Annotated in this window: 57 protein-coding genes (2 of these 57 cut by a window edge); 41 read left to right on the top strand and 16 right to left on the bottom strand. The window is 67.1% G+C overall.

The annotated features are described in order from the left end of the window. The 5 genes in view from sufD to ACYVAN_RS16580 are tightly spaced (at most 53 nt apart) and all read left to right on the top strand, a layout consistent with a single transcriptional unit that may run on beyond the window. A protein-coding gene (sufD, locus tag ACYVAN_RS16600; protein ID WP_460960568.1) for a Fe-S cluster assembly protein SufD crosses the window boundary here: on the top strand, nt 1-1,083 show its 3' portion. 123 nt of this gene lie to the left of the window's left edge; the window shows 1,083 of its 1,206 coding nt (coding positions 124-1,206); the start codon falls outside the window, past its left edge; the stop codon is at nt 1,081-1,083. 53 nt (nt 1,084-1,136) lie between these two features. Then, entirely contained in the window at nt 1,137-1,910 is a 774-nt protein-coding gene (sufC, locus tag ACYVAN_RS16595; protein ID WP_460960566.1) for a Fe-S cluster assembly ATPase SufC, read from the top strand. Then, nucleotides 1,907-3,211, top strand: coding sequence for a cysteine desulfurase (locus ACYVAN_RS16590; protein WP_460960564.1), 1,305 nt, complete (start codon nt 1,907-1,909; stop codon nt 3,209-3,211). The genes sufC and ACYVAN_RS16590 overlap by 4 nt, the downstream gene beginning before the upstream one ends. Before the next feature lie 18 nt (nt 3,212-3,229). Further along, nucleotides 3,230-3,691, top strand: coding sequence for a Fe-S cluster assembly sulfur transfer protein SufU (gene sufU / locus ACYVAN_RS16585; protein ID WP_460960562.1), 462 nt, complete (start codon nt 3,230-3,232; stop codon nt 3,689-3,691). After that, nucleotides 3,688-4,092 (top strand): metal-sulfur cluster assembly factor, encoded by a 405-nt coding sequence (locus ACYVAN_RS16580; RefSeq protein WP_460960560.1) that lies wholly within the window; start codon nt 3,688-3,690, stop codon nt 4,090-4,092. The genes sufU and ACYVAN_RS16580 overlap by 4 nt, the downstream gene beginning before the upstream one ends. A 163-nt stretch (nt 4,093-4,255) precedes the next feature. On the opposite strand, the gene ACYVAN_RS16575 is transcribed toward ACYVAN_RS16580, so the two are convergent. Both ACYVAN_RS16575 and ACYVAN_RS16570 read right to left on the bottom strand, forming a co-directional pair. Beyond that, nucleotides 4,256-6,001, bottom strand: coding sequence for an EAL domain-containing protein (locus ACYVAN_RS16575; RefSeq protein WP_460960558.1), 1,746 nt, complete (start codon nt 5,999-6,001; stop codon nt 4,256-4,258). Nucleotides 6,002-6,279: 278 nt separating this feature from the next. Beyond that, nucleotides 6,280-7,482, bottom strand: coding sequence for a lycopene cyclase family protein (locus ACYVAN_RS16570; protein ID WP_460960556.1), 1,203 nt, complete (start codon nt 7,480-7,482; stop codon nt 6,280-6,282). A gap of 146 nt (nt 7,483-7,628) precedes the next feature. Between ACYVAN_RS16570 and ACYVAN_RS16565 the strand changes: the two genes are divergently transcribed. From ACYVAN_RS16565 to ACYVAN_RS16545, 5 genes are all read left to right on the top strand, one after another. After that, on the top strand, nt 7,629-9,131 hold the full coding sequence (locus tag ACYVAN_RS16565; RefSeq protein ID WP_460960554.1) for a deoxyguanosinetriphosphate triphosphohydrolase family protein: 1,503 nt from the start codon (nt 7,629-7,631) through the stop codon (nt 9,129-9,131). A 104-nt stretch (nt 9,132-9,235) separates the two neighbouring features. Next, nucleotides 9,236-9,907 carry an acVLRF1 family peptidyl-tRNA hydrolase gene (locus ACYVAN_RS16560; protein ID WP_460960552.1) on the top strand — a complete coding sequence of 224 codons (672 nt, stop codon included), beginning with the start codon at nt 9,236-9,238 and terminating at the stop codon, nt 9,905-9,907. Between the two features lie 184 nt (nt 9,908-10,091). After that, the gene (locus ACYVAN_RS16555) at nt 10,092-11,720 is read left to right on the top strand and encodes an ABC-F family ATP-binding cassette domain-containing protein (protein ID WP_460960550.1); all 1,629 of its coding nucleotides are present in this window, start codon (nt 10,092-10,094) and stop codon (nt 11,718-11,720) included. Between the two features lie 259 nt (nt 11,721-11,979). Continuing rightward, nucleotides 11,980-12,189, top strand: coding sequence for a helix-turn-helix domain-containing protein (locus ACYVAN_RS16550; protein WP_009942935.1), 210 nt, complete (start codon nt 11,980-11,982; stop codon nt 12,187-12,189). Nucleotides 12,190-12,394: 205 nt separating this feature from the next. Further along, nucleotides 12,395-13,204, top strand: coding sequence for an enoyl-CoA hydratase/isomerase family protein (locus ACYVAN_RS16545; RefSeq protein WP_460960548.1), 810 nt, complete (start codon nt 12,395-12,397; stop codon nt 13,202-13,204). 66 nt (nt 13,205-13,270) lie between these two features. Here ACYVAN_RS16545 and ACYVAN_RS16540 read toward each other — a convergent pair whose 3' ends face one another. Beyond that, entirely contained in the window at nt 13,271-14,005 is a 735-nt protein-coding gene (locus ACYVAN_RS16540) for a sugar isomerase domain-containing protein (protein WP_460960546.1), read from the bottom strand. A gap of 147 nt (nt 14,006-14,152) precedes the next feature. On the opposite strand from ACYVAN_RS16540, the gene ACYVAN_RS16535 reads away from it, so the two are divergent. Together ACYVAN_RS16535 and ACYVAN_RS16530 are read left to right on the top strand one after the other, a co-directional pair. After that, complete coding sequence (locus ACYVAN_RS16535) at nt 14,153-14,773, top strand: TetR/AcrR family transcriptional regulator (RefSeq protein WP_460960544.1); 621 nt, start codon at nt 14,153-14,155, stop codon at nt 14,771-14,773. Nucleotides 14,774-15,028: 255 nt separating this feature from the next. After that, nucleotides 15,029-15,745, top strand: coding sequence for an Imm1 family immunity protein (locus ACYVAN_RS16530; RefSeq protein ID WP_460960542.1), 717 nt, complete (start codon nt 15,029-15,031; stop codon nt 15,743-15,745). A gap of 57 nt (nt 15,746-15,802) precedes the next feature. Here ACYVAN_RS16530 and ACYVAN_RS16525 read toward each other — a convergent pair whose 3' ends face one another. The 3 genes from ACYVAN_RS16525 to ACYVAN_RS16515 all read right to left on the bottom strand — a co-directional run bounded on the left by ACYVAN_RS16525 (nt 15,803) and on the right by ACYVAN_RS16515 (nt 18,413). Then, nucleotides 15,803-16,630, bottom strand: a complete 828-nt coding sequence (locus ACYVAN_RS16525) for a M55 family metallopeptidase (protein WP_460960541.1) — start codon at nt 16,628-16,630, stop codon at nt 15,803-15,805. A 145-nt stretch (nt 16,631-16,775) separates the two neighbouring features. Further along, entirely contained in the window at nt 16,776-17,405 is a 630-nt protein-coding gene (locus tag ACYVAN_RS16520; RefSeq protein WP_460960539.1) for a nucleoside/nucleotide kinase family protein, read from the bottom strand. 81 nt (nt 17,406-17,486) lie between these two features. Further along, nucleotides 17,487-18,413: a S66 peptidase family protein gene (locus ACYVAN_RS16515; protein ID WP_460960692.1), complete on the bottom strand. Its 927-nt coding sequence runs from the start codon at nt 18,411-18,413 to the stop codon at nt 17,487-17,489. Nucleotides 18,414-18,835: 422 nt separating this feature from the next. On the opposite strand from ACYVAN_RS16515, the gene ACYVAN_RS16510 reads away from it, so the two are divergent. From ACYVAN_RS16510 to ACYVAN_RS16500, 3 genes are read left to right on the top strand one after another with little or no spacing between them, the layout of a single operon-like run. Continuing rightward, nucleotides 18,836-19,402 (top strand): DUF3090 domain-containing protein, encoded by a 567-nt coding sequence (locus ACYVAN_RS16510; protein ID WP_460960537.1) that lies wholly within the window; start codon nt 18,836-18,838, stop codon nt 19,400-19,402. Between the two features lie 5 nt (nt 19,403-19,407). Next, nucleotides 19,408-20,202 carry an SCO1664 family protein gene (locus ACYVAN_RS16505; protein WP_460960535.1) on the top strand — a complete coding sequence of 265 codons (795 nt, stop codon included), beginning with the start codon at nt 19,408-19,410 and terminating at the stop codon, nt 20,200-20,202. Between the two features lie 33 nt (nt 20,203-20,235). Further along, a complete protein-coding gene (locus ACYVAN_RS16500; RefSeq protein ID WP_460960533.1) occupies nt 20,236-21,192 on the top strand; it encodes an MBL fold metallo-hydrolase in 957 nt (318 codons plus the stop codon). A gap of 34 nt (nt 21,193-21,226) precedes the next feature. Here the strand turns inward: ACYVAN_RS16500 and ACYVAN_RS16495 are convergent, their stop codons facing one another. Together ACYVAN_RS16495 and ACYVAN_RS16490 are read right to left on the bottom strand one after the other, a co-directional pair. After that, on the bottom strand, nt 21,227-22,456 hold the full coding sequence (locus ACYVAN_RS16495; RefSeq protein ID WP_460960531.1) for a serine hydrolase domain-containing protein: 1,230 nt from the start codon (nt 22,454-22,456) through the stop codon (nt 21,227-21,229). A 177-nt stretch (nt 22,457-22,633) separates the two neighbouring features. Further along, on the bottom strand, nt 22,634-24,220 hold the full coding sequence (locus tag ACYVAN_RS16490) for a DUF2637 domain-containing protein (RefSeq protein WP_460960529.1): 1,587 nt from the start codon (nt 24,218-24,220) through the stop codon (nt 22,634-22,636). Between the two features lie 331 nt (nt 24,221-24,551). Between ACYVAN_RS16490 and mshC the strand changes: the two genes are divergently transcribed. The 7 genes from mshC (at nt 24,552) to ACYVAN_RS16455 (ending at nt 31,881) form a co-directional block, all read left to right on the top strand. Then, nucleotides 24,552-25,790 (top strand): cysteine--1-D-myo-inosityl 2-amino-2-deoxy-alpha-D-glucopyranoside ligase, encoded by a 1,239-nt coding sequence (gene mshC / locus ACYVAN_RS16485; protein WP_460960527.1) that lies wholly within the window; start codon nt 24,552-24,554, stop codon nt 25,788-25,790. Between the two features lie 691 nt (nt 25,791-26,481). After that, nucleotides 26,482-27,768 carry a sensor histidine kinase gene (locus ACYVAN_RS16480; RefSeq protein WP_460960525.1) on the top strand — a complete coding sequence of 429 codons (1,287 nt, stop codon included), beginning with the start codon at nt 26,482-26,484 and terminating at the stop codon, nt 27,766-27,768. After that, on the top strand, nt 27,765-28,205 hold the full coding sequence (locus ACYVAN_RS16475) for a roadblock/LC7 domain-containing protein (RefSeq protein WP_460960523.1): 441 nt from the start codon (nt 27,765-27,767) through the stop codon (nt 28,203-28,205). Before ACYVAN_RS16480 ends, ACYVAN_RS16475 begins: the two co-directional genes overlap by 4 nt. Before the next feature lie 22 nt (nt 28,206-28,227). Further along, nucleotides 28,228-28,587, top strand: coding sequence for a DUF742 domain-containing protein (locus ACYVAN_RS16470; RefSeq protein ID WP_460960521.1), 360 nt, complete (start codon nt 28,228-28,230; stop codon nt 28,585-28,587). Next, a complete protein-coding gene (locus ACYVAN_RS16465) occupies nt 28,562-29,158 on the top strand; it encodes a GTP-binding protein (RefSeq protein WP_460960519.1) in 597 nt (198 codons plus the stop codon). Before ACYVAN_RS16470 ends, ACYVAN_RS16465 begins: the two co-directional genes overlap by 26 nt. A gap of 204 nt (nt 29,159-29,362) precedes the next feature. Then, the gene (locus ACYVAN_RS16460) at nt 29,363-30,592 is read left to right on the top strand and encodes a styrene monooxygenase/indole monooxygenase family protein (RefSeq protein ID WP_460960517.1); all 1,230 of its coding nucleotides are present in this window, start codon (nt 29,363-29,365) and stop codon (nt 30,590-30,592) included. Between the two features lie 50 nt (nt 30,593-30,642). Further along, a complete protein-coding gene (locus ACYVAN_RS16455; protein WP_460960515.1) occupies nt 30,643-31,881 on the top strand; it encodes a styrene monooxygenase/indole monooxygenase family protein in 1,239 nt (412 codons plus the stop codon). A 202-nt stretch (nt 31,882-32,083) separates the two neighbouring features. Here the strand turns inward: ACYVAN_RS16455 and ACYVAN_RS16450 are convergent, their stop codons facing one another. The 3 genes from ACYVAN_RS16450 to ACYVAN_RS16440 all read right to left on the bottom strand — a co-directional run bounded on the left by ACYVAN_RS16450 (nt 32,084) and on the right by ACYVAN_RS16440 (nt 33,493). Beyond that, nucleotides 32,084-32,962: a PAC2 family protein gene (locus tag ACYVAN_RS16450; protein WP_460960513.1), complete on the bottom strand. Its 879-nt coding sequence runs from the start codon at nt 32,960-32,962 to the stop codon at nt 32,084-32,086. Then, nucleotides 32,959-33,087 (bottom strand): hypothetical protein, encoded by a 129-nt coding sequence (locus ACYVAN_RS16445; protein ID WP_460960511.1) that lies wholly within the window; start codon nt 33,085-33,087, stop codon nt 32,959-32,961. Before ACYVAN_RS16445 ends, ACYVAN_RS16450 begins: the two co-directional genes overlap by 4 nt. Nucleotides 33,088-33,280: 193 nt before the next feature. After that, on the bottom strand, nt 33,281-33,493 hold the full coding sequence (locus tag ACYVAN_RS16440) for a hypothetical protein (protein ID WP_460960509.1): 213 nt from the start codon (nt 33,491-33,493) through the stop codon (nt 33,281-33,283). Nucleotides 33,494-33,632: 139 nt separating this feature from the next. Here ACYVAN_RS16440 and ACYVAN_RS16435 point away from each other — a divergent pair, with 139 nt between their 5' ends. The 4 genes from ACYVAN_RS16435 to ACYVAN_RS16420 all read left to right on the top strand — a co-directional run bounded on the left by ACYVAN_RS16435 (nt 33,633) and on the right by ACYVAN_RS16420 (nt 36,650). Then, nucleotides 33,633-34,328 (top strand): HAD family hydrolase, encoded by a 696-nt coding sequence (locus tag ACYVAN_RS16435; protein ID WP_460960507.1) that lies wholly within the window; start codon nt 33,633-33,635, stop codon nt 34,326-34,328. A 112-nt stretch (nt 34,329-34,440) separates the two neighbouring features. Continuing rightward, nucleotides 34,441-34,704, top strand: a complete 264-nt coding sequence (locus ACYVAN_RS16430; protein WP_460960505.1) for a phosphoribosyl-ATP diphosphatase — start codon at nt 34,441-34,443, stop codon at nt 34,702-34,704. 49 nt (nt 34,705-34,753) lie between these two features. Continuing rightward, nucleotides 34,754-35,602, top strand: coding sequence for an ATP phosphoribosyltransferase (gene hisG, locus ACYVAN_RS16425; RefSeq protein WP_460960503.1), 849 nt, complete (start codon nt 34,754-34,756; stop codon nt 35,600-35,602). A gap of 208 nt (nt 35,603-35,810) precedes the next feature. Next, complete coding sequence (locus ACYVAN_RS16420; RefSeq protein WP_460960501.1) at nt 35,811-36,650, top strand: VOC family protein; 840 nt, start codon at nt 35,811-35,813, stop codon at nt 36,648-36,650. Between the two features lie 120 nt (nt 36,651-36,770). Here the strand turns inward: ACYVAN_RS16420 and ACYVAN_RS16415 are convergent, their stop codons facing one another. Then, nucleotides 36,771-37,655 carry a RecB family exonuclease gene (locus tag ACYVAN_RS16415; RefSeq protein WP_460960499.1) on the bottom strand — a complete coding sequence of 295 codons (885 nt, stop codon included), beginning with the start codon at nt 37,653-37,655 and terminating at the stop codon, nt 36,771-36,773. A 101-nt stretch (nt 37,656-37,756) separates the two neighbouring features. On the opposite strand from ACYVAN_RS16415, the gene ACYVAN_RS16410 reads away from it, so the two are divergent. Together ACYVAN_RS16410 and ACYVAN_RS16405 are read left to right on the top strand one after the other, a co-directional pair. Continuing rightward, a complete protein-coding gene (locus ACYVAN_RS16410; RefSeq protein ID WP_460960497.1) occupies nt 37,757-38,899 on the top strand; it encodes a site-2 protease family protein in 1,143 nt (380 codons plus the stop codon). 89 nt (nt 38,900-38,988) lie between these two features. Beyond that, nucleotides 38,989-39,819, top strand: a complete 831-nt coding sequence (locus ACYVAN_RS16405; RefSeq protein WP_460960495.1) for a tRNA (adenine-N1)-methyltransferase — start codon at nt 38,989-38,991, stop codon at nt 39,817-39,819. A gap of 90 nt (nt 39,820-39,909) precedes the next feature. Here the strand turns inward: ACYVAN_RS16405 and ACYVAN_RS16400 are convergent, their stop codons facing one another. Together ACYVAN_RS16400 and ACYVAN_RS16395 are read right to left on the bottom strand one after the other, a co-directional pair. After that, nucleotides 39,910-40,680, bottom strand: a complete 771-nt coding sequence (locus tag ACYVAN_RS16400) for an Rv0361 family membrane protein (RefSeq protein WP_460960494.1) — start codon at nt 40,678-40,680, stop codon at nt 39,910-39,912. Nucleotides 40,681-40,726: 46 nt separating this feature from the next. After that, nucleotides 40,727-41,476, bottom strand: coding sequence for an Rv0361 family membrane protein (locus ACYVAN_RS16395; protein WP_460960492.1), 750 nt, complete (start codon nt 41,474-41,476; stop codon nt 40,727-40,729). A gap of 524 nt (nt 41,477-42,000) precedes the next feature. On the opposite strand from ACYVAN_RS16395, the gene arc reads away from it, so the two are divergent. Continuing rightward, entirely contained in the window at nt 42,001-43,794 is a 1,794-nt protein-coding gene (gene arc / locus ACYVAN_RS16390) for a proteasome ATPase (protein ID WP_460960490.1), read from the top strand. A 103-nt stretch (nt 43,795-43,897) separates the two neighbouring features. After that, nucleotides 43,898-44,848 carry an aldo/keto reductase gene (locus tag ACYVAN_RS16385; protein ID WP_460960488.1) on the top strand — a complete coding sequence of 317 codons (951 nt, stop codon included), beginning with the start codon at nt 43,898-43,900 and terminating at the stop codon, nt 44,846-44,848. Between the two features lie 45 nt (nt 44,849-44,893). Here ACYVAN_RS16385 and ACYVAN_RS16380 read toward each other — a convergent pair whose 3' ends face one another. Beyond that, complete coding sequence (locus tag ACYVAN_RS16380; protein ID WP_460960690.1) at nt 44,894-45,361, bottom strand: NUDIX domain-containing protein; 468 nt, start codon at nt 45,359-45,361, stop codon at nt 44,894-44,896. 195 nt (nt 45,362-45,556) lie between these two features. On the opposite strand from ACYVAN_RS16380, the gene dop reads away from it, so the two are divergent. From dop to prcA, 4 genes are all read left to right on the top strand, one after another. Beyond that, nucleotides 45,557-47,056, top strand: coding sequence for a depupylase/deamidase Dop (dop, locus tag ACYVAN_RS16375; RefSeq protein WP_460960486.1), 1,500 nt, complete (start codon nt 45,557-45,559; stop codon nt 47,054-47,056). Nucleotides 47,057-47,189: 133 nt separating this feature from the next. Beyond that, complete coding sequence (locus tag ACYVAN_RS16370; RefSeq protein WP_460960484.1) at nt 47,190-47,381, top strand: ubiquitin-like protein Pup; 192 nt, start codon at nt 47,190-47,192, stop codon at nt 47,379-47,381. A 165-nt stretch (nt 47,382-47,546) separates the two neighbouring features. After that, a complete protein-coding gene (gene prcB, locus ACYVAN_RS16365) occupies nt 47,547-48,395 on the top strand; it encodes a proteasome subunit beta (RefSeq protein WP_460960482.1) in 849 nt (282 codons plus the stop codon). A 64-nt stretch (nt 48,396-48,459) separates the two neighbouring features. Next, on the top strand, nt 48,460-49,209 hold the full coding sequence (gene prcA, locus ACYVAN_RS16360; protein WP_460960688.1) for a proteasome subunit alpha: 750 nt from the start codon (nt 48,460-48,462) through the stop codon (nt 49,207-49,209). 12 nt (nt 49,210-49,221) lie between these two features. Here the strand turns inward: prcA and ACYVAN_RS16355 are convergent, their stop codons facing one another. Continuing rightward, nucleotides 49,222-50,679 (bottom strand): phosphatase PAP2 family protein, encoded by a 1,458-nt coding sequence (locus tag ACYVAN_RS16355; protein WP_460960480.1) that lies wholly within the window; start codon nt 50,677-50,679, stop codon nt 49,222-49,224. A gap of 100 nt (nt 50,680-50,779) precedes the next feature. On the opposite strand from ACYVAN_RS16355, the gene pafA reads away from it, so the two are divergent. The 7 genes from pafA to ACYVAN_RS16320 form a co-directional block, all read left to right on the top strand. Then, entirely contained in the window at nt 50,780-52,138 is a 1,359-nt protein-coding gene (gene pafA, locus ACYVAN_RS16350) for a Pup--protein ligase (protein ID WP_460960478.1), read from the top strand. 208 nt (nt 52,139-52,346) lie between these two features. Then, nucleotides 52,347-53,339: a helix-turn-helix transcriptional regulator gene (locus ACYVAN_RS16345; protein WP_460960476.1), complete on the top strand. Its 993-nt coding sequence runs from the start codon at nt 52,347-52,349 to the stop codon at nt 53,337-53,339. Continuing rightward, on the top strand, nt 53,336-54,307 hold the full coding sequence (locus ACYVAN_RS16340; protein ID WP_460960474.1) for a helix-turn-helix transcriptional regulator: 972 nt from the start codon (nt 53,336-53,338) through the stop codon (nt 54,305-54,307). Before ACYVAN_RS16345 ends, ACYVAN_RS16340 begins: the two co-directional genes overlap by 4 nt. A gap of 18 nt (nt 54,308-54,325) precedes the next feature. Further along, complete coding sequence (locus ACYVAN_RS16335) at nt 54,326-54,523, top strand: bacteriophage holin (protein ID WP_460960472.1); 198 nt, start codon at nt 54,326-54,328, stop codon at nt 54,521-54,523. Nucleotides 54,524-54,586: 63 nt separating this feature from the next. Next, nucleotides 54,587-54,865 (top strand): Sec-independent protein translocase subunit TatA, encoded by a 279-nt coding sequence (gene tatA / locus ACYVAN_RS16330; RefSeq protein ID WP_460960470.1) that lies wholly within the window; start codon nt 54,587-54,589, stop codon nt 54,863-54,865. A 20-nt stretch (nt 54,866-54,885) separates the two neighbouring features. After that, complete coding sequence (tatC, locus tag ACYVAN_RS16325; protein ID WP_460960468.1) at nt 54,886-55,866, top strand: twin-arginine translocase subunit TatC; 981 nt, start codon at nt 54,886-54,888, stop codon at nt 55,864-55,866. Between the two features lie 29 nt (nt 55,867-55,895). Next, nucleotides 55,896-55,963, top strand: the 5' portion of a protein-coding gene (locus ACYVAN_RS16320; RefSeq protein WP_460960466.1) for a diacylglycerol/lipid kinase family protein. Its footprint extends 853 nt past the window's final position; only the first 68 of its 921 coding nucleotides appear in the window; its start codon is at nt 55,896-55,898; the stop codon falls past the right edge of the window.

The raw sequence follows: 55,963 nt of genomic DNA, 5'->3' as shown, positions 1-55,963 counted from the left end.
GACGTCGACGCGTTCGAGGTTCCCGGAGGCCGCGAGGAGGATTGGCGCTTCACGCCGATGAAGCGCCTCCACGGGTTGCACGACGGTTCGGCGACCGCCACGGGCTCGATCCGGGTGGAGGTCGATTCCGGGGACGCGGCCACGGTCGAGTCCGTCGGACGTGACGACCCGCGGCTGGGTGCCGGCGGTGTTCCGGCCGACCGGATCGCCGCGCAGGCCTGGAGCTCCTTCGACGAGGCCACGGTCGTCACGATCCCCAAGGACACGCAGCCGAAGGAACCGGTCAGCGTCACCGTGCACGGCCCGGGTGCGGGCAAGGTCGCCTACGGGCACCTGCAGGTGCGCGCCGAGCAGTTCGCGGAGGCCACCGTCGTGGTGGACTACCGGGGCTCCGGCGTGTTCGCCGACAACGTCGAGTTCGTCACGGAGGACTCCGCCCGCCTGTCGGTCGTGTCCATCCACGACCTCGACGAGGACGCCACCCAGGTCAGCAGCGAGCACGCCGGCCTCAACCGGGACTCGGTGTTCCGGCACTTGGCGGTCACCCTCGGCGGTGACCTGGTGCGGGTGAACACGACCGTCACCTACGGCGGCAAGGGCGGCGACGCCGAGCTGCTGGGGCTGTACTTCGCCGACAGCGGGCAGCACCTGGAACACCGGATGCTGGTCGATCACGCGGTGGCGAACTGCCGCAGCAACGTCCTCTACAAGGGCGCGCTGCAGGGCAACTCGGCGCACTCCGTGTGGATCGGTGACGTGCTGATCCGGGCCGCTGCCGAGGCCACCGACACCTACGAGCTCAACCGCAACCTGGTGTTGACCGAGGGCGCGCGGGCCGACTCCGTGCCGAACCTGGAGATCGAGACCGGCGAGATCGAGGGTGCGGGGCACGCGAGCGCCACCGGCCGGTTCGACGACGAGCAGCTGTTCTACCTGCAGTCCCGCGGGATTCCGGAGGACCGGGCTCGCCGCCTGGTCGTTCGCGGATTCTTCGGCGAGATCCTGCAGAAGATCACCGTGCCGGAGGTTCGGGAGCGGCTGGAAGCCGCGATCGAAGAAGAGCTCGCGGTCGTCGGAGCCTGACCAACCGAGCAGCATCCAAGCTTTCGCAACACACCAGGAGATACGAAGAACACATGGCCACCCTGGAGATCAAGGAACTGCACGGCTCGGTCGTCACCGACGAGGGAGCCAAGCCGATCCTCAACGGCGTCAACCTGACGATCCGTTCGGGCGAGATCCACGCGATCATGGGCCCGAACGGTTCCGGCAAGTCCACGCTCGCCTACGCCATCGCCGGACACCCGAAGTACCAGATCGATTCGGGTCAGGTGCTGCTGGACGGCGAGGACGTGCTGGAGATGAGCGTGGACGAGCGGGCCCGCGCGGGCCTGTTCCTCGCCATGCAGTACCCGGTCGAGGTGCCGGGCGTCTCGATGTCGAACTTCCTGCGCACGGCCGCCACGTCGGTCCGCGGCGAGGCCCCGCAGGTGCGGCACTGGGTCAAGGAGGTCAAGCAGGCGATGTCCGACCTCGAGATCGACCCGGCCTTCGCCGAGCGGAGCGTCAACGAGGGCTTCTCCGGCGGCGAGAAGAAGCGGCACGAGATCCTGCAGCTGGACCTGCTCAAGCCGAAGTTCGCGGTGCTCGACGAGACCGACTCCGGTCTGGACGTCGACGCTCTGCGTGTCGTGTCGGACGGGATCAACCGGTACACCGCCGAGGGTGACAAAGGTGTTCTGCTGATCACCCACTACACCCGGATCCTCAAGCACATCACCCCCGACTACGTGCACGTCTTCGCCGAGGGCAAGGTCGTCGAGTCGGGCGGTCCGGAACTGGCCAACGAGCTGGAAGAATCCGGCTACGTGCGGTTCACCAGCAAGAAGGAGGCGGCCGTCCAGTCATGACCGTTCAGCCTCCTCGCACCTCGGCAGGTGCGAGCACCACGCCGCTGGATGTGGCGGCGATCCGGGCGGACTTCCCGATCCTGGGTCGCACGATCCGCGATGACCAGCCGTTGGTGTACCTGGATTCCGGGGCGACATCGCAGCGCCCGCGCCAGGTGCTTGACGCGGAGCGCGACTTCCTGGAGACCTGCAACGCGGCGGTGCACCGCGGCGCGCACCAGCTTGCCGAGGAGGCTACGGACGCGTTCGAGGACGCCAGGGCGAAGATCGCCCGGTTCGTCGGTGCGAACGTCGACGAGGTCGTTTTCACGAAGAACGCCACTGAAGGCGTCAACCTGGTCGCTTATGCGATGAGCAACGCCTCGACTTCGGGCCCCGAGGCGGAACGTTTCCGCCTCGGGCCCGGCGACGAAGTCGTGGTGACCGAGATGGAGCACCACGCGAACCTCGTTCCGTGGCAGCAGTTGTGCGAGCGGACAGGTGCGACGCTGCGCTGGTTCGGTGTCACCGACGAGGGCCGCCTTGATCTGTCCGATGTGGATGGGGTCATCACCGAGCGGGCGAAGTTGGTCGCCTTCGCGCACCAGTCCAACGTGCTCGGCACGGTGAACCCGACCGAGCGGATTATCGAGCGCGCCCACCAGGTCGGTGCGCTGGTGATGCTCGACGCCTGCCAGTCGGTGCCGCACAAGCCGGTGGACTTCCACCGGCTGGGTGTGGATTTCGCGGTGTTCTCCGGGCACAAGATGCTCGGTCCGTCCGGGATCGGGGTGCTCTACGGTCGCAACGAGCTGTTGCGGGCGATGCCGCCGTTCCTCACCGGTGGGTCGATGATCGAGCTGGTCCACATCGACCGTTCCACGTTCGCCGAGCCGCCGCAGCGGTTCGAAGCGGGTGTGCCGATGACCTCCCAGGCTGTTGGTCTTGGGGCGGCTGTCGACTACCTGTCGGTGGTCGGCATGGAACGCATCGCAGCACATGAGCACCAGCTCGCCGAAGCGGCGATACGGGAGCTCTCGGCCATCGAAGGCGTGCGGATCATCGGCCCGACGAGTACCGAGGATCGCGGCGCGACCGTGTCGTTCGTCATCGACGGTGTGCACCCGCACGACGCCGGTCAAGTGTTGGACAGCCAAGGGGTCGAGGCCCGAGTCGGGCATCACTGCGCATGGCCGTTGCACCGCACGATGGGTGTGCAGTCCACCGTGCGGGCTAGCTTCTACTTGTACAACGAGCTCGACGAGGTCAAGGCGTTGGCGGATGCGATCCGGGAGTCCCAGCGCTTCTTCGGCGTGGTGTGATCGGGCTAAGGGAATCGTATGCAGCTGGAGCAGATGTACCAGGAGATCATCCTGGATCACTACCGCAATCCGCACCGGCACGGGTTGCGCGAGCCGTTCGATGCCGAGTCCTCTCAAGTCAACCCCGTATGTGGTGACGAGATCACGCTGCGGGTGCGGTTGACCGGGACCGGGCAGGACGCGACCATCGAGGACGTCTCCTACGAGGGGCAGGGCTGCTCGATCAGCCAGGCTTCCGTCTCGGTTCTGACCGACCTGGTTGTGGGGCGGCGAATCGAGGAGGCGTTCACCACTCAGGCTGCTTTCAGCGAGCTGATGCAGGGACGTGGCCAGGTCGAACCCGACGAGGATGTCCTCGAGGACGGCGTCGCGTTCGCCGGGGTGGCGAAGTACCCGGCACGCGTGAAGTGTGCGCTGCTGGGATGGATGGCTTTCAAGGACGCCGTATCGCGCGTTGTCGACGAGGTGGGAGCGTCATGACCGAGCAGACTCAGGAACAGACCGACGTGCAGCGGGGAGCCGAGGGCATGCCCGAATCTCCGGAGCCCGCGGCCGAGGTCGCTGCGGTGGAGGACGTCGAGGAAGCGATGCGCGACGTCGTCGACCCCGAACTCGGCATCAACGTCGTGGACCTCGGTCTGGTCTACGGCGTGCATGTAGAGCAGGACAATTCCGCGACGGTCGACATGACGTTGACCTCGGCGGCGTGCCCGCTGACCGACGTCATCGAGGATCAGGCGCGCGCGGCGCTTACCGGTGGAGCCGGCGGGGGTATCGTGAACGACTTCCGCATCAACTGGGTATGGATGCCGCCGTGGGGACCGGAGAAGATCACCGATGAGGGGCGCGAGCAGCTTCGCGCACTCGGATTCACGGTCTGAGCAGAATCTGAACGAGCCCCGGCAGCTGTTGGCTGCCGGGGCTTCTTCGTTTTCACGCGGCGGCCAACCTATTCGCAGGCTGCCCTGTTCGCAGGCTGCCCTGTTTTCGCGGGCTGCCCTGTCCTGGAGGGCTGCCCAGCCCGGAGGCCGGCGGGCGTGGTGACTACCGGTATTCCACGGGGTCGGCCAGCGGGAACCCCGTGTTGTCGCTCTCCTGCTTGCCGCGCAGAACGTCGATCCGATCCGAACCGGGACGTGACATCACCCAGCTCGATCCCTCCAGCGATTTCGCGAAGTGCTTGAGCGGTGCGAGCAGGCGGGAAGCGTCGTCGTAGTTCTGCACCATGTTCGACGTGCACACCAACGTGGCCAGGGAGAGCGTGATGTCGGTGCCTTCGGCCTGGCGCGGCGGGTCGAGCAACATCTCGGCGAGTGGGACGAGATCGTCGAGGTCGGCGACCATGAGGAAGTCGTCGCCGCCCACGTGACCGACGCGCACCGAGCTGAGCGACGCGGCCGCGTCGGTGAGGCTCCGACCGATCGATCGGATCAGCCCATCGCCCGCGGAGAAACCGGCGGTGTCGTTGATCTTCTTGAACTCGTCGATGTCCAACCAGCTCACTCCGAAGACCTCGCCGGCCGCGATGCGCCGTCCCACGTCTCTGGCGATCGCGTCGCTTCCGGGCAGCCGGGTCAGGGGGTTGAGCGCCGCCGCTTCCTCCACCTTGAGGTCCGCCATCCCGCGGATGAGGTGGCCGGCCCGAACCGCGCCCAGGCAGCGTCCCGATTCGTCGACGACGATGGCGTCGTCGTACATCCGGTACGGGTCCGATCGGGTCACCAGGCCGAGGGCTTCCATAGCGGTGGTCGCGGTGGTGACCACGCGCGCTTCGTCGGCGAGCCGCGCGGCTGGCCGCTTGGCGTGCAGCGCGTGACCGTACGGCCCGGTCACGGCGAGCAGGAAGCGGTTCCGGTCGATCGTCCACTGTGGCCTGCCGTGTTCGTCGACCAGGACGACACCGCTGATCTCGGGGTGATCGGCGAGGACCTCGCGAACCTGATCGGCCGTGGCATCGCTGGGCAGCGTGGTGGCAGGTGACAGGAACTCCGTCACCCGCGGCCCCGCCGCCAGCGTGCTGACCGGCTGGGCCTGCGGATCGGTGACCGCGGCGGCCACTCCGGGCACGGTTTGCGCGGTCGGTGGGCGCCGTGCGGGCGGAGCCAGCAGGTTTCCCTGTACGAGTCCGACGCCGCTGCGGCGCAACGAACTCAGCTGGCGGTCGTTCTCCACTCCTTCGGCGACCAGTTGCGAATCGGTGGCCTCGCACAGGTGGCGAACCGATTCGAGGACGGCGACGCGGTGAGCGTCCTCCGGCAGGCCCTTGACAACGCCTCGGTCGAGTTTGACCATCCCGGGGGAGAGGTCGGCGATCAACGTCAGCGGTACGTCGCCGTCGCCGATGCCGTCCAACGCGATCTGGAAGCCGTCCGATCGCAACCGTTCGACTCCTCCGGCGAGCGCGTCCGGATCGAGCCGAGCGAACGGGGGGCCGATCTCCAGGGTCACCTCGTGCTCGCGACGACCGACTTCGCGGATCTTGTCGCGCAAAGCGCTCAACCGGTCCAGGTCATGGGTCACCGTCCCGCCGAAGACGTTGAGATGAAGAGGCAACAGGGTCTCGTGTTCGGCTGCCGCTGTCGCGGCGGCCATCGCCAGCTGAACGTCCAGTTCCGCCAGGCAGCGGCGCCGCGCGGCCTCGCGAAAAAGGTCGTGCACGTGCGCACCGGCGGGTCGGGCGAGTGTCTCCACCGCCACGATCGCACCGGTCTTCACGTTGATCAGTGGCTGGAACACGAAGCGTACTTCGTCCACCAGCGCAAGCACGAAATCGATGTTGCCCGCAGTCATTGCGCTCCATCGAGCCAGTTCATGACCTGTTCACCGGCATCTCAGCTACATGTCTTCAGCCTAAGTCACCTCCCGGACAAACTAGCCTGAGGCAGAAGGGGGTAGAACGCACTGGCCCGGCCTTCTGTGTGTTCGGACACAACCCGCCGCGACCACTCGGTTACTGTAGGTTGTTGACTTGGTCGCGTTGTGGCTGAGGTCGACTACGCTATGCAACGATACGCCAGGAGTGATCTGAAACACGTCGGCTGACGCTCCTTGCCCCCGGTTCCGCGCGATCAGACTTCGCCGAACCCGTGCTGGGCGTGCACCTGACCCGGGCGGAGGCCGCCGAGGATCAAGTGCCTGCGGACCGGCCACGGCGCGGTCCGGAACAGCGACGTCATCGCCGTGGCGGTCGAAGCCGGGTCGTGTTCCGCCGCGAGGAATGCGGACTGGCGATCCTGCGGGAGGCGGAAGAACGCCTCGAAGAACTCCGGCACCTGTTCCGGCGGGCAGGACAACAGTGCCTGCAGTCCGCGGAGCCGCAAACCGTGCGCCGCCAGCGCCCGTGGTGGCCACAGAATCGACCAGCCGGCTTTCGAAGCCGCGGCCGGCCCGGCGGGGAGCCCGGCACCGATGGCGCCCGCGAGCCACGGGGCCTGACGCAGCGAAGCGGCGACGCTGAATCCGGTCGCGGGATGCACGAAACCCGCCGTGGCCCCGAACGGAATCACCCGGTTCGGCCTCGGCAACGGGTCGTCGACCGGGAAGCGGACCCTCTCCTCCGGTTCTTGCTCGGTCAGTGCCGGTCCGGCCGCCGCGAACCTGCCTCGCAGGCGGCGGCGCAACGACGCCAACGGCATGGCGGGGCGGCGTGCCAGCGAGGTCTCCTCCAGCAAGACCCGGTCGGGGCCGAGGTCCACCGCGTACAGGAAGGTGGGCCATCCGCCTCTAGTGTCGGGTGCCGGACGCCAGTCCATGAACACGCCGGCACCCGGGGGGCGAATGGTTTCGGCGGTGGCGGAATCGACCACCACGCCCACGGCCGTCTGCTGGGCGGATGTGCGAGCGGGGCGTCCCCCGGACAGGGCGCGGGCGGAGCCCGAGGCATCCACGACCGCAGCGGCCGCGATCCGTCGCCCGTCCTTGAGGTGCAGGGTCGACCCGGCCGAGCCGTGCTCGGCGGCAACCGCACGGCCGGTGACCTCGACGACGTCGGCGCGCCACAGGTGCTTCCAGACCGAGGGGTTGTCCAGGACAGCGTACGGGCGCTCCCATTCGTGCTGAGTGGTGCCGAAGGCTCGCATCCGCGGCATGACCGCCGCGCGTGTCGACTGCGGTAGCGAGGCGGGAAGTTCGTCGCACCAGGCCGCATAGGTGTGCGGCCACACCCGGCGCGGGGTCGGGTCGACGAGCGCAACCTCCAGTCCGATGTCGCTGCAAGCTGCGGTGACGGCGCGCCCCGCCGGACCGCCTCCCACCACTACGACGTCCACCACGCTCCCATCAGATCACGGTCCGCGAGGTTCACGCCGGACGACCGATCGCCGGGATAGTGTGGGGTATGCAGGAAGATCCAGACATAGTTCGTACGAGTCGGCGCAACAGCGGGTCCGAGCAGGCAAGTTCCCCGGGTGACCTAGCTGTGAGCCCCTTCCGCGCCGACCGGGACCGGGTCTCCAGCTCCGCGTTCTTCAGCAGGCTGGGCGGCGTGACGCAGGTGGTCAGCCCGGGCGGCTCCGGTCTGTTGCTGCACAACCGGCTGACCCACAGCCTCAAGGTCGGTCAGGTGGCGCGGGCGATCGCGGAACGGTTGTTGAGCGTCCCGGCCGACGCCGCGCGCATCGACCGGCTGGGCGGTTGCGACCTCGACGTCGTGGAAGCTGCCGGGTTGGGGCACGACCTGGGCCACCCCCCCTTCGGGCATCTCGGCGAGAGCGTGCTGGACCGGTTGGCCAGGCAGCGCTTCGGCCTGCCCGACGGGTTCGAGGGCAACGCCCAGACGTTCCGGATCGTCAGCGGCATCGACGTACGCGGGGTCGAGGGCGACGGGCTCGACCTCACGGCCGCGGTACGGGCGGCGCTGTTGAAGTACCCGTGGACCCGGCTCGGACCTCCGCGCCCGCACCCGCGCGAGATGGCGGTGCCGCCGCGAGGCGCTTCGGAACCGGAGGAGGCGCCGGGAACGGGCGCGGCCAAGTTCTCGTGCTACATAACGGAAGTCGACGACATGACGGACTGCCGATCGGCGTTCACCGGTCGGCTGGCCGGCTGGCAGCAGACCGTCGAGGCGTCGATCATGGACTCCGCCGACGACATCGCGTACGCGATTCACGACCTGGAGGACTTCCACCGCGTCGGCGTCCTGCAACACACGGCCGTCTCTCACGAACTCACGGAGTGGCTCGGTCGTGCGGTCGAGTTCGCCGACCTGTCCGACGCGGAACTGGCGGGGGCTGATCATCTGCCGGGGCGTTCGTTGGAGCGGTTGCGTCGCAGGTTGCACGCCAAGGATTCGTGGATCGTGGACGACGACGCGTTCGTCGGCGCGGTCAAGCGGGTCCAAGCGAACCTTGTGACGAAGCTGCTGTCGATGCCCTTCAACCGGTCAAAGCAAGCCGAGCAGGCCGTCGCGGCGTTCTCCGGCGGATGGACGCGGCGCCTGGTGGAAGGTGTTCGGGTGGAGGAGGACCCCACCACGCGTTCGGGGCACGTGCTGCTTGCCCCTGAGCAGTGGCACGAGGTGCAGGTCCTGAAGTTCGTCCACCGGCGGTTCGTACTGCAGCGCCCTGACCTCGCCCTGCACCAGCGCGGCCAGGACAGGTTGCTGAGCAAGCTCGTCGAAGCCATCGACAGCTGGTTGATCGATCGCAGCGAAGCCGTCCGCGTACCGCACCGGCTGCACGATCTGTTCGAGCACGCGCGCGCCGAGTTCGGCGCGCTCCGGCGGCGGGGCCCGGACGCGCCGGCACCGCCGGGCCATCAGCCGCCGTCCGGAATCGATGCGGACGAACGGTGGGAGCGCATGGCTCGCGGACGTGCGGTGATCGACTTCGTCGCTTCGTTGACCGATGAGCAGGCGGCGTCCCTGCTCGAAGCGCTTTCGGGGCGGACGACGCAGTTGTGGGCGGACACGTTCGTCCTCTGAAACCCCGTCCCCGGTGCTTCCAGGTTCCGCGAAGCACCGAGGCCCGCGAAGCACAGGTGGCAGCGAAGCACCGGTGGCAGCGAAGCACAGGAGTGGTCGAAGCAATGAGTCGCACCAGGCAGCTTCCCGGCGGCGGGCGTGCGGTCGAGGTCGCGCCCGAGCGCCTCGCCGGATGGTTCGAGCGGTTCGCCGGTCGGCACGGCGGCGTCGACCGGACCCGCCGCAGCGCCGAACGGGTGGAGGTCCGCGCCGGGGACGGTTCGCTCTCGGTGGTCAACGTTCCGTTCGGCCCGCTTCCGCCACCGCACGACGAGCAGCCCGGATTGGCCGTGCAGGAGCTCGCGGAGCACGTGCTGCGCCCCCGGCGGATCGGGCTGGTTCTGGTGCGTCTCGGCGCGCACAGCGTCGGCATAGCCCGGTCCGGCGAGGTCGAGCTGTCGTCGACGGACCGTCACCTCGTGCACGGCCGGAACAAGGCGGGTGGGCAGTCCCAGCAGCGCTTCGCTCGTAGGCGGGAGGGGCAGTCGCGTCGCGCGTTGGAGTCGGCGGCCGATGCGGTCGCTCGGGTGCTGGTGCCGGAGCGGCACCGGTTGGATGCGGTGGTGTTGGGTGGTGACCGGAAGGCTCTGGATACGCTGCGGGCCGACGCCAGGCTGGGTGAACTGCTGTCGTTGGCCGAACCACGAGTGCTCGACGTGCCCGAACCGCGGCGTGTTGTGCTCGACGAGGCGGCCGCGCGGGCCGTGGCGGTGGAGATCGAGATACACGAGACGTGAGCCCGTACCGAGCGGGACGTAAAAACGGGTGTTCCGGGACGGTACACTCGGATTGTGGTTATCCAGCATCCTGCCGCTCAGGTTGCCGATCAGCAGTTCGCCGGTTAGCGGCTTTCGCGCCCATTGGCTTTCGCCGATGGGCGTTCGTGCGTGATCGCTCGACCACTACCTTTCGGAGTTTTTCTTGATCTCTGGCACCGGCCTTGAACTGCGTGCGGGCTCCCGCATCCTGCTCTCGAACGCGACGCTCCGTGTCCAGCCCGGTGACCGGGTGGGGTTGGTCGGCCGCAACGGGGCGGGCAAGACGACGTCGCTGCGAGTGCTCGCCGGCGAGGGCGAGCCGCACAGCGGGGAGATCGTGCGCAGCGGTGAGCTCGGTTACTTGCCGCAGGACCCGCGCGAAGGCGATCTATCGGTCAGCGCCAAGGACCGCGTGCTCTCCGCGCGTGGCCTCGACCAAATGCTGCGGGACATGGAGAAGGCGCAGACGGCGATGGCCGAACTCGCCGACGAAGCGCAGCGCGACAAGGCCATCAACCGCTACGGGCGGCTGGAGGAGCGGTTCGGGGCGCGCGGAGGCTACGCGGCCGAGAGCGAGGCCGGGCGGATCTGCGGCAACCTCGGTCTGGCCGAGCGAGTGCTGGAACAGCCGCTGCAGACGCTCTCCGGAGGTCAGCGCCGCCGGGTGGAACTCGCTCGGATCTTGTTCGCCGCGTCCGAGTCGGGGCCCGGCGGTCGGTCCGCGACCACGTTGCTGCTGGACGAGCCCACCAACCACCTCGATGCGGATTCGATCGCCTGGTTGCGCGAGTTCCTGAAGTCGCACGACGGTGGTCTGGTGGTCATCAGTCACGATGTCGATCTGCTCGCCGCCGTGGTCAACAAGGTCTGGTTCCTGGATGCGGTCCGGGGCGAGGCGGACATCTACAACATGGACTGGAAGCGCTACCAGGAGGCGCGTGCCGCCGACGAGAAGCGGAGGCGCCGGGAGCGTGCCAACGCGGAGAAGAAGGCGTCGGTCCTGCTGACCCAGGCGGACAAGATGCGCGCGAAGGCGACCAAGGCGGTGGCCGCGCAGAACATGGCCAAGCGCGCCGAGCGGATGGTCGCCGACTTGGAGCCCGAGCAGGCTTCGGACAAGGTCGCCAAGATCCGCTTCCCCGAGCCGGCCTCCTGCGGGCGCACGCCGATGACCGCGTCGGGGCTGTCCAAGCACTACGGCTCGCTGGAGATCTTCAGCGGAGTCGATCTGGCCATCGACCGCGGTTCCAAGGTCGTGGTGCTCGGCCTCAACGGTGCGGGCAAGACCACGCTGTTGCGGCTCCTCGGTGGCAAGGAAGAGCCGGATTCCGGTGGGGTCGAGGCCGGCTACGGCCTGCGCGTGGGGTACTACGCTCAGGAGCACGAGACGCTCGACCACGAGGCCAGTGTGTGGGACAACGTGCGCAGGGCCGCCCCGAACACTCCGGAGCAGGAGTTGCGTAATCTGCTCGGAACCTTCTTGTTCAACGGTGAGCAGCTGGCGCAACCGGCGGGCACTCTTTCCGGTGGCGAGAAGACCAGGCTCGCGCTCGCGGGGCTCGTTTCCAGTGCGGCGAACGTGCTGCTGCTCGACGAGCCTACGAACAACCTCGACCCGGCCAGCCGTGAGCAGGTGCTCGACGCGCTGCGCAGCTTCACCGGAGCAGTGGTATTGGTCACCCACGATCCTGGCGCAGTCGAGGCGTTGGAACCGGAGAGGGTGATTCTGCTCCCGGACGGAAGTGAGGACCACTGGTCCGAGGAGTACCTGGAGCTCGTGCAGCTCGCTTGATCCCGCACCGCCTCCCTGTCTGGCCGATCAAGCTCTGAACAGGAGAAACGTCCTATTTGGGAGCTGGATGCCGCGAACGATCCGGGTGCTTCGGCTACTGCGTACGGTTGAGTGCGTTCCGGTGAACGCCGGGTAGGTATCTCGACCGTTGGGCGATCTTTTTCCATGATCGCCTGGCGTTTGCGGCTTTCCTGTTCGATCATTGCCCCGACAGGGGTCGCGAGCGGCCCGACCTGTTCGGAGGGAAGGCGGGGACACTGTGGCTGACCTGAAGAAGGGTGCGCGTATCACAGGAAGCGCACGGGACAAGCTTGCCAGTGACCTGAAGAAGAAATACGAGAAGGGCGCGAGCATTCGTGCTCTGGCGGAGGCAACGGGCCGTTCTTACGGCTTCGTCCACCGTGTTCTCAGCGAATCGGGTGTGCAGCTGCGTGGTCGTGGGGGCGCGACCCGCACCAAGAAGAAGTAGGCACTGCCGTCGCATCAAGTCACTTGCAAGATATGTCCGAACACGTAGTGAAGTGTTCGGAACCGGTATTGCGTCGTAGCCGTGGCCACGCTTCAGCCGGATGCGGGCGCGCGGAAGTGATCGGCGCAATGCGATCTTCTCGCCATCGGTGGGTATTCTGTTCGGGTTCTGACCGGTAATACCCGAACTGCAACGGAGGCTCACTGTGGCGGAGTCGACAGTGGACGCCGACCTTTTGGATCGTGGCGGTGTGGGGCTCACGATCCAGGGTCGGCGTGCCACCATCACTCTCGAGCGTCCTGACAAGCTCAACGCGCAGACGCCGTACACGTGGCGGGCACTGCAGGAGATCGGGCAGAGCCTCGGCACGGATGTTCGGGTAGTGGTCGTGCGTGGCGAGGGCAGGGCGTTCTCGGCCGGGCTCGATCGGAGTCTGTTCGGCGCCGAAGCCGACGACGGGAGCACCGGACTGGTCGGTCTCGGTCTGCGGCCGATGGAACAAGCCGACGCGGAGATCGCGGGTTTCCAACAAGGATTCTCGTGGCTGCGGGATCCGCAACGCGTGACGATCGCTGCTGTGCACGGGCACGCGATCGGTGCGGGATTCCAGCTGGCGCTCGCGTGCGACCTGCGCGTGCTCGCCGACGACGCGTCGTTCCGGATGGCCGAGACGAGTCTCGGCCTGGTTCCGGATCTGGGCGGCACGCTGCCGCTGGTGCGGGCGGTGGGCTACTCGAAGGCGGTCGAGATCTGCCTGACGGGTCGCGACGTTTCGGCGCAAGAAGCGTTGGGCCTGGGATTGGCCAACACCGTGGTTTCCGGTGATCAGCTGGAGGCGACCGTGGATCAGCTGGTGGAAGCGCTGACCGCGCCGCCCCCGGGAGCCACTCGCGAGACCCTCGCACTGCTCGCGCAGGCAGAGGAAGCGGTGGATCCGGAACAGCAGTTCGCGGCGGAGCGCGCCGCGCAGCTGCGGCGGATCACCGAGATGGTCGAAGCCGCGGGTACCAGGTGACGCGCGGAGGGCGTCGAGAACTCGTGGAGTACTCGGCGCCCTCGCGGTGCGCCTCGGCGAGCCGCGTCACCGCAAGCCGGGTACCCGAGGACCGTAGCGCGCGAGGTTGACCCGGTTCGCTTCGTCACCACCGTGGACGTTCGCGCTGAGCCACACCGGAAGCTCGACGCCGACGGCTGCGGCCGCCTCGTGCGCCTGCACCAGTAGCAGGTTCCACAGGTAGGAGTTCGCCAGTGATGACAGCGGGGCCGTGATCGGCGCTGAGCCCGGATAGCTGGAGTCTCCCGGCCGGACGAGCGTGTCGAGCACGAGATCGGCTTCCTCGATGAGCGTGCTGCTCGCGCGCCTGGGCGCGTCGGCCGCCGCCCTGGGGGAAGTCACGGCGACGACGGGTGCGCCTGCTTCTCGTGCGATCATCGCCAGTTCCACCGGGTACGGGTTGATCCCGGAGTTGGAGAACACCAGGAGTAGGTCGCGGTCGGGCCGGAACTCCGCTTCGTCGAGCACCTCGCGGGCGAATCCGCTGCACCGCTCGGTTTCCGAACTGGACACCGCACCGTGCAACGGGAGCAGGTCGGGGTGGTAGAGCGGCCGGACGGCGGCGAGCCCGCCCGCCCGGTAGAAGGACTCCATGACGCCGGCGAGGGAGTGGCCGGCTCCTGCGGTGAACACCAGCCCGTCCGCTCGGACGGTTCTCACCAGGAGGTCTGCAGCTGCTCGCAGTTGTTCGAAGTTGTGTTCGCCCACCTGGCGGAGGTGGTGGAGGGTGTGCTCGGCGTGGGTGGGGGACTCGGTCGGCATGAACCACTTCCGGGGTAGGGAGCATGGGCGGTCCGGGCGCCCGGCGGGCGGTGGACGGTCAATCGCCACGCCCGGAATACCACTGGTGTGGTGGTGGGCGATACAGTGCCGATCATCGTCGAATGATCATTCTTCGCCAGGGGATGCATGCCGCAGCGAACAAACCGTCGTGAACTGCTGTCCGACGCCGCGACCGAGGTGCTGGCGCGGGACGGGGGTCGTGGACTGACCCATCGCGCCGTCGACCGGGAAGCGAGGGTCCCCGAAGGGACCACCAAGAACTACTTCCGCAATCGAAGCTCGCTGTTCGTGGCGGTGGCCCGCCGGATGTCGGACCAGCACATCGCAGCCGTGGGCGAGCTGCGGGATCAGATCCCGGAGAACGTGACATCCGAACACATCGTGGCGCTGTACGCGGCGATGCTCGACCGGATGGCTTCGAGCGCGCGCACCCAGTTCCTCGCGATGTTCGAGCTGTACCTGGAAGGGGTGCGACGGCCCGAGGTTCGGGAGGCGCTGGGTGAGATGACGTTGGCGAACGCGGATCTGGCCGTGCACCTGCATGGCGCGGTCGGCAAGCAGGTGGGGGCGCGAGACGCCGGGTTGCTGGACGCGGGAGTGCTCGGTGTGGCCATGTCGATGTTGAGCTTGCCCGGCCACGTCGCCCGATCGATCGGCTTCGACGATCCGGAGGAGTTGAGCCGTGCCCTGCTCGCATCGGCGGTCGCGGGCCGGACGAGCGGTGTGCGGCGCGGCTTCGCCAGTTAGCGGGTGGTCCGAGCTCGTTCGGGCCGCTCGTATGCGGGTCGCGACGGCTTTCGAGGCGAACCGGGTGGAATCCTTCGAGGTCGGCAGGTGGGCGTGATGGCGCTTCGCAGTCGCAAGATCACGAGAGGTAGTCTTCGAGGGGCTCGCGAGATCGCCGTTCGGAGCGGTTGGCATCATGGCCGAAGGGCATCGCGGCGACTGTGGAATTCGAGTCCCAGAAGAGATGCCCGAGATCAATGGGGGTGTGCTCAAGGTATGTCGAGTCCGCACGCGCGAGGGGAACCCGACCGAGGCGACCCGCCTGCGGTGGTGTTCGGCAGGATCTCCGATGTGCCGCTGGACGCGGTCGACAAGCTGATCGAGAGCACCAACGCTGTCTACGACGATCTGAACAAGGTCTTCGGGCACTCCTACTGGGGAGATCTCGTGCTGCACCAGGGATCCGCGCTCGCGGCCTTGAAGGAGGCGCGCGAGTGCCTCGATGCGTTGCGGTCCGAGGCGATCGGTGCCCGTAACACCGAGCTCGGGGTGACCGTGACCACCGCCGTGATCGAGGGCGAGCGGTACTACGCGCAGACCGACGAGGACAGGCTGGCGCTGGTGAACCGGGCGATGCGACCGCCGACGCCGGGACGTGCCTCGCACCTGTACGTGTGGGATCGACCGCACGAGAACGAGGATGCTGCAGGACCCTACGAGCAGATCCGCCTCGTGACGGACGTCGAATCCGAGGCGGGAGTGCTGAACTTCACGCAGGAGACCGAGGAGGGCGAGCTGCTCTCCTGGCACACGCTCAACGAGCAACCGATGGCCAACGGGCCGGTGCTGCGGTTCGATGCGGGCAGTGCGCTGGTGTTCCCGCGCAACTCGGTTCTCGGGTTCGAGGAGTTGCGCGCCGGGCTTCTGGAGTTCACGCGGACCGGTGAACGGCCGTCCGGGTTGACCTGGCAGCAGGCCCGCTGGGGCGAGTGACCCGGTGGTGATCCCGGTCCGCCGGGTGCGGTCGCGGGCACTCGCTCGGCGAGTTCGTCAACCGTAGACGTCCTGCACGGACGCGGCAGCGACAGTAGCGACGATCTTGAAAGCTTTCATCGCCTCGGTCATGTCAGGGGCGTCGTAGCGCACCTTCCGAACGTCCAGTTGCTCGACGGTGGGAATCACCGACGCCGCGGCGGCGAGGTGAGCCGAGTCGAATTCGATCTCGACGCGGTGCTGTCGCGTGCTGCCGTGCACCTGCCCGGCGAGCTCCATGCACGCTCGGCTTTCGGCGCGGATCTCCGATGCGGTGGCTTCCGGCGGTCGGCAGATCGCCGCGTACCGGCTCACGCACTCCTTGACCGCGATCGTCCGTGCCCCTGGGGCGTAGTCGGAGGCATCTGCGCACGTCCGGTCATCTCCGGTGACCAGCAGCAGCGGGACCCCGTGCTCGGCGGCCAGTGCGGCGTTGAGCCGCCCCTCGCTGGCGCGGACTCCGTCGAGCCACACACCGGTCATCGAGTTCTCCATGTAGGTGTGCGAGAGGACGCCTTCCTCGCCGGCGCCCGCGTGGTATCCGAGGAAGACCACGCCGTCCGCGCCGCCGTCGATCCCCTGCATCATCGACAGCGGTTTGTGTCGCCCGGTCAGCAGCCGCGCCCGCCCGTCGAGCTCCTCGAGTAGCAGGTTGCGTTGGGCCGAGTGCGCTTCGTTGACCAGCACCTCGGTGGCGCCCGCTGCGCACAGTCCGTCGATGCAGGCATTGACGTCACCGGTGAACAGTTTGCGGAATCGCTGCCACGGTTCGGTTCCGGCCACGACGTCATCGGTCCAGGTGACGCCGGTGACGCCCTCCATGTCCGCTGAGATCAAGATCCGCACGGGGGCAGTCTAAGGGCGGCGCGCCGGATCTCGCAGAGGTCTCACCGACATGGCCGAGCCCGTCCCACTCCAGCCGAACCCGTCCCAATCCAGCCGAGCGGGTCCCAGTCTCGCCGCTGCACGCGCATCGTCCGGTGAACAGGATTCAATCGAGTGCGTCGATGACAGCGGGATGCCCCGGCCGGTCCACGCGAACCAGGTGGTCAGCCGCCCGTTCGGGGGTGACCTCTTCGCGGTACCGGGTGAATGCGGGCAGTTGCCAGCGCTGCGGGGGCGGGGTCAGACGTTCCAGCGCATCCGGTGGCAACCAGAGGTGGATCGCGAAGTCGAAGGGGAGTCCCGCGCCGAGCAGCAGCGGACCGTCGACGATCACGATCCCGGATTCCGGCATCCGAACCCGGCTCAGCCGAGGGGAACGGTCGGATTCGGCATCCCACAGCGCCGGAAGGACGTGGCCGGAACCGCCGGGGGACAGGGGGGCCAGCACCTCACGGTTGAGGCCGACCAGGTCGAACCATTCGAAGTAGAACGATTCCGGGTCGTTCCGCCCGTGCTCCAGGCGCAGGGACGCGGGGCGCAGGTAATCGTCGGTTCGCACGCGGACCACCTCGCGGCCCCGAACCCGCAGTGGCGCGACGAGTGAGTCGGCGAGTTCGGTGGTGCCCGAAGCCGGAGCACCGTCGACTGCCACTCGGAGTCGACGCGGACTCAGTGCGTCCAGGAGGTCGGCGAGTTCCGACACCAGCCGGTCCGGGGTGACGGGGCGGACGTGCATGGCGTGACACCGTTTCCTGGGCGGACAGCCTCCGACCTTATCCCGCGATCGGAAGCACTTCGGTTCTGGCGGATTCTCTGGTCAGAGCAGCGCCGGGCGCAGGACGCTCAGCCGCGAGGCTCCGGTGTCCAGCTCGGCAGCCACGCCCAGCGGCACCGTGCGCTGACCCGGGCAGTGACCGAAGCCGAGGTCCCAGACGACCGGTACGCCCAACCCGCCGAGAAGATTCGACATGGTGCTTCGAAGAGTCTCGTCCGGCCCGCATTCGGTCCACGAGCCCAACGCGATTCCGTGGGCCCGGTCGAACCAGCCCGCGCGCAGGAGCTGGGTGACGAAACGGTCCAGCCGGTACGGCTCCTCGGTGACGTCCTCGAGAAGAGCGATCCCGTGTTCAGGTGGTGCGGGAGCATCGGGGGCGCCCAGCGTTCCCGCGAGCAGGCTGAGGTTCCCGCCGTAGGTCACCCCTCGCCCCCGGCCGCGGATGAGCGTGTCGGTCGTCGACCGCGTCAGGATCATCGCGGACTCGGGTTCGAACAAGCTCCGCCACAAGTGATCGCGCGCGGAGGGGTCGGCCACGAAAGCGTCGGTGGCGATCATGGGGCCGAACAGGGTCACCAGTCCCAGATGGGTGGACATCGCGTCATGCAGGGCGGTGACGTCGCTGGAGCCGACGAACACCTTGGGTGGCGCGGACGCCATCGCCGACCAGTCGAGGTGGTCGAGCATCCGCATGCTGCCGTAACCTCCGCGAGCGCAAAGAATCCCGTCGATTCCCGGGTCGCACCAGGCTTCCTGCAGGTCACGGGCGCGGTCCGCATCCGCCCCTGCCAGGTAGTCGAGGTGGTTGTGCCGATCGCTGACGTGCTTGCCGATCACGACCCGCAGGCCCCAGGACCGCAGGTGTTCGAGACCCGACTCCAGCAGATCGGCGGGAACCGGGCCTGCCGGGGCGACGACCGCAACGGTGTCGCCGGCTCGCAGTCGCCGCGGGCGGCGTCGTTCGCACACGTTCAAGAGGGCCACTCCACTGCGTGAGGTGCTCGGTTTCGCGAAGGTACTGCGCGGCGCGGTGCCGGGCTCGCGAGGATTCGGGCCTGGGTTTCTCGAAGGCCCGGATTGCAAGGGCTGAGTTGCGAAGATGGCTGGACTGCGAGGCAATGGTGCTGCGAGGCGCTAGGGGTGCGAGGCGCTGGGGGTGCGAGGGATTCGGGAAACGATGGGTGTTCGCGATCTCGAGTTTAACCGGATGCGGCGGCGCGCCCCGGCAACGCGCGAGATCGTGTTCGCGAGCAGCGAACACGGCCGGATGGGGGCTAGCACGGCCTGATTCCGGCCGGTCGCCGGACGAATCCGCTGGTCCGCTCCGGTGCTGAGCAATACCGGGATGCCTGCGCACAACACCGGTCCCGTGGCCTAGTGTCGGGGGTGTCATGGCTCGCGTCATCCACGTCTTCCGCCAGCCCGACCGGTTCGTCGCAGGGACCGTCGGGGAACCCGGCGAGCGCACGTTCTACCTGCAGGCGACCGAGGACGTCCGCACGGTGAGTGTGCAGATTGAGAAGCAACAGGTATCAGTACTGGCAGAACGGATCGGTGCACTTCTCGAAGAGGTGCAACGCCGGTTCGACGCGGAACTTCCCGCCGAACCACCTGAAGAGCTGGTCGACTCCGAACCGCTCCGGGTTCCGGTGGAGGAGGAGTTCCGCGTCGGCACGATGGGACTCGGCTGGGATGCCGAGACCGAGGCCGTCGTGGTCGAGCTGCTCGCCGTGACCGAGGACGAGATCGACGAGTCGGTCGTACTCGACGACACCGAGGAGGGACCGGACGCGGTTCGGGTCTTCCTGGGGGCCGGGCACGCCCGAGCGTTCGCCGAGCGGGCCGAGCGGGTGCTCAACGCCGGCCGCAAACCGTGCCCGCTCTGCTCGGAGCCGCTCGACCCGGAGGGACACATCTGCCCCAGGCAGAACGGTTACCGCCGATCCGACGAGGATTGACCGCCGTGCTCGACGGGGATGCCGAGGCCACGGAACTGCTCCGGCACGGCCGCATCGAAGTGCAAGGGCGGCTGGTCGAAGCCTCCAACGCCACGCTCTTCTGCTCGATCGAGCACGCCGGGATCAGCGCCGAATGTGTCTACAAGCCGGTGCGCGGAGAGCGGCCGCTGTGGGACTTCCCGGACGGGACGCTGGCGGGTAGGGAAGTGGCGACCTACAAGCTCGCCGAGGCGATCGGCTGGAACCTGGTTCCGCCGACGGTGCTGCGGGACGGCCCGTTCGGTCCCGGAATGGTTCAGCTGTGGATCGACACCGAGGACGGCTCGGAGCTGGTCGACCTGACTCCGCCGGACGAGGTCGTCGAGGGGTGGCTGCCGGTTCTGCGGGCACAGGACCACCACGGCGAAGAGGTGGTGCTGGCGCACGCCGATCACACGGACCTACGGCGACTGGCCGTGCTCGACGTGCTGATCAACAACGCGGATCGAAAGGGCGGCCACATCCTGCACTCCCCGCGGGGAAGGGTTTTCGGCATCGATCACGGGGTAAGCCTCAACGCAGAGGGCAAGTTGCGCACGGTGCTGTGGGGGTGGATCGGCCAGGAGCTCACGAGCGAGGTCGTCGACCGGCTCGGCTCGTTGCGCGTTCAACTGAACGGGGAGCTGGCCACCGAGCTGGTCGAGCACATCACCCCGAAGGAAGTACAAGCGGTCGACGATCGGATCGAACGGCTGCTGCGGGCCGGTGAGCTGCCCGCGCCGTCGGGGGATTGGCCCGCCATCCCCTGGCCGGCGTTCTGACCCTGCCTGGTCGGGACCGGCAGTGGATGATCGGTGCTGAGGAAGGTGGACGTGCGAAGAGACCGGCCGAGCTTCTTCGAGGACCGACTGGTGGCACCGTTGCCACGGTTCGGCGACATCATGCGGCTGATGTGGACCGGCGGCAGTCGACCTTCCGGTGAGGACGACGCCGATCTGATCCCGGTGTTGCGTGCGGGCCTTCCGCTGCTGTCCACGAACGACACCGCGCTGACGTGGATCGGGCATGCGACTTATCTGGTGCGGGCCGCGGGTGTGAGCGTGCTGGTCGATCCCGTCTGGTCGAGACGGATCCCCGGGGTGCCCCGTCGGGTGACTCCGCCCGGTGTCGCGTTCTCGGACATGCCCCCGGTGGACGCCATCCTCATCAGCCACAACCACTACGATCACCTCGACGAACCGACCATCCGAAGGTTCCCGCGCACGACGCAGATAATGGCGCCCGCGCGGCTGGGTGACTGGTTCCGCCGCAAGGGCTTCACCCAGGTGACCGAACTGGACTGGTGGGAATCCGCCGAAGTGGCCGGGCTGACCTTCGACTTCACTCCCGCCCAGCACTGGAGCCGTCGCAGCTTGCGCGACACCTGCCGCACCCTGTGGGGGAGCTGGGTCATCACCCTTCCCAACGGGCGACGGCTCTACCACGCGGGAGACACCGGTTACGGGCCGCACCTGGCCGACATCGGTAGCCGCTACCCGGGGATCGAGGTGGCGATGCTGCCGATCGGTGCTTACGCCCCGCGCTGGTTCATGCGTCCCGTACACATGGACCCGGAAGAAGCGGTCCGGGCACTCGGTGATCTGCGGGCGGAACGGCTGGCGAGCATGCACTGGGGAACGTTCGCGCTGACCAGGGAACCACTGGTCGAGCCCCTGACGCGGTTGCGCAAGGCGTGGGGCGACGCGGGCCTGGAAATCGACAAGCTGTGGGACCTGGCGATCGGGGAGAGCCGGCTGTTGCCGGAGGGCTGACGCGGGGCCGGCCGCACCGGCCCCGCGCGGAACGTCAGTCCACCAGCGCCTGGTAGACGAGCTGGCGCACCTGGGGTTGGATCGGGTGACTGCCGGACGGGATCAGCTGGGTCAGGAACAGCACGGAGAGGTCTTCGACCGGGTCGATCCAGAACGCGGTGCTCGCGAGTCCGCCCCAGGAGAGCTCCCCGGCCGAGCCGAGCACCTTGGAGGCGGCGGGATCGCGGACGACCGCGAATCCGAGTCCGAAGCCCTTTCCCGCGTGGGCCACCTCGGACCAGGCACCGAGGGCGACCTGGGGGAGGTCGGCGTCACCGGGGAGGTGGTTGCGCGCCATGAACCGCAGCGTGCGGTTGCCGAGCACGCGGGTTCCGTCGAGCTCGCCGCCACTGAGCAACATCCGCATGAACCGGTGGTAGTCCTGGGCCGTGGAGACCAGCCCCCCGCCGCCGGAGAGCGCTTTGGTCGGTTCGCCGAAGGAGGGGCTGGGCTTGTGAGGTCTTCTCGCATGACCGGTGCTGTCGGCGACGTAGAGACCGGCGAGGCGCTCGGCGTTCGCCGGGTCCGGCCGGAAGCTCGTGTCGTGCATCCCCAGGGGTTCCAGGAGCCGGGTACGGAAGAACTCGTCGAGCGTCTGGCCGGAGGCGACTTCGATGATCCGCCCGAGCACGTCGGTGGATACCGAGTAGTTCCACGCGTGTCCAGGGTCGAACATCAACGGCAGGGACGCCCACAGGTCGCAGCAGCCTTCGAGGTCTAGCCCCGGTGCCATGCCGAACTCGAATCCGGCGTCCCGGTACATCTGGTCCACCGGGTGCAGGTAGTGGAAGCCGTAGGTGAGCCCGGAGGTGTGGGTCAGCAGGTGCCAGATCCGCATCGGTTCGGTAGCCGGGCGGGTTTCCACCTTCTTCGGGGGGCCGCCCGTGTAGACCCGCAGGTCGGCGAAGGAAGGGATGAACCTGCTGACCGGGTCGGTCAGTTCGAGAAGGCCCTGTTCGTAGAGCATCATCACCGCGACCGAGGTCATCGGCTTGGTCATCGAGTAGATCCGGAACAGGGTGTCGTTCTCGACGGGCTCACGGGTTTCGACGTTCCGGTGCCCGTAGGTGGAGAGGTGCGCGATTCGACCGTTGCGAGCGACCAGCACGAGCCATCCCGGCAATCTGCCGTCGTCCACGTACTGCGCGAAGTGCTCGTCGAGTCGTCGCAGGCGTGCGGGGTCGAACCCGGCTTCGGACGGAGTTACCTCGGGTTCCCAAGTCACGTGTGCCCTCCTGCGATTCAGCGGTACCTCTTCTTTCTACTCGGCGGTGTTCGATGCGCGCTCGATTTCCGGATATGTTGGTGCTCGGTGCGGAGCGTATTGCGCGGTGCTCCGATACTGTGTTTCTCGCCCGTGCTTCGGGCCGCCTGTGATCCGGCCCGAAGCATCCGGACCGGATCAGGACCTGCTCGTCGCACCCGCCAGCATGGGATGCTTCTCGCGCCGCATCTCCTCGCGAACGGCGTTGATCTGGCGACGCCCCCACTTCTCCGAGAGTCCGTAGCGCCTGCCGAGCTGCGCGCCGGTTACCGGTTGATCCAGTTCTTCGACCGAGGTTCGGTAGTCGTTGCGCGCCGCCTTGCGCTTGTCCGCGTCGGTCAGTGGACCGTCGGGCACCGGGGGAAGCGACATCGTTTGGGCGCTGTCGCCGGTACCGGTGGATTCGGTCGGCGCGGTGTCGTCGTTGCCCGCCGTGCTCGCCTGGTCCGGGGCGGCGGTGTTTGCGGCGCTTTCCGGCAGGTCTTGTTCGGGTTCGGTCGTTTCCCGATCCGCGTCCGCATCGGTCGGGGTCCCGGCCGATGCGAGGTCGGCTGCTCGTTCGGGTACCGAGCTCTTCCGCGGTTCGTGGAGGTCGATCGTCATGGCCGGATCCTGGTGCGATACCGGGGTTTCGTCGGTGCGGCCCGGGAGCGCGCGGTCCGGAAGGTCGGACCGGTTCCTGAGTTCGTCGGGGATGTGGATCCGGATCGTCTGCTCATCGTGGGTGTCGGGTTCCGCCGCAGCGGGCTGCTCAGGTTCGGCCGGTGCGGATTCGGTGGTTTCGAGGCCCGCTTCGGCGGCGTCGGTGCTCTCGGTCACCGGTGCTGTCGAGTCCGCGCCCGGGCGCGTAGCCGTGGTGAGCGGACCGTCCGTACCTTTCCCCTCGGGGTCCGGTTCGCCCCGATCGGTCTCGGAAACCGTTCCGGATCCGGGCTCGGCTTCGTCGGCGTTCGTGGTCGGGAGCTGCTGCTCGGCCTCGGCGTCGGTGCTGCCGGGGAGCGTCGCAGGTTCGGGATCGACGGCCGTGGTCATCGCATCCCCGGAAGCAAGTTTGGGCCGCGCTGCCCCGGCGGCCACCGCGGTTTCCGGTTGGGAGGCCGTGCTGTCGGCCGCTGCCGGCGACGCTGCGGCGGTCCTGTCCTGTTCGCGACCCACGGCCGACATCGGCCCGAGGCCGGCGATCTCCTCCACGGGAATGTCCATGACCTGTTTGCGAAAGGCGGTTCGGGTGCCGCTGCGGTCGACCAACCAACGGAGGAAGAGCAGGCCCGGACGAAGCCGGAACCCTCGTTTGCCGTGTCGTGCCTCGTGGTCGGCGCGAAGTTCGGTGAGGACCACGTCGAAGACCGCCACCGCCGCGATCGGAAGGCCGGCCGCGACGATCTGCGCTTGCGGGCTCGGCTGGTGGATCCAGTTGATCCAGGAGCTGACCGCGGTGAACGCCCACATCAGCACCCGGCCGCGGAAGGCCGAACGCCCGTTGATCGAGGAACGATAGGTCATCAGTGTGCAAGCGAACGCGGCGCCGTCGAACGTCGCCGGGACCAGCCATGCGGACCAGTAATCGAATCCGGCCATCGACTGCATGCCGTATTCGTGCAGTCCGACGAATGAGGCACCCCAGCCCATCACGGCGGCCATCGCGACGAAGAGCAGTGCGGCGATGGACAGCGACCGGCTGCCCTTGTCGTCCACCCCGTGACGCTGATTGCTGGCTTCTTGCACAGCTTCCTCCCAGATCGCGTGGGGCGACCAGCCCCCCGGCAGCGCGCAAGATCGTAGCGCTTGCCTCACCTGAACAGGTGACCGCATATGGCTGGACGGAAGCGTGCTGGGGCCCGTTCTCGACAAATCGTGCGCGCCCGTCGTCCCATGCCCGGGATGAATCGATCGCACACGTTGGCAGTGACTCTGCGCGGTGCGGGGCGAGGGATGGGTTCGTCACATTCCACGCCGTGTTGAGGCAGGTCGTGGCCGGTGGGGTTGTGCACCACCGGGTAGCCGGGTGTGCCTGGGGGGCGGCGGCGAGCGGACCGGGGCGATTAAGGTCGGGTACATGCAACCCTGGTCGTCGGTCTCGGTGCCCAAAGTGCCGGGCACACCCCGTCCCCTGCGGCTATACGACACTGCCACCGGCGAGGTCCGGCCCACCGCCGCCGGCCCGCTCGCGCGGATGTACGTCTGCGGAATCACTCCGTACGACGCGACCCATCTCGGTCATGCCGCTACCTACTTGGCGTTCGATCTGGTGAATCGGATCTGGCTGGACAACGGTCATGACGTGCACTACGTGCAGAACGTCACGGATATCGATGACCCGCTGCTGGAACGAGCGAACCGGGACAACGAGGACTGGATCGTGCTGGCGATGCGGGAGACGGCGTTGTTCCGCGAGGACATGGAAGCGCTCCGGGTCCTGCCTCCTTCGGACTTCGTCGGTGCGGTCGAATCCATCCCGGAGATCCTCGAAACCGTGGGGAAACTGCTGGCCTCCGGTGCCGCTTACCAGATCGAGGGTGACGAGTACCCCGACATCTACTACCGGCACAACGCCACCGGGCGGCTGGGTTACGAGTCGAACTACGACGACGAAACGATGCGAAAGCTGTTCGCCGAGCGCGGTGGCGATCCGGAACGGCCCGGAAAGGAACATCCACTGGACGCGCTCCTGTGGCGGGCGGCGCGGGACGGCGAGCCGTCCTGGGAGTCGGAGTTCGGACCGGGGCGTCCCGGGTGGCACCTCGAATGCTCGGTGATCGCCCTGAACCGGCTCGGCCTGGGATTCGATGTCCAGGGTGGTGGCTCGGACCTGGCGTTCCCGCACCACGAGTTCAGTGCGGCGCACGCCGAGGCGGTGACCGGTGACTTCCCCTTCGCCCGGCACTACTGCCACGCCGGCATGATCGGCCTGGACGGGGAGAAGATGTCCAAGTCCAAGGGAAACCTGGTCTTCGTCTCCCGCCTCCGAGGCGATCGGGTCGATCCGATGGCCATCCGGTTGGGTCTGCTCGACGGGCACTACCGGAGCGATCGTTCGTGGACGGCCGACGCGCTCACCGCGGGTGCGGCGAGGTTGGCGCGCTGGCGGCAGGCGGTCGAGCTCGATTCGGGGCCGCCGGTGGGCGACACGCTCGATCGATTGCGGGACCGGCTGTCCGACGATCTGGACACCGAGCGCGCTCTCCAGGTGGTGGATGCGTGGGTCGACGAGGCCCTGACTCGTTCCGGAGACGACGACGGGGCGCCGGCGACCGTGCGGGATGCGGTCGACGCGCTGCTGGGTGTCCAACTCTAGGAAACCGCGATAGCGGGTGCGATGCTGAATTCGTTCGCTGAAGTATCGCCGATGTTACCCGCTTCTCGCGCCCGCCACTTCCGGTGTTTGTGCGGGAGTGGTTATTCGGCCGGTGCAACATCGCTCGGAAGTCGACGCGTTCGGCCGGTCAGGTGCCACAAAGGTGCTCGCGACAACCTGGAAGGTTGTCGCGAGCATTCTTTCCGCGGACGCGATGCGCACCGCGCCAGTGGAAAAGAATGTGCTGGGCGATTTGTGCACTGGGGTGGGCGTTTGTTGCGGTCAATGCTGCCTCGTCGGGGTCGTGCTGACCTCCGTGCGCTCCGGTGTGGTGCGACATCCGGCCAAGATCGTGATTATCAACACTCAAACAGACTAATTCTGCCGTAACATTGATCACACAGAGTATCGGCAGGGTGCTCCTTGCGGATGGGGTGCATTTGTGCCCGCGCCTGCTGTTGGGCATTGAGCTGCGCGAACCGTGCTTGGTTGAAGTATGCACCTTTCGGTGTTCGGTGCTGCGCGGTCGCATTCGGTCACATTTGGCGTGAAACATTGTTGCGGTGGCAGCGGAAACCGGGCGTTCGGTCTGTCCGGCGCATGGACTTCGCCAATTTCTTCTGGTTTGATCACGGGCCATGACTCGGCACGAACCCCGAATTGGCTACGCGCGCCCAGGTCGCGAGGTGAAATGGTGACGCGGGTCCGGGAGATGCTGGAACGCTCCCGCAAGTCACTGCTGGACGGTACGGCTCGGCAGCGGTTGGAAGGTTCCACTAGGCAGATACTGCAGCGATCGCGCGACACCGTCGCCCAGATCGTCGGTCCACAGGCACGGGAATCCGACTCCCAGGAAGTCCTGGCCGGGATCTGCTCGAGCGTGGCGCTGCGAGACCTGAACCTCGTGGACTCGCTGCTGGAGCAGCTGGAAAAGATGGAGGCGAACGAAGACGACCCGGAAGCTCTGGCGAAGCTCTACAAACTGGACCACTTGGCGACGCGGCTGCGGCGCAACGGGGAGAACCTGCGCGTGCTCGCCGGCCGGGACGCGGGGCGCGGCACGGACGAAACCGCTTCGCTGGTCGACGTGATCCGGGCAGGCATGTCCTCGATCGAGCACTACACGAGAGTGGAGTTGGGCAAGGTTGCCTCCCTCGGTGTGGTCGGGCTGGCAGCCGACGACGTCAGCCGGCTGCTGGCCGAGCTACTGGACAATGCCACGACGCACTCGCCGCCGACCTCGTCGGTGACGGTCAGCGCGCACTTGACTGAGCAGGGCAGCGTGATGATTCGCGTCGAGGATTCGGGGATCGGCCTCCCCGCCGCTCGCCTGTCCGCGCTCAACGAGCGCTTGGCCACGGCGCCGGTATTGGACCGGAACTCCGTGCAACACATGGGGCTCGCGGTCGTCCGGCGACTGTCGACCAGGCATGGGATTCGGGTGTGGCTCGCCCGGCGCGCCCCGCACGGCACGATCGCCTCCGTGCTGCTGCCCGTCGCGTTGGTGCACGACGGGCCCGTCGCGAGTTCGCGCGCTGATTCCGGCGTGCAGGAGGCACCCGCGGTCCCGACGCCGCCCCGTCCCTTGCCGAAACGGCAGGAACAGGTGGAGCCGCCCGCTTCGGCCAACCACGGATTCACGATCTCCGGCGGGCTGCATCCGCAGGGAACGGTCTTCACCGAACCTGAAAGTTCTTCTGGTTCGGAATCGCGATCTGCTACCACTCCCAACGGTCTGCCCCGACGAGTGCCGCAGAGCTTGAAGGAATCCGCCGTTTCGCTCCCGGGATCGCCGGAGCCGGAGAGCGCTCCGGAAAGCAAGCGGGAAGGCCACGAGCAACTGTTGGCCGACCTCGGTGCATTCGCAGAAGGAGAAGAGGCGGCGCACCAGGAGCGCGAAACGGCGCACGGCGACGCAGCACCCGGACCGCACGATGAGACCGACATCCAACACTTGCCCGAAGGACACGAGAAGTGACGGAGCCAGACGACAAGACAGGTTCACACAATTTCCGCTGGTTGGTCGACGATTTCGTCGGCCGGGTGCACGGAGCGACGCACGCGCTGATCCTGTCCGCGGACGGACTCCCGCTCGCCGGGTCATCCTCGGTCGGCAACGACGAGGCCGAACAACTGGCCGCGATCTCCAGCGGAGTGCTCAGCCTGGCGCAGAACAGTGCGGCACTGTTCAACAAGGGCAGTTGCGAGCAGATCATCATCCGGCTCAGCCAGGGGTATTTCCTGTTCATGGGGATCGGTCCCGGGGCGGGACTGGCAGTGCTGACGTCGCCGGAAGCTCAAATGCGGGTGGTCGCTTACGAGATGACCCAGTTCGTCGAGAACACCGGCCACGCGTTGACTCCGGAGGTCCGCGCCGACCTGCGACGCGTCGTCACCGCTCAGCGACCCGCGTGATGGCAACGGCGGAGGAACAGTCATGGTGAGCCACATTGAATCCCGCAGCAGCCGTGTGCGGCCGTACACCCTCACAGGTGGCCGTACCCGCTCCCGGCACCAGCTGCTGGTGGAGACGATGATCTCGGTGCCCAGCTATGACCCCGAGCTCAGCGGCTCCCTGCTGCCCGAGTCGCGCGCGCTCTACGAAAGCGCGCGCAAACCGGTGTCCCTGGCGGAGCTGTCCGCCTCGTTAAGCATGCCGATGGGAGTGATCCGGGTCCTGGTCAGTGACCTCGCCGCGGACGGGGTGATCTTCATCCACCCCACCGGTTATGCCTACCGATACGACCACAACATCCTCGAGAGGGTTCTCGATGGGCTCAACAAGCTCTCCGCGTGATCCGGCCGAGCTGATGCTCTCGGCGAAGATCGTGATCGCGGGTGGGTTCGGAGTTGGCAAGACCACGTTCGTTTCGTCGGTGTCGGAGATTCCACCGCTGAACACCGAGGCGTGGATGACCGAAGCCAGTGAAGGGATCGACAATCTCGATCCCGAGGGAAGCAAGACGACCACTACGGTGGCGATGGACTTCGGTCGCATCGAGCTGCACTCGGACCTGATGCTCTACCTGTTCGGAACACCCGGACAGTCCCGGTTCTGGTTCCTCTGGGACGACTTGTCCAGGGGGGCCCTCGGCGCGGTGATCCTGGTGGACACTCGTCGCATCGAGGAGTCGTTCGCTGCGATCAACTACTTCGAACACGATTCGGACGTGCCGTTCGTGGTTGCGTTGAACCTCTTCGAGGGCGATTTGCCCTATGAGCTGGACGAAGTCCGGGATGCGCTCGCGTTGAGCCCGGAGACACCATTGATCACGTGCGATGCCCGCGACCCCGATTCCACTGTGGATGCACTGAGGACCTTGGTCACGCACACGATGAGATTGAACGTGACGTCCGGGGCGGCGTGAACTGAACTCTTCACCGGCCGGAACCCCGTCGCACAGCCTCAGTGCTATTCAGCGACCGGGTTCCGGCTTTTTCTTGTGCGGCGGGTGGGTGTATCCCGTACCTGCCGCACGCCCCCGCTGCAGGGCCGGAACGCGGCGGACTTCGGATGCCATCGCGCAGTCCCGGCAGCTGGACTGCTACCGAACGTACGAAAGGTGATCAGGATGCGGAAGATCCTCATCGTGGGAGCGGGGCAGGCTGGTTTGCAACTGGCTCTGAGCCTGCGGGAGCACGATTACGATGTGACGGTGATGTCGTCGCGGACTCCGGAGGAGATCCGTGCCGGTCGGGTGATGTCGACGCAGTGCATGTTCGGTCGTGCGTTGCAGTACGAGCGGGATCACGGTTTGAACCTGTGGGAACGCGAAGCTCCCAACATCGATGCGATCGGGCTGTCCATCGCCACCCCGGGTGCGACCAGGGCGCTGGATTGGCATGCGCAGCTGGATGAGTACGCGCAGTCGGTCGATCAGCGGGTCAAGATGGCCGGTTGGCTGGAGCTGCTGGAGCAACGCGGCGGCAAGGTCCTGCGGCAGGAAGCGACTCCGGCTGACCTCGGTGAGATGGCGCCCGAATTCGATCTCGTCGTGGTGGCTGCGGGCAAGGGTGAGCTGGTTCAGTTGTTCGATCGTGATCCGGAGCGTTCGCCGTATCGGTCGCCGCAGCGGATGTTGTCGGTGGCGTACGTGCATGGTGGGCGGCGGCGTCCGGAGCATCCGGATATGGATGCGGTTCGGTTCAACGTGGTTCCGGGTGAGGGCGAGCTGTTCGTGATTCCGGGATACACGTTGTCCGGGCCGTGCGACATGCCGTTCTTCGAAGCGATCCCCGGCGGTGCGTTGGACTGCTTCCAGGATCGCCCGTCGCCGGAGGAGCACTGGGCGCGGATGCTGGGGCTGATGCGCCGGTACCTGCCGTGGGAGTACGAGCGCTTCAAGGACGCGAGGATCACCGACTCGGGCGCCACGTTGGCAGGTGGGTTCAGGCCGACGGTGCGCCGCCCGGTCGGCGCGCTCACCACGGGTGCGCGGGTTCTGGGCATGGCCGACGTGGTCGTGGCGAACGATCCGATCACGGGGCAGGGGTCGAACAACGCGGCCAAGTGCGCGGAGTCCTATTTGAACAGCATCGTGGAGCGTGGTGACGAGCCGTTCGATGCCGAGTGGATGGAGCAGGCGTTCGAGCGGTATTGGGACGACGTGCAGTACGTGACGGCGTGGACGAACGCGATGTTGCAGCCGCCGCCCGAGCACGTCCTCAACGTCTTCGGCGCGGCTGCGGGAAATCCGGCTCTGGCACGGCGCGTGGTCAACGGGTTCAACGACCCGAAGGACCTGACGTCGTGGTTCCTCGACCCCGAAGGCGCGGCGGACCTGGTGGCTGCGTACAGCTGATCGACCGGCACTGAAGCCGGCCTGACGAGCAACGGAAAGATTGGCGAGGAATGCGGAAGATCCTCATCGTGGGAGCGGGGCAGGCTGGTTTGCAACTGGCTCTGAGCCTGCGGGAGCACGATTACGATGTGACGGTGATGTCGTCGCGGACTCCGGAGGAGATCCGTGCCGGTCGGGTGATGTCGACGCAGTGCATGTTCGGTCGTGCGTTGCAGTACGAGCGGGATCACGGTTTGAACCTGTGGGAACGCGAAACTCCCAACGTCGACGGGGTGGGCGTCTCCATCGCGGACCCGGACGGCAGTCGGGTCATGGACTGGTACGGCGTGCTGGATGAGTACGCGCAGTCGGTCGATCAGCGGGTCAAGATGGCCGGTTGGCTGGAGCTGCTGGAGGAACGCGGCGGCAAGGTCATCTACAACGGTGTCACCACCTCGGACCTCGACGGTTTGACCCGGCTCTACGACCTGGTGCTGGTGGCTGCGGGCAAGGGTGAGCTGGTTCAGTTGTTCGATCGTGATCCGGAGCGTTCGCCGTATCGGTCGCCGCAGCGGATGTTGTCGGTGGCGTACGTGCATGGTGGGCGGCGGCGTCCGGAGCATCCGGATATGGATGCGGTTCGGTTCAACGTGGTTCCGGGTGAGGGCGAGCTGTTCGTGATTCCGGGATACACGTTGTCCGGGCCGTGCGAGATCCCGTTCTTCGAAGCCGTGCCCGGCGGTGCGTTGGACTGCTTCCAGGACCGTCCGTCGCCGGAGGAGCACTGGGCGCGGATGCTGGGGCTGATGCGCCGGTACCTGCCGTGGGAGTACGAGCGCTTCAAGGACGCGAGGATCACCGATTCGGGCGCCACGCTGGCGGGCGGATACACACCCACAGTGCGGAAGCCGGTCGGCAGGTTGCCCGCCGGTGGGATCGTGCTCGGTGTGGCCGACGTGGTCGTGGCGAACGATCCGATCACGGGGCAGGGGTCGAACAACGCGGCCAAGTGCGCGGAGTCCTATTTGAACAGCATCGTGGAGCGTGGTGACGAGCCGTTCGATGCCGAGTGGATGGAGCAGGCGTTCGAGCGGTATTGGGACGACGTGCAGTACGTGACGGCGTGGACGAACGCGATGTTGCAGCCGCCGCCCGAGCACGTCCTCAACGTCTTCGGCGCCGCATCCATGAGTTCGGCCGTGGCACGGCGAGTGGTCAACGGGTTCAACGATGCGAAGGACCTGACGTCGTGGTTCCTCGACCCCGAAGGTGCCAGGCAGATGATCGAGGAAATGACCACGCAGGAGTAGGCCGACCGGACCGGCGGTGCCTTCCGGGCGTCCCGTTGCGGCTGTACCGGGCGCTCGTACCCGGTACCGCGGCCGGCCGGACCGCAGCCGGCCCGGATCATCCGGCCAGCCCGGCACGGTCAGGTCGGAACCGGGCCTCTCGATGCCCTACCGGCCGCCATCGGCCGGTAGGGCCCCGGAAGGTCGTCTCACCCGGTGCGGCTCAGCCGGGCCCAGGACCCGTGGGCCCCTTGCCGCCCGGCCCCCGCCGACGCAGGTAGCGCTCGAACTCCGCGGCAATGGCGTCCCCGCTGGTCTCGGTGAGCTTGACCTCGGCGTCGCCGCGCTCTTCGAGCGCGCGGACGTAGTTGCGGACGTCCTCGTCCTCCTCGGCCATCTCGCTGACCGTGGTCTCCCACTCCTCGGCCTGCTCGGGAAGGTTGCCGAGCGGGACCTCGAGGTCCAGCGCTTCTTCGACCCGGTGCAACAGGGCCAGCGTCGCCTTCGGTGACGGTGGCTGTGAAACGTAGTGCGGCACCGCGGCCCAGAACGAGATCGCCGGGATGCCTGATTGCACGCAGGCGTCCTGGAAGATCCCGACGATGCCGGTAGGGCCCTCGTAGCGGGAGCGCTCCAGCCCGTACTGCGCAGCGGATTCCGCGTCGTACGAGGTTCCGGTCACCGGAACGGGGCGGGTGTGCGGGGAGTCGGCGAGGAGGGCCCCAAGGGTTACCACGGTGGTGGTACCGACCTTCGTGACGTTGTCGAGCAGCTCGCTGCAGAACGCCCGCCACCGCATGTTGGGTTCTATCCCGTGCACCAGGACCACGTCGCGTTCGGTGCCCGGCGGCCGGCAAACCGACAACCGGGTCGTCGGCCAGGTGACCTGCCTGGTGATGCCTTCCACGAGCTTCACCGTCGGACGCGACACCTGGAAGTCGTAGTACGGATCCGGGTCGATCTCGGCCAGTGGTGTCGCGTCCCAGGTGAGCTGAAGGTGCTCGATCGCGGAGCTGGCGGCGTCACCTGCATCGTTCCAGCCTTCGAAAGCACAAAGGACCACGGGGGACGACAGCTCCGGGAGGTTCTGCGGCTCGGTCATTGCAGCCCTCCTGTTCGTGTAATCCCATCGTTCCAGCCTTCGCAGGCAGCCACCACGATCGGGTTGGTCAGCTCGAGCGGTTCAGTGCGCGAGTCTTCTTCGGAGCGTGGGTCGCGATCGTTCACCGGGTCAGCCTACGACGGCAGTCACGCTGCAGCGTCCCACGTCCCGATGTTGTTTCCGCATCGTCGGGCGGGTCGACCCGGCCGAAGTGACTCACGCTCCGACAACACTTCTCTGCGCTGCGAAAATTCCGTTCCTCGTGTGTTGCGACACGGTGTGGGTGAGCCCCCCGCCCGCCCGTGGTCACGTGGACGATCAGCCGGGAGCGGGGAGGCCAGGAACTTGGCCCGCGCCCTCGCACTGCGGGCAGGTGCGCCATTCGCTGAGGGTCATCCCGGTCTGCATCTCTTCGGTCGCTTGGATGAGATAGAGCCGGGGTTCACTGGTCTTGCGAAAGCCGCCGCAGGTGAAGCACAGCGTGTTCGGGCCTTCGGCGAAGTCGGCGTCGCCCCGGTGCTGTTCGTCCATGCCCCCAGTCTGCCGTGCTCCGCGGGCGGAGTGCTTCCGCAGGGCCTGAACGGAGGGATCGAACACGTTCGCTGGGACGCGCTCGGGCGGCTCTGCTGTACTGCTGGAAGCGCTGTCGACGACTGGAGACCTGTACGCGATGACTGCCGGTCAGAGTTCGAGCCGTCCCGCGGCCGTGTTGTTCGACATGGACGGGACGTTGAGTGACTCGGAGAAGCTGTGGACGGTCGCGATGGAGGACTTCGCAGCGCATCGAGGTGGCACGCTCAGTCACGAGACCCGAGCGGCGATGGTCGGGTCGAACATGATGCGCAGCATGCGGATGCTGCTCGGCGACCTCGGACTGGACACGGGGGACGGCGAAGTCACCTCGGCGGCGGCTTGGGTGGAGGTACGCATCACCGAACTCTTCCAGGACGGCGTGCCGTGGCGTCCGGGTGCGGCGGAGCTCCTCCGCTCGGTCCGGGCCGCGGATGTTCCGGCAGCACTGGTGACCTCCACGATCCGCTCGTTGACCGAGATCGCACTGGAGACGCTCGGGCGGGACTCCTTCCGCGTCACCGTCTGCGGAGACGAGGTGGACGGCCGGAACAAGCCGGACCCGGAACCCTACTTGCGCGCCTGCCGAATGCTCGGTGTTCGGCCCGAGGACTGCGTGGCGATCGAGGACTCACCGACCGGTGTTGCCGCGGCGGTCACCGCGGGCTGCACGGTGCTCGCCGTGCCCTGCGAGGTTCCGCTGGACCCTGGTGAACGGCGTGTGCTGCGGGATTCGCTCGAGGGCGTCGACGCGGCCTCCCTCGGCGGGATGCTGGCCGACTCCACGACCCGCTGAGCGTGGATCCGTCTCCGACGCGGCGTTCCGCGAAGTGATCCGTGCCTCACCGGCGAGGATGTCCCGGGTCCGCTGTCGAGCGCTGTGACCCGGGATGGAAGGATCGAGAATCGTGAAGACCTTCGACGAGCTGTTCGCCGAACTGCAGGAACGCGCCCGCACCCGACCGGAGGGGTCGTCCACCGTCGCGGCTCTCGATGCCGGAGTCCACGCACAGGGCAAGAAGGTCATCGAGGAAGCCGGTGAGGTGTGGATCGCCGCTGAGCACGAGACCGACGAGCAGCTCGCCGAAGAGATCTCGCAGCTGCTGTACCGACTCCAAGTGATCATGCTCGGTCGTGGTCTGTCGTTGCAGGACGTCTACCGCTACCTGTGAGAAGTTGACTCACGGGCAATCCACTGGAAACGAAGGAGAACTGAGTCCGATGCTGCGTGTGGCAGTGCCCAACAAGGGCACGCTGGCCGGTCCCGCGTCCGAGATGCTCGCGGAAGCCGGGTACCGGCAGCGCCATGAGCAGCGCGATCTGACCGTTCTCGACTCCGTCAACGACGTCGAGTTCTTCTTCCTGCGCCCCAAGGACATCGCGATCTACGTCGGATCGGGTGAACTGGATCTCGGCATCACCGGCCGTGACCTCGCGCAGGACTCCAACGCGCCCGTCGAAGAGCGGCTCGGCCTGGGATTCGGCGGATCGACCTTTCGCTACGCGGCACCGATCCGCGAGCGGGACTGGACCGTCGAGGACCTGGCCGGCAAGCGGATCGCCACGTCGTATTCGCAGCTGGTCACCGCCGACCTCGCCCGCTACGGCGTCGATGCGGAGGTGATCCGGCTCGACGGGGCGGTGGAGATCTCGATCCAGCTCGGCGTCGCCGACGCCATCGCCGACGTGGTGGGTTCCGGCCGCACGCTTCGTCAGAACGGACTGGTGGCGTTCGGTGATTCGATCTGCCGATCGGAAGCCGTGGTGGTGGAACGCCGGGGCTCGGATTCCGAGCGGGCCAAGAGCCAGCTGATCGCTCGGTTGCAGGGTGTGGTCTTCGCCCAGCAATACGTGATGCTGGACTACAACTGCCCGCGTGAGTTGCTCGACGAGGCGATGAAGATGACTCCCGGGCTCGAATCGCCGACCATGGCGCCGCTGGCCGATGAGCGGTGGGTCGCGGTTCGAGCGATGGTCGCCCGCAAGGAAGCTCCGGCGATCATGGATCGGTTGGCGGCGTTCGGGGCCAAGGCCATCCTCTCCTCGGACATCCGCGCTTGCCGACTGTGACCAACGCCCGATGACCGAACCAGCTTTTCGGGCCGACCCGGCCCCGTCTGCCGGGTCGGCCCGGAAAACTTCTGCTGATCGCCTCTCCTCAGCTGCACGAACTCGCAGTTGCGGGAGTTCATTTCCGCAATCCGCCCACGATCCTCGACACGGGCGGATAATGGCGGGATCTTGATGCGGCGACGGTGGGGGTGAAGGTTCTATGGCCATGCCGAGAGTGACATCGCCTCGATGGGATCTCTTCGAGGGGATGCCCTGCTGGATCGAACTGGTCACGGCCGAGCCGGACAAGGCCTGCGAGTTCTACGCTGGACTTTTCGGTTGGCAGTACGAGTCGCACGACGTCGGCCGGGCCGACGGCCAACTGGTTGCCTACCGGGACGGGTTCCCGGTCGCGAGCATCCGAACCTCGGAGGACGAGGGCTCGCGGTGGCGCCTGTACCTCGCGGCCGCCGACCACGATGCCACCGTCGCGCGCGCGGAAAGCCTGGGTGGTGATGTCACCGCGGACCCCGGACGGATTCCCGGGATCGGTACCCGCAGCGTGCTGATGAGCCCGGCGGACATCAAGTTCGGCCTCCTGGAGCCCGAGGCGGACTGGCAGTTCGACGTGGGCCTGCCGGGAACACTCATGTGGGCCGAACTGGTGGCGATCAAGGTTCAGAGCGCGGACTCGTTCTTCGGGGAGCTGTTCGGCTACGGTTCCGAGCAGTTCGGCACGGAACACAGGTCGGATTACTCCGTCTGGTACCTCGGCAGCGAGTCGGTGCTCGCCCGAGTCAGCATGATCCGCGAATTCGTCACCCCGAAAACCGTGCCGCACTGGCTGCTGTACCTGGGGGTGGAGTCCGCACAGGGCACCGACGAGCTGGTTCGGCGCGCGATCACGCTCGGCGGGCGAGTCCGGGTCGATCCCTACGACTCCAGCATCGGACGTGTCGCGGTCCTGCGGGACCCCACCGGTGCGCGCTTCGCCATCGTCGACTCGACGCAGGCGCTCACCGGTTTCATGGGAAGCGCGGCCAACTACGATCCCTACGACGACTAACCCCGGCTACGCGTGTCGCCGCGTCAACAGCCTGATAGGCGCATCGAACGCCGGCGGCTCGTCTCCTGCCTGGATGGGAGCGACCTGGCCTAACCGAACGGCGGCCTTGCCGCGGGCTGTTCAGTCGCTCCGGTCCAGCACCGACTCCGGCCCCGGGTCCGGTTCCGGCCACCCGGGGTACGGCGGTGGTGTGCCGCCCTTGGCCGGGCACAACGCCTGGAAGTCGCAGTAGTCGCAGAGCTTGCTCGGGTTGGGCCGGAAGTCGCCCGTGCGGCCCGCGCGCAAGATCGCCTGCCAGATCGCTTCCAGCGTGCGCTCGAACCGGAGCAACTCGCTCTCGTCCGGCGTGTAGGCGAGTGACTGCTCGTTCTTGAGATACATCAGCAGCAGTTGCCTGGGAAGCACCCCGCGGGTGCGCCACAGCACGAGGGCGTAGAACTTCATCTGGAACATGGCCTTGGCTTCGCCGATCTCGCGCGGAGCCGCTCCGGTCTTGTAGTCGACCAGGCGGATTTCGCCGGTCGGTGCCACGTCCACCCGGTCGATGAACCCGCGCAGGAGAACGCCCGAATCCAGCTCGGTTTCGACTCGCAGCTCGCACGCGTCCGGTTCCAGCCGGCTCGGGTCCTCCAGCTCGAAGTAGGAGTCCACCAACGAACTCGCCGAATCGAGCCATTTTCGCAGTTCCGGATCGTCCGGACCGTCGAACAGATCGGCCAGCTCGGGCTGGTCGGCGAGAAGTTCCTGCCACGCAGGCGAGAGCAGCTCACGTGCCTGCTGCCGGTTGCGCTCGGCCGTGGGCATGGTGAACAGTCGTTCGAGGACCGAGTGCACCACCGTCCCGCGCACCTGGGCCCTGGTCGGTGTTTCCGGGATCCGGTCCACAGCGCGGAAGCGGTAGAGCAGCGGACACTGCTTGAAGTCACCTGCTCGCGAAGGGGACAGCGCGGGTCGGCGGGGAGCATCGTCCGCATTGCTGGGTGCCGTCTGGGCCGTCTCCGACATGTGCCGCACCCTAGTTGAGCGCTCCGACAGCATTGGGCGGCCGTTCCCGTCCGGTGGTCGATTACCACGCTCACACGGCCGACGCTCTACGCTTTCGGGCCATGGCCACCACTTCGCCGTCGGGTAGCTCGAAGCTGCATGAAGGAGGGCTGCTGCTCTTCCGGATAGCCGGCGTCCCCGTGATGTTGTCACCGTCGTGGTGGCTGGGTGCCGCGTTGATCGTCCTGCTCTACACCCCGCTGGTAGGGCGACTCCTGCCCGGCGCCGACGTGTGGACCAGCGCGCTGATCGCCGCGGTGTTCACGGTGCTGCTGGCCGCGTCGGTGCTCCTGCACGAACTCGGGCACTGCCTGGTCGCGCTGCGGCTGGGGCTGCCGGTGCGCCGGGTCCGCCTGTACCTGCTCGGAGGCATCTCCGAGATCTCGCGCACTCCGTCGAAGCCGTCGGAGGAGGGGCTGGTGGCGCTCGCGGGGCCGGTGGTCTCTCTCGTGCTCGCGGCCGCGACGGGGCTCGGATGGTTCGCCTTGACTCCGGGAGGAGCGATCTGGCTGCTGGTCGCGCAAACCTGCGTGGCCAACCTCGCGGTGGCGGTTTTCAACCTGCTTCCCGGGTTGCCGCTCGACGGCGGACGCATGCTCCGGTCGTTGATGTGGGCCGGGACCGGGCGGCGTCGGAGCGGGACCACCGCTGGTGTGGTCGGAGCGGGAGTCGTCGCTTTCGGCCTGGTCTGCTGGGCGGTCGTCGGGCTGCTGCGGGACACGCAGGACCAGTGGCTCCGGCTCGGTGTCTGCGTTCTGATGGCCTGGTTCGTCGTGGTGGGAGCCAGCGCCGAGCACGCCGCGGAACAGCGCAAGCGGTGGCCGGACGGGTTGGCGCTGAACCAGTTGGTGCGTCCCGTGCTGCAGCTGCCCGCGGAGAGCCCCGTCAGTGATGCCCTGATGGCCGCTGCCGGGCGGGGCGTCGTACTGGTCCGCGCCGACGGGATCGCGGTCGGCCTGCTGGATCAGACCGCCGCCGAGCGGCTGGTCACCCACACCCCGCAGGAGCCTGCGGAGCGAGCGGCCGAGCCCGTCACCCCCGAGACGGTCCTGCTCGAGAGCGAGCCCGCCGACGCCATCCTGGAGCGCGTGCAGTCGGTGCTGGCCTGGCAGTTCCTCGTGGTCGACGAGTGCGGCCGCCCCAGCGGGGTCCTGAGCCGGGAGGACCTGCGTACGGCACTGAACGCGCACGCCAGACGTGGATGAGTGCGCTCGCGGGCACGAGGTGCCCCTCTGCGACGATGGTCCGTCACGCCCGTTCGGGCACATGATCATGCGCAGGAGGTTCGAAGCACGTGAGCACCGTCAGCGGTGAGTTCCAGCCGGGCGACCGGGTCCAGTTGACCGATCCCAAGGGACGCCGCTACACCGTCGTCCTCAAGACCGGCGGCGAGTACCACACCCACCGCGGTGCCCTCCCGCACGATGACCTCATCGGAAGGCCCGAAGGGTCGGTGGTCACGTCGGCCGGAGGTACCTCGTTCCTGGCGGTCCGACCGCTGCTGTCCGACTATGTCCTGTCGATGCCGCGTGGTGCTCAGGTCATCTATCCGAAGGATGCCGCCCAGATCCTGATGTGGGGGGACATCCGTCCGGGTGCGCGAGTGCTCGAAGCCGGGGCAGGATCGGGGGCGTTGACGTGCTCGTTGCTCCGCGCGGTCGGCTCCGAGGGCGACGTCGTCTCGTACGAGATTCGCGAGGACCACGCCGAACACGCCGAACGCAACGTGGAGCGCTTTTTCGGCGAGATCCCGCCGAACTGGAAGATGCACGTCGGCGATATCAAGCAGTACGAAGGGGACCAGGTCGACCGGGTCGTCCTGGACATGCTCTCGCCGTGGGACGTGCTGGACACCGTGCACGCGAACCTGGTGCCGGGCGGGGTCCTGGTGGTGTACGTGGCCACCACCACTCAGCTCTCGAGAGTGACCGAAGCGCTCCGCGAGCAGCAGTCCTGGACGGAACCGCAGGCGTGGGAAACCCTCATCCGCCCGTGGCACGTGGTCGGTATGGCGGTGCGTCCGGAACACCGGATGGTGGCGCACACGGCGTTCCTGCTGGTGACGCGTCGACTCGCGGACGGGGTCACGCCACCGCGCCCGCAGCGCCGCCCCAGCAAGGGGTAGGAAGCCCCGCAGGATCCCGGGCGCCCCGGGAGAAGCGCGTGGCCCGCGCCGAGATGCACTCGGGGCGGGCCACGACTACCGCGCGGTCGGTCACATGCCGCCCATGCCACCCGTGCCGCAGAACTTCCACCCGTCCTCGTCGACGAGCTTGAGCTCCATGCTCGTCGGCATGTATTCCTCGATCGCCGACGGAACGTTCTCGTGCTTGATGCTCACCGAGGCAGTAGCCGTGTCGCCGTTCTCGGTGACTCCATTGAGCGTGTACGTGGAGGTCATGTCGCTCATGCTGTCGGGCATCTGGGCGTTCGGGTCCACTTGGCCTTCGAGGTCCTCGGCGGCGGTCTTCAGCTTTTCGCAGGAGAGGTCTTTGATGGCCGCGGTGTCCTTGTCGTTGAAGGCCGTGACCAGCTCCTCGGCCACTTCGTCGGACGAGCTGCCGCCACCGAGCATGCTCACGGCGAAGACGAACACCAGGACGAGCGCGAGGAAACCACCGACGCCACCCAGAATCCAGGGCAGCGGGGACTTCTTCTTCGGAGGTTGCCCGTAGCCCCCGTAGCCGGGCTGCTGGCCGTAGCCGGGCTGCTGGCCGTACGGTGCGTAGCCCTGCTGGCCGGGACCCTGCTGGGCGTAGGGCTGCTGCATGGGACCGCTCGGCGGGTACTGCCCCCCTGGCTGTTGTTGCTGCCCCCAGGCCTGTTGGCCGGGTTGCTGCCCGTAAGGCTGAGCCGGTTGCTGCCCGCTGCCCGGGTACTGCCCTCCGGGCTGTTGACCGTACGGCTGGCCGGGCTGTTGGCCGTACGGCTGGCCCGGCTGCTGGCCCCAGCCGCCCTGGCCGGGCTGCTGCGGTGGGTTCGTCACTGCCTGTTCCCCCTCGAACTCGTTCTTCGGTTCTTCTTCGCGACGTTCACTGGTCGAGGTCGCAGATCTTCCACGAACCGGCCTCGACCTCCAGGCCCATCATCTGGTCGACCTGACGGGTCACCCCGTCCATCTCGTAGCTGCCGAGCAGCTGAGCGCTGGCCTTTTCCCCGTCCTCGCTGACCCGACCGAGGCGCAGTTCGAACTCGCCGGGCTCGAGCATTTCCAGCTCGCCTTCGAGATCGTCGCGGTTGCTCTGGCACAGGTGCGCGCCGAGCCCGTCGAAGTCGTTCGCGTTGACCTTGTCCACCAGGTTCTGGGCGACCGTCCTGGCTTCGCCCGGGCCTCCGGAGAAGAAGTACACCCCGCCACCGATGCCACCGATGAGGACGAGCACGCCGATGATGCCGAGCACCCATGGCAGCCGTGACTTCTTCTCCCTCGGCGGCTCGACAGCCGCGAAACCACCGGGTTCCTGCACCCACGAGTTCTGCCCGAACTCGCCACCGCCCCAATCGGGCGGTGGGGGGAACTGAGCGGCTTCCGGGGCCTGCTGGCCGGGTTGCGGCGCGAACGGAGGTTGGCCGGGATGCGGTTGGCCCGGAGGTGGCGGCTGTCCCGGTTGGAACCGGCCGGGAGGTCCAGGGGGCTGCTGCTGCCCCCACCCGGTGTGCTGGTTGCCGTACCAGGCGGGCTGCTGCTGCGGCGCTCCGGCGGGGCCCTGCTCCGTGCCCGGGTTGCCCGCGGCTTGCTGGTCCCACCCGCCCGGATCGGGCTGTTGCGGCGGATAGGTCATGGCGTCCTTCCCCAGTGCGGTTCGGTGCGGGCGCGTCGTCGTGCCCGATCTGAGTTGCGGCGCCAGTAGACCAGAGTGATCTGCTCGATATGACCGGAGTCGGCATATTCGCGCTCGAATCACGGCGTGAGAGGAGTAACAACAGGCCGAAACTTGTTCCATATGATGGGAAAAGCGGCCGTGAGTGACGAGATCTCGTTGATGCCACCCGGTTGTTGGCTGCTACCACCCGGATGCTGGCGTGGGTAGTCGAGCTATCTCGCCAGGCGGAATTTAACCCTCGTACGCGGTCTGTTCACAAGCCGTCCAGGCGGTGTAGAACACCGAATGGACCATGATCGTCGACGGACGGTGGCCATTCGGCCGGTCCGCAACGCCCGGGACAAGTTGTCAAATGGCTTGGCACATGGGTATTTGCGGATTTTTATGGCAGTCTGGGCGACCCGGCGGGCACTCGCGCGACGCCGCCGTCGTCGGTGATCGCCGGTACCGTGGTGGTACGAGCACGGGAGGAGGATGCCGACATGCAGCACGACCGTCCCGGCAGCCGGCCTGAAGAGGGCGGCGAGCAGCACGTCGGCGGTGACGCCGACCTGAAGGGCCAGGTTCGTCTTCTCGAAGACGAAGTGGCTTCGCTGCGCCGAAAGCTCAACGAGTCCCCGCAACAGGTCCGGTTGCTGGAAAAGCGGCTGGCCGAGGCATCCGAGCGAGTGAGCCAACTCACCGAACGGAACGCCAAACTCACCGAAACCCTGAAAGAAGCGCGCAGTCAGCTGACGGCGCTACGCGAAGAGGTCGACCGACTTGCCCAGCCACCGAGCGGTTACGGGGTTTTCCTGAACCGGTTCGAAGACGGCACGGTCGACGTGTTCACCTCCGGCCGGAAGATGCGGGTCGCGGCCTCTCCCAACGTGGAGGTCGGCGAGCTGCGGTTGGGACAATCCGTCCGGCTCAACGAGGCCCTGACCGTGGTCGAGGGCGGTGAATTCGAGCAAACCGGTGAGGTCTGCACCTTCCGCGAGTTGCTACCCGTGGCGCAGGCGACTCAGACGGCGCGGGCGCTCGTCGTCGGGCACACCGACGAGGAACGCGTGGTCTGGTTGACCGACCACCTGGTCGATACGGAGCTGAAGTCCGGCGACTCACTGCTGGTCGACAGCAAGGCCGGTTATGCCTACGACGTCGTACCGAAGGCGGAGGTCGAGGACCTCGTGCTCGAGGAGGTTCCCGACGTCGGCTACCTGGACATCGGTGGTCTGGGAAACCAGATCGAGCAGATCCGCGACGCCGTCGAACTGCCGTTCCTGCACGCCGATCTCTACAACCAGTACCAGCTGAGGCCACCGAAGGGCGTGCTGCTGTACGGCCCGCCCGGTTGCGGGAAGACGCTCATCGCCAAGGCGGTGGCGAACTCGCTGGCCAAGAAGGTCGCGTCCTCGCGCGGCGATGATGATGGTCAGGCGAAGTCCTATTTCCTGAACATCAAGGGCCCGGAACTACTGAACAAGTTCGTGGGTGAGACCGAACGCCACATCAGGATGATCTTCCAGCGGGCTCGGGAGAAGGCATCCGAGGGCACGCCGGTGATCGTGTTCTTCGACGAGATGGACTCGATCTTCCGCACCCGTGGCAGCGGTGTCTCCTCCGACGTGGAGACCACGATCGTGCCCCAGCTGCTCAGCGAGATCGACGGTGTCGAGGGGTTGGAGAACGTCATCGTGATCGGCGCCTCCAACCGTGAGGACATGATCGACCCCGCGATCCTCCGGCCGGGCAGGCTCGATGTGAAGATCAAGATCGAGCGGCCGGACGCCGAGTCGGCCAAGGACATCTTCTCGAAGTACCTGACCAAGGAGCTGCCCGTCCACGAGGACGACCTCCGGGAGTTCGGTGGCGACGAGGAGTCCTGCGTGGACGCGATGATCCAGACAACGGTCGAGCGGATGTACGCAGAGACCGACGAGAACAGGTTCCTGGAGGTCACCTATGCCAACGGGGACAAGGAAGTTCTGTACTTCAAGGACTTCAACTCCGGTGCGATGATCCAGAACATCGTGGACCGGTCCAAGAAGGCGGCGATCAAGTCCGTGTTGGAGACCGGTCAGCCCGGTCTGCGCGTGCAACACCTGCAGGACGCCATCGTCGACGAGTTCGCAGAGAACGAGGACCTGCCCAACACGACCAATCCGGACGACTGGGCTCGGATCTCCGGCAAGAAGGGGGAGCGGATCGTCTACATCCGCACCCTCGTCAGCGGCAAGAACCAGGAATCCGGCAGGGCAATCGATACGGCGACCAACACCGGCCAGTACCTCTGAGGTACCTATCCGGCACCCGGGGCCGTCATCCGTACTCCGTACAGGTGGCGGCCCCGAGGTGTGCCGAGTGTCGGTGCTGCGCGAGACCGTTTACGTTCGAGGCATGATCCCTACGCACCAGCGGATCCGGCGGCTCGCATTGGGATTGGCGGCCCTCGGACGCCCGGCCTACATCAACATCGGACGCACGGACGCGCTGCCCGAGCAACGCACGGCCGAGCAGATGCGGGAACGGACTCGTTCCGTGCTCGACGCGGCCTACGCGGAAGGCATTCGCTGGGTGGACACGGCCAGGTCTTACGGCAGTGCGGAGGAGTTTCTCGCCCAGTGGCTGGGCGAGCGGGGACACGAGGACGTCACGGTCTCCAGCAAGTGGGGTTACGCCTACGTCGCCGAGTGGCGAATCGAAACCGAGGTGCACGAGGTCAAGGAGCATTCCGTCGAGCGCCTGCACACCCAGTGGGATGAGACCCGGCGGCTGTTGGACGATCGCGTGAGCCTCTACCAGGTGCATTCGTTGACGCTCGACAGTCCGCTTTTCGACGACCTCGCCCTGCAGTGCGCTCTCGCGCGATTGCGGGATTCTGGCGTGCGGATCGGGTTCTCCACGAGCGGGGCTGCCCAGGCGGAGACGGTCGAGCGTGCCTGGGAACTCGAAGTCGGTGGGCGCCAGCTGTTCAGCGCCGTGCAGTCGACGTGGAACTCGCTCGAACCGTCGGTGGACCGAGTGCTGACCGAAGTGCACCACGGCGGCTGGTTGGTCATGGTCAAGGAGTCCCTGGCCAACGGCAGGCTGGCGGTTCGGCCACCGGAACCGCTCGACGCCGTCGCCGAGCGGCACGGCGTCGGTGCGGATGCCATCGCGCTCGCGCACGTGCTCAGTCGCCCCTGGGCGGATCTGGCGCTGCTGGGACCGGCGAGCGTGGCGCAGCTGAAATCGAACCTGGCAGCCTGTTCGGTGGAGCTGACCGAACAGGACCTGGCCGATCTCGCGACGCTGACCCAGGATCCGGCGACGTACTGGGGTGAACGCGCGAGCCTGCCCTGGCACTGAGCGGCAGCTGAGTTCGCGCCGGCCCCGGTTGGCCGCTCCGGCAGGTCAGCCGGGGCCGGCGTCTCCGAAGGCGGGTGGTGCGTATAGCCGGAACCACTCTGCGATGAACTGGCGGCCGTCGGGTACGAACGACCACCCGGGATCCCGCAATCGTTCGGCGAGTTCGCTCAGCGGCATCCAACCGCCGGAGGCGATCTCTTCGGGTTGGTGGACCACGGGTCCGTCCCAGAGCGCCTCGTAGACGAAGCCGTGGAATCGCACCGTATCCCGGTCGTAGACGGATCGGAACAGGTAGCGCAGCGGTGCTCCGCGGACTCCCAGCTCTTCGGCGAGTTCGCGCCTGGCGGCCGCTACCGGACGTTCGCCGGCTCCGACGACCCCGCCAGCGAAGCAGTCGTGCATCCCCGGGTTCACGTCTTTGGTCAGGGTGCGGAGATGCACGTAGACCATCACACGATCGGGTGTAAGTAGGAGAACCGCGGAAGCTGCGTGCCAGCGGCCTTCCCGACGCATCCGTTCCCGTGAAGCGGAACCGACCACATGCCCGGACGAGTCGTATAGGGCCACAACCTCGTCCAATTGACTCACCCTTCCGATGGTCGCACTAACTCGGCGGACGCATACCGACAGCTCGCCGCAGGCAGCAGGTTGATCACAACCGCCCGGCGAAAGCACCGCCGAACCGCCGACAACCCGTAAGCTGCGGGTATGCGGCGGATCATGGGAACCGAGGTGGAGTACGGCATCGTCGTGCCGGGCGATTCGACGGCCAATCCGGTACTGACCTCCACGCACATCGTGCTCGCCTACGCGGCGGCGGCCGACATTCCACGGGCCCGGCGGGCCCGGTGGGACTACGAAGTCGAATCGCCGTTGAAGGACGCACGCGGCTTCGACCTGAGCACATCCTCGAACCAGAGCAATGGTTCCGAAAACGACGACCTGGGCGCTGCCAACGTCATCCTGACGAACGGAGCGCGGCTGTACGTCGACCACGCGCACCCGGAGTACTCGGCACCCGAGGTGACGAATCCACGTGACGCCGTGGTCTGGGACAAGGCCGGTGAGCGGGTCATGGAAGAGGCTGCCGTGCGGGCGACGAGCGTGCCGGGGACCGCGCCCATGCAGCTCTACAAGAACAACGTCGACGGCAAGGGTGCCAGCTACGGGACCCACGAGAACTATCTGATGGCGCGCAACACCCCGTTCACCGCGGTGATCTCCGGGCTGACGCCGTTCTTCGCCTCTCGTCAGGTCATGTGCGGATCGGGTCGGGTCGGGATCGGCCAGGCGGGGGAGAAGCCGGGTTTTCAGCTCTCCCAGCGCGCGGACTACGTCGAGGTCGAAGTGGGCCTGGAGACCACGCTCAAGCGCGGGATCATCAATACGCGGGACGAACCGCATGCCGACGCGGACAAGTACCGCAGACTGCATGTCATCATCGGCGACGCCAACCTCGCCGAAACCGCTACGTACCTGAAATTGGGGACCACCGCACTGGTGCTGGACATGATCGAGGCGGGGGAGCGGTTCGACGACCTCAAACTGGCCGACCCGGTCCAGGCGGTGCACGCGATCAGTCATGATCCGACGCTGCGCACAACCGTGGAACTCGCGGGCGGCAAGCGCTTCACCGGGGTCGATCTGCAGCGCGCATACCACGAGCGGGCTGAACGGCACGTCGAGGAAACGGGCGGAGACCCCACCTCCAGGGAGGTTCTGGAGGAGTGGAACGAGGTTCTCGACATGCTCGACTCGGACCCGATGAGCTGTGCGGACCGGTTGGACTGGCCCGCCAAGCTCCAACTCCTGGAGAGCTACCGCTCGCGCGACAACCTCGGCTGGGCCTCCCCGCGCCTGCACATGATCGACCTGCAGTACTCCGATGTGCGGCTCGGAAAGGGCCTGTACAACCGCTTGGTGGCCAGAGGATCGATGCGACGGATCGTCGACGAGGAGGAGGTCCGCAGAGCGGTGCTCGAACCGCCGGAGGACACCCGGGCGTACTTCCGCGGCCGCTGCCTGGAGCAGTACCCGGCCGCCGTGGCCGCGGCGTCCTGGGACTCGGTGATCTTCGACCTCGGGCGGGAGTCGTTGGTGCGGATACCGACCCTCGAACCGCTGCGCGGGACGCGAGCCCACGTGGGTGAACTCCTGGATGTGGCGAACAGCGCCGAGGAGCTGGTCGATTCGCTCACGAAGAGTTGACCCTGCGTGGTCGTGGAGATCGAAACCACGCTCGCTTGGATGTGGGCGGACAAGGGGTCCACTAGGTAGTGTTCACAGTAGGATGCACGGCATTCGCGAAGTCGGCGTCCGTGGGTAACCACCGGGAGGCGAGATGTCCCAGGAAAAGGTCAAGCGGCATGGCGGCGACGACGGTGACGACGAGTCGGGTCCCGAAGCCGCAGGTCAAGAGCAGCGCGAAAAGGTCGGCGAAGACGTCGACGCCATCCTGGACGAGATCGACGACGTCTTGGAAGAGAACGCCGAGGACTTCGTCCGCGCCTACGTGCAAAAAGGCGGACAGTAAGCACCCGTAGGAAGTCACGCTGCGTGATGACGAACGTGCCGGGCCGGTGGCCTCACCGGCCCGGCGACGGCTGGCCGCACGCAGCCTGGCTAAAGTGCTTTTCGATCTTTAGAGTCGCAGGCCAGTCGTGGCACCAGCCGATTCGAGCAGGAGACGATGTCGCTGATGGATTCCAGCTCGACCCGCCCTTTTCCGGGTCAGGCCCTGCCCCCCGCTTACCTCACCCCTGGATCTTCGTCCTTCACCGATTTTCTCCGCCTCACGGCACCCGAACTGATGCCGGAGAACCGCGGCGCGCCTGACGGGGTCGTCGAGGCCCCGCACGGTACGACGATCGTCGCACTGACCTTCCGAGGCGGAGTCCTCCTGGCCGGTGACCGTCGGGCCACCATGGGCAACCTCATCGCCCAGCGGGACATGGAGAAGCTCTACGTCACCGACGACTACTCGGCCGTCGGTATCGCAGGCACGGCGGGAATCGCGCTCGAAATGGTGCGGTTGTACGCGATCGAGCTCGAGCACTACGAGAAGCTCGAGGGCGTATCGCTGTCCCTGGACGGCAAGGCGAACAAGCTCGCCACCATGCTGCGCGGCAATCTGCAGGCAGCGATGGCCGGGTTGGCGGTGTTGCCGCTGTTCGCCGGCTACGACGTCGAAGCCGAAGATCCGGACCAGGCTGGCCGAATCGTGACGTACGACGTCACGGGAGGCCGCTACAACGAGGCAGGCGGTTACCAATCCGTCGGCTCGGGATCGCTGTTCGCCAAGTCGGCGCTGAAGAAGCGGCACGATCCGAACGGTGATGTCGACTCGGCCACCCGGACGGCCATGGAAGCGCTCTACGACGCCGCCGACGATGACACCGCGACCGGTGGCCCCGACCTGTCCCGCCGGATCTACCCGTCGATCATCACGATCACCGGGCCCGAGGGGGCTGTTCGAATGTCCGAGGAACAGGCCTCCACCATCGCGGCCGAAGTCGTCAACAGCCGCATGGAGAACCCGGGCGGCTGACAGGCACTCTGCCGGACCCCATATCGCGCCGAACGATTCGATCCAGGAGTGCACAGCTGTGACGATGCCGTTCTACACCAATCCCGAACAGTTGATGCGGGAGCGCTCCGAGCTTGCTCGCAAGGGCATCGCCCGGGGACGCAGCGTGGTGGTGTTGAAGTACGCCGGTGGCGTGCTGTTCGTGGCCGAGAACCCCTCGACGACCCTGCACAAGGTTTCTGAGATCTACGACCGGATCGGTTTCGCGGCCGTCGGTCGTTACAGCGAATTCGAGAACCTGCGGATGGCAGGCATCCGGATGGCCGACGTCAAGGGATATTCCTACGACCGACGGGATGTCACCGGACGTGCTCTGGCCAACGCCTACGCCCAGACCCTGGGTGCGATCTTCACCGAACAGGTGAAACCGTTCGAGGTGGAGATCTGCGTGGCGGAAGTCGGGGCCTCCGCCGAGGCCGACCAGCTGTACCGCCTGACTTACGACGGTTCCATCGTGGACGAGCCGCAGTACGTCGTGATGGGCGGGCAGGCCGAAACCATCACGACTTCGATGAAGGACTCGTTCAACGACGGCATGGAGCTCGAGGCCGCGATGGGGGTGGCGGTCCGCGCACTGACTTCGGGCGGGGACAGCTCCCGAGACCTCGGGAGCAAACAACTCGAGGTCGCGGTGCTGGACCGCTCACGGCCACACCGCACGTTCCGCCGGGTGAGCGGCTCCGCGCTGGAAGCGCTGCTCCCGGCTGCCGAGTCCCAGCAGGAGGAATCGGGAGCCGAGTCGGACAGCAGTAGTGACGGCGAGAAGGACGGCTGACGGTTCGACCGCTCAGTCCGATCGGGTTCCGGGCCGGTACACGGCCAGGGCATCGCGGTGCGCGGCGAAGCGGAACCGGTTTCCTACCGGGCCGATCTCGCCGTCGGTGGCAAGGGATACCGGTGCACCGCGCACCGCGATGTCGAGTTCCCGGCAGTCGCGTTCGACGTAGGTCCGGCTTCGGTGCAGTGCACCGGTCAGCGCGGCCAGCAGGAACCGAAGCCGAGAGCAGCGGGTGTCGGCGCGCACGTAGCGCACGTCCAGTAGCCCGTTGTCCAGCCGGACCCGCCAACCGGGGGCGAAGCCACGCGGCCGGTAGGCACCGTTGCCCACGAACAGCACCCACACCCGCATCCATCTGCCGTTGATCTCCAGGTCCAGCGGGGTGGACTCGTAGAGCATGCGCGCCAATGCGGCCGCGCCGGCCGGCCAGCGTCCCCAGCGGGGCGCCCACCGCTCGCGGAGCCGGACCATGTCGGGATAGCCGCCGAGGCTCGCGGTGTTGATGAACCAGCGCACCGGCCGGTCGTCGACCGTGACCGTGCTCAGGTCCAGCGAGACGGCCTCGCCCCGGTTGACGGCACCGAAGACCGCATCCGGTTCCTCGACGGCCACGTCCCGGGCGAAGTGGTTCAGAGTTCCGACCGAGAGCACGGCCAGCGGTAGGTCGTGTCGTGCGGCGACGGACGCGACGGTGGCCACGGTGCCGTCCCCACCAGCCACGCCGAGAGCCCGCGTCGCGCCCTGTCCGGAGTCGAGCAGGCCCTCCAGGGCCTCGGTCAGGTCCATCTCGGGGTGGACGCGCAGGCTTTCGGCCCGGGGCCAGCTCGCGGCCACGCGCTCTTCCGTGGCTTCGGAGCTGTCTCCGGAACCGGGATTGATCACGACAAGCATGCCCTGGCCGTTGTGCACGGCCGGTGCTTTCACGGGATGGCTGAGCTGAGCGGGTTCATCCGGTCGGCGCGGCCACCAACGGGTGGTCGTTATCGCCGCAGCGGCGCCGAGGACGGAGCCGCACACCACGTCGGTGGGCCAGTGCACGCCGGTGTGTACCCGCGAGTAGGCGACTCCGGCTGCCAGTGGCGCGATCGCGGCTCCGGCGAGCGGTGATTCCACGGCCACCGCGGTCGCGAAGGCCGTGGCGGATGCCGCATGTCCGGAGGGAAAGGACGGGGAAGTCGGCGGATCCGAGAGCCGCCGATGTGACGCAACGAGGTGGGCAGCCGGCCGTCGACGCGGAAAAAGGGGCTTGCCCAGCAGGTTTGTCACCGCGCTCGCTCCGGCGATCGCCGCGAGCCCTCGGAACGCCGCGCGACGTGGGACACCCTTCCAGCTGGCGAGTCCAAGGGCTGTGACCAGCCATAATGCACTTCGGTTGGCTGAATTGCTCAGGTGTTTCAGGCCCGGATCGGCAGAGCTCCGCGGAAGGCGAGCACTACGCTGAACGAGGTCGCGATCGACTCGATCCACCCGGTTGAGAACTCTCCGAAACCATTCCGGCACCTGACAAACGCTACCGGCGCCCGAACGGCGGCCCGCCGAGGGACGCCATGGCGCCTACTGTGGAGGCATGCAGCGGAGGATCTTCGGTCTTGAAACCGAGTTTGGGGTCACCTGCACCTTTCACGGGCAGCGCCGACTCTCGCCGGACGAGGTGGCCAGGTATCTGTTCCGCCGGGTCGTGTCGTGGGGCCGTTCGTCGAACGTGTTCCTGCGCAACGGGTCCCGGCTGTACCTCGATGTGGGTTCGCACCCGGAGTACGCAACTGCCGAGTGCGATGACCTCACGCAGCTGGTCACCCATGACAAAGCTGGTGAGCGGATTCTGGAGGACCTGCTCGCCGACGCCGAGCGCCGTCTCAGCGACGAGGGCATCGGTGGAGACATCTTCCTGTTCAAGAACAACACCGATTCCGCGGGCAACTCCTACGGATGTCACGAAAACTACCTTGTCGGTCGATCGGGTGAGTTCTCCCGAATTTCCGATGTGTTGTTGCCCTTTCTCGTCACCCGCCAGCTCATCAGCGGCGCGGGCAAGGTCCTGCAAACCCCGCGTGGTGCGGTCTACTGCCTCTCCCAGCGAGCCGAGCACATCTGGGAAGGCGTCTCAAGCGCGACCACGCGGTCCCGGCCGATCATCAATACGCGGGACGAACCGCACGCCGACGCCGAGCGTTACCGCCGGCTGCACGTCATCGTGGGCGACTCCAACATGTCCGAGGTGACCACGCTGTTGAAGGTCGGCGCGGCCAACCTCGTGCTGGAAATGATCGAGCAGGGAGTTCAGTTCCGGGACTTCACCCTGGACAATCCGATCCGGGCGATCCGCGAGATCAGCCACGACCTCACGGGCCGGCGGACCGTGCGGCTGGCGGGCGGCCGGGAGGCTTCGGCCCTCGACATCCAGCGCGAGTACCTCAGCCGCGCGCACGACCACGTCGCCAAGCGCGGCTCGGACCCGATGACCGACCGCATCCTGGACCTGTGGACGAGAGCGGTCAAAGCCGTCGAGCAACAGGACTACTCGCTGGTGGACCGGGAGGTCGACTGGGCGATCAAGCACCGGTTGCTGCAGCGCTACCAGGACAAGCACGGGTTGGAACTCTCCAGTCCGCGCATCGCGCAGCTCGACCTCGCCTACCACGATATCCGGCGTGGACGAGGCCTGTTCGACATGCTGCAACGCAAGGACCTGGTGGACCGGGCGACCGAGGACGGGGAGATCGAAGCGGCCAAGGACACCCCGCCGCAGAGCACCCGGGCCAAGCTCCGTGGGGACTTCATCGCGGCGGCCCAGGCAGCCGGTCGGGACTTCACTGTCGACTGGGTGCACCTCAAGCTCAACGACCAGGCCCAGCGCACGGTCCTGTGCAAGGACCCGTTCCGCGCCGTGGACGAGAGGGTGGAACGTCTGATCGGTTCGCTGTAGGAAGTCACCAGTATCCGCGCCACCCGGAAGATCCGAACGGGAACGATCGCCCGGCGCGGTTCGAGAGAGCGGAGCGATCGCGGTTTCGAACGAAGCACGTCGGTCCGCGGTGGTGAAGGACGGCGAATCCGGGCGAGCCTCGGCGCCCGGTAGCCCGTCCGAACGCACCCGTCCACACGAGAAGCGCAGCTGGAGCTAGAGTTCCCGAGTGGCCACTGCGCGTGCTGAACGCTTGGTGAACCTGGTGTTGTGTCTGCTGTCCACGCGCCAGTTCCTCACGGCGGAGCGGATCCGGGGCATCGTTCCCGGCTACTCGGAGGCTCCCAGCGACGAAGCGTTCTTCCGGACTTTCGAACGGGACAAGGCCGAACTGCGGGATCTGGGCGTGCCGCTTGAGACGGGCCGGAACTCGGCGTTCGACCTCGCGGACGGCTACCGCATCGCGCGCCAGGACTACGAGCTCGGCGACATCGGTCTGGAACCGGACGAGGCCGCCGCGGTGGCCCTGGCAGTCCGGTTGTGGGACTCGCCCGAGCTCTCCGGAGCCGCGCGCGGCGCACTTCTCAAGCTCCGCGCGGCCGGTGTCGAGGTGGACGAGCACGCAGCGGGGGTGATCGAACCCAGGGTTCGGACCAGCGAACCCGCCTTTTCCACGTTGCTCTCAGCGGTGCAGTCGGGTCGGGTCGTCCGGTTCGACTATCGACGGCCGGGGAAGCCGCAGTCTCAGCACCGCACGGTCGAACCGTGGGGAGTGGTTTCCTGGCGAGGACACTGGTACCTCGTCGGCCACGACCGGGACCGGCAGGCGCGCCGCTGCTTCCGGTTGTCCCGGGTGGTCGGAAGCCCGGTGGCGAGCGGTCCGGCGGGCAGGGTTCGGCGCCCACCGGAAGTGGACCTGCTGCGAATCGTGGCCGGGGACGAGAGCGAACAGCCACCGGTGACCACCGCCCGGTTGTGGGTCGAGCGGGACCGGGCACAGGGACTGCGTCGCCAGGGGAAGGTGATCGGTACCCGGGAGTTGGCCGGTCTGCCCGGTGACGTGCTCGAACTGGAGCTCCTGTACCCGGAGGCGGCGGGAAGCTGGATTGCAGGCTACGGCCCCGATGCGGTGGTTCTGGAACCCGAAACGTTGCGCAAGGCCGTGCACGAAACGCATCTCGGCGCCGCGTCGCCGGGCGTGGAGGAGGGGGACGGACGATGACGAGCGCGACGGAGCGCCTGCCGAGGCTGCTCGCGTTGGTTCCGTATCTCCTGAGCAGGCCGGGGGTACCCGTCGCGGACGTCGCTGCGGACTTCGGGGTCGGAGAGCAGCAACTCAGGCGCGATCTCGAACTGCTGTGGATGTGCGGCCTGCCCGGTTACGGGCCGGGCGATCTCATCGATCTGTCGTTCGGCGGCGACACCGTCACCGTCACCTACGACGCGGGAATGCGGCGCCCGCTGCGGTTGACCGCTTCGGAGGCGACGGCGCTGCTGGTGGCGCTGCGCGCACTCGCCGACAGCCCAGGAATCGCGGACAGCGCGGCGGTGCGCAGCGCCATCGCGAAGGTGGAGGCGGCCGTCGGCCAGGCACGGGAGACCGGAGTCGTCGTCGGACTGGACGGTCGTGAGGGGCCGGTGGGCGCCGGCGTTCGGGAAGCTGTACGGGAGGCGACCACGAAACGCCGGGTGCTGCACATGCGCTACTACACGGCTTCCCGGGACGAGATCAGCGAGCGAACAGTGGACCCGATGCGGATGGCGGTCATCGACGGGCGGACCTACCTGGAGGCGTGGTGTCGCTCGGCGGAGGGGGTTCGGTTGTTCCGGTTGGACCGGATAGACGACATCGAAGTACTGGCCGAGTCGGCGGAACCTCCGTCGGATGCGGAACCGACCGACTTCTCGTCCGGCGTGTTCCGCCCGATGCCGGACCAGCCGAGTGCGTTGCTCGTCCTCGACCCGGACGCGCGATGGGTGGCCGAGTACTACCCGGTGGACGAAATCGCGGAACTCCCGGACGGGCGTGCTCGGGTTCGAATGCGGTACTCCGACCGGTCGTGGATGGTCCGGCTCGTTCTGGGATTGGGCGGCCGGGCGAGGGTGGAGAGCCCGTCGGAGTTGGCGAGCGAGGTGCGTTCCCGCGCCGAGGACGCGTTGACACGGGCACGTCACCAACCGTCCATCTGAACGCGCTACGGTGAATCCGTGCCGTACGTATCGAGTCTGGTGCTGCTGGGGATCGGCCTGCTGCTGCTCGTCCTGTTGCTGATCAAGACGTTGCGGACGTTGAACCTCTTCCGCACGGTGCAGAAGAGGGCCGTCGTCGACTTCAACGATCGCAGCGGGATGCTCAAGGCTCGCATGGCCGGCATCCGGGTGGCCGTCGACGAGTGGCGCCGCTGAGCTATCGACGAGCGTTCTCGACGGCGTATCATCACGCCAGTCGGGACGACTGGAGGAATTGCCGTGCCTTTCAACATGGGAGCCACCGAGCTTCTGATCATCGCGGGTATCGTTATCTTGCTGTTCGGGGCGACCAAGTTGCCGCAGATGGCGCGGTCGCTCGGCCAGTCCGCACGCGTGTTCAAGGCGGAAGCGCGTGGAATGAAGGAAGACGAGGCAGCTGCCAAGCGTGCGGACGAGGACAAGAGCAACGGGGAGCAGCAGCAGCTGACTTCTCCGGATGCCTCCACTCCTACGTCTTCGCCGGTGGAAGAATCGAAGCGCGACGACGCCAAGAACTGAACGGGGACAGGTAACCACCGGTGGATTCCAATCCGCTGAGCCGCTTGAACCTGTTCCGCGGTGGTCGTCGTCGCTGGGGCCGTCGGCACAATCCCGACGGCACGATGACGCTGATCGATCACCTCTACGAGCTTCGCTACCGACTCGGGGTCGGCGTGGTGGCGATCCTCGCGGGGGGCGTCTTCGGGTTCTGGTGGTTCTCCAACACGTACTTCGGGTTGCCCACGTTGGGCGAACTCATCACCGGCCCTTACTGCGGACTGCCGAAGGAAATCCGGTTCAGTCCGAACGGTGAGTGCCAGCTGATGCAGACCAAGCCGTTCGAAGTGTTCATGCTCCGGCTCAAGGTCGGTATCTCCGTGGGCGCGGTGCTGTTCAGCCCGGTGTGGCTCTACCAGCTGTGGGCGTTCATCACGCCCGGCCTCTATGCCAAGGAGCGCAAGTTCGCCAGCGTCTTCGTGGCCTTGGCGAGCGTGCTGTTCGCGCTCGGCGCGGTGCTCGCGTACTTCGTGGTGCCAGAGGGACTGGAGTTCATGACGAGCTTCGGCGGTGGGACTTTCTTCACCGCCCTGACCGGTGGCGAGTACATCAACTTCGTGCTGCTGATGCTGGTCATATTCGGTGTGAGCTTCGAGCTGCCGCTCATCATGGTGATGCTCAACCGCGCGAACGTGGTGAGCTACGCCAAGCTCAAAAACTGGTGGCGAGGTCTCGTCTTCGCACTGTTCGTTTTCGCGGCCATCGCCACTCCGGGGCAGGACCCGTTCTCGATGCTGGTGCTGGCGCTCGCGCTGAGCGTGCTGTTCGGGATCGCGATGCTCATCTGCAGGCAGCAGGACCGCTCCCGGGAACGCAAGCTCGCGGCGGAAGGTCTGGCGGGGCTCGATCCCGACGAGGCTTCGGACATCAACACCAGTCCGTCGTCGCTGGACGACCTGACCGCGTCCACCAGCTCGACGTCATCGGCGGCCAGCAGGACAGACAACGACGATGTGACCTGACCGGGCATCCCGTGTGAGGATGCCTCCTCGTGCGCAGCGTCCTGTTGATCGATTCGTCCGCCGGTCGTGGTCGCGCCGCCGAGGTGGCCCGGCCGGT

It is taken from the genome of Parasphingorhabdus pacifica (assembly GCF_054779195.1).
This window is presented reverse-complemented; position numbering and strand designations above follow the sequence as displayed.

What these genes read in the sequence shown, in the direction of transcription:
- sufC (WP_460960566.1), top strand. Translation starts at nt 1,137, where the DNA reads ATGGCCACCCTGGAGATCAAGGAACTGCACGGCTCGGTCGTCACCGAC.
- ACYVAN_RS16590 (WP_460960564.1), top strand. Translation starts at nt 1,907, where the DNA reads ATGACCGTTCAGCCTCCTCGCACCTCGGCAGGTGCGAGCACCACGCCG.
- sufU (WP_460960562.1), top strand. Translation starts at nt 3,230, where the DNA reads ATGCAGCTGGAGCAGATGTACCAGGAGATCATCCTGGATCACTACCGC.
- ACYVAN_RS16580 (WP_460960560.1), top strand. Translation starts at nt 3,688, where the DNA reads ATGACCGAGCAGACTCAGGAACAGACCGACGTGCAGCGGGGAGCCGAG.
- ACYVAN_RS16575 (WP_460960558.1), bottom strand. Translation starts at nt 6,001, where the DNA reads ATGACTGCGGGCAACATCGATTTCGTGCTTGCGCTGGTGGACGAAGTA.
- ACYVAN_RS16560 (WP_460960552.1), top strand. Translation starts at nt 9,236, where the DNA reads ATGAGTCGCACCAGGCAGCTTCCCGGCGGCGGGCGTGCGGTCGAGGTC.
- ACYVAN_RS16540 (WP_460960546.1), bottom strand. Translation starts at nt 14,005, where the DNA reads ATGCCGACCGAGTCCCCCACCCACGCCGAGCACACCCTCCACCACCTC.
- ACYVAN_RS16535 (WP_460960544.1), top strand. Translation starts at nt 14,153, where the DNA reads ATGCCGCAGCGAACAAACCGTCGTGAACTGCTGTCCGACGCCGCGACC.
- ACYVAN_RS16530 (WP_460960542.1), top strand. Translation starts at nt 15,029, where the DNA reads ATGTCGAGTCCGCACGCGCGAGGGGAACCCGACCGAGGCGACCCGCCT.
- ACYVAN_RS16520 (WP_460960539.1), bottom strand. Translation starts at nt 17,405, where the DNA reads ATGCACGTCCGCCCCGTCACCCCGGACCGGCTGGTGTCGGAACTCGCC.
- ACYVAN_RS16510 (WP_460960537.1), top strand. Translation starts at nt 18,836, where the DNA reads ATGGCTCGCGTCATCCACGTCTTCCGCCAGCCCGACCGGTTCGTCGCA.
- mshC (WP_460960527.1), top strand. Translation starts at nt 24,552, where the DNA reads ATGCAACCCTGGTCGTCGGTCTCGGTGCCCAAAGTGCCGGGCACACCC.
- ACYVAN_RS16480 (WP_460960525.1), top strand. Translation starts at nt 26,482, where the DNA reads ATGGTGACGCGGGTCCGGGAGATGCTGGAACGCTCCCGCAAGTCACTG.
- ACYVAN_RS16470 (WP_460960521.1), top strand. Translation starts at nt 28,228, where the DNA reads ATGGTGAGCCACATTGAATCCCGCAGCAGCCGTGTGCGGCCGTACACC.
- ACYVAN_RS16465 (WP_460960519.1), top strand. Translation starts at nt 28,562, where the DNA reads ATGGGCTCAACAAGCTCTCCGCGTGATCCGGCCGAGCTGATGCTCTCG.
- ACYVAN_RS16460 (WP_460960517.1), top strand. Translation starts at nt 29,363, where the DNA reads ATGCGGAAGATCCTCATCGTGGGAGCGGGGCAGGCTGGTTTGCAACTG.
- ACYVAN_RS16455 (WP_460960515.1), top strand. Translation starts at nt 30,643, where the DNA reads ATGCGGAAGATCCTCATCGTGGGAGCGGGGCAGGCTGGTTTGCAACTG.
- ACYVAN_RS16450 (WP_460960513.1), bottom strand. Translation starts at nt 32,962, where the DNA reads ATGACCGAGCCGCAGAACCTCCCGGAGCTGTCGTCCCCCGTGGTCCTT.
- ACYVAN_RS16440 (WP_460960509.1), bottom strand. Translation starts at nt 33,493, where the DNA reads ATGGACGAACAGCACCGGGGCGACGCCGACTTCGCCGAAGGCCCGAAC.
- ACYVAN_RS16435 (WP_460960507.1), top strand. Translation starts at nt 33,633, where the DNA reads ATGACTGCCGGTCAGAGTTCGAGCCGTCCCGCGGCCGTGTTGTTCGAC.
- hisG (WP_460960503.1), top strand. Translation starts at nt 34,754, where the DNA reads ATGCTGCGTGTGGCAGTGCCCAACAAGGGCACGCTGGCCGGTCCCGCG.
- ACYVAN_RS16420 (WP_460960501.1), top strand. Translation starts at nt 35,811, where the DNA reads ATGCCGAGAGTGACATCGCCTCGATGGGATCTCTTCGAGGGGATGCCC.
- ACYVAN_RS16415 (WP_460960499.1), bottom strand. Translation starts at nt 37,655, where the DNA reads ATGTCGGAGACGGCCCAGACGGCACCCAGCAATGCGGACGATGCTCCC.
- ACYVAN_RS16410 (WP_460960497.1), top strand. Translation starts at nt 37,757, where the DNA reads ATGGCCACCACTTCGCCGTCGGGTAGCTCGAAGCTGCATGAAGGAGGG.
- ACYVAN_RS16395 (WP_460960492.1), bottom strand. Translation starts at nt 41,476, where the DNA reads ATGACCTATCCGCCGCAACAGCCCGATCCGGGCGGGTGGGACCAGCAA.
- arc (WP_460960490.1), top strand. Translation starts at nt 42,001, where the DNA reads ATGCAGCACGACCGTCCCGGCAGCCGGCCTGAAGAGGGCGGCGAGCAG.
- ACYVAN_RS16385 (WP_460960488.1), top strand. Translation starts at nt 43,898, where the DNA reads ATGATCCCTACGCACCAGCGGATCCGGCGGCTCGCATTGGGATTGGCG.
- ACYVAN_RS16380 (WP_460960690.1), bottom strand. Translation starts at nt 45,361, where the DNA reads ATGCGTCGGGAAGGCCGCTGGCACGCAGCTTCCGCGGTTCTCCTACTT.
- dop (WP_460960486.1), top strand. Translation starts at nt 45,557, where the DNA reads ATGCGGCGGATCATGGGAACCGAGGTGGAGTACGGCATCGTCGTGCCG.
- ACYVAN_RS16370 (WP_460960484.1), top strand. Translation starts at nt 47,190, where the DNA reads ATGTCCCAGGAAAAGGTCAAGCGGCATGGCGGCGACGACGGTGACGAC.
- prcB (WP_460960482.1), top strand. Translation starts at nt 47,547, where the DNA reads ATGGATTCCAGCTCGACCCGCCCTTTTCCGGGTCAGGCCCTGCCCCCC.
- prcA (WP_460960688.1), top strand. Translation starts at nt 48,460, where the DNA reads ATGCCGTTCTACACCAATCCCGAACAGTTGATGCGGGAGCGCTCCGAG.
- pafA (WP_460960478.1), top strand. Translation starts at nt 50,780, where the DNA reads ATGCAGCGGAGGATCTTCGGTCTTGAAACCGAGTTTGGGGTCACCTGC.
- ACYVAN_RS16340 (WP_460960474.1), top strand. Translation starts at nt 53,336, where the DNA reads ATGACGAGCGCGACGGAGCGCCTGCCGAGGCTGCTCGCGTTGGTTCCG.